Source organism: Pseudomonas sp. NPDC087029, from assembly GCF_044745345.1.
GTDB lineage: Bacteria > Pseudomonadota > Gammaproteobacteria > Pseudomonadales > Pseudomonadaceae > Aquipseudomonas > Aquipseudomonas faucium.
Window position 1 is genome coordinate 53,561 of sequence record NZ_JBIVAB010000005.1, and the last position, 56,048, is coordinate 109,608.

Consider the following 56,048-nt stretch of genomic DNA (forward strand, 5'->3'; position numbering starts at 1 on the left):
CCTGATCTATATGCGTCCGATGCAGGATACCGCGAAGCGGTTTCATCCTACCGCTCGCTTTGACGATGTCTTGGCTCTCTACGATTTTGATAGAAGGCTGAGGTTGGTATGCCTTGATGCAATCGACCGTATCGAGGTCGCATTCCGCGCTGCTATCACCAATACGTTAGCGAATGATAGAGCCTGCGGGCCTCATTTCTACACTGACGCGATCCATTTCCATAGCATGGAAACGCATCGAGAATTCCTCAAAAACGTCCTCGGTCTTCGGGTGAAAAATGCCCCGATCCAGCACTATTACGACACCTATAATACCCCAGCATTGCCGCCGATCTGGACAGTTCTAGAGGCTATGACCATCGGTCAATTGTCGCGACTGCTGGCGGGTCTGCACCTAGACCATCGCAAAAGCGTCGCTGCCTGTTTTGGCTACAACGAGGGTGTGATTTGCTCTTGGCTCAAGAGCATCACTCTTTTGCGCAATATCTGCGCACACCATAGTCGACTGTGGAACACGTCCGTAACCTCTGACACGCCGCAATATGCGAAGGCCATTAAAGCGGAATTCCCGGCGGAGGCTGACCGAGGCCGAGTGTTTGCCCGAGCGGTTGCTATGCAGGCTTTGCTACGAAAAATTGATCCCAGCTCGGACTGGCAATGCAAATTCAAAGCGGTGATGGCGACCGTTCCCGTTGCGGCACTAGCGAAAGCAGGTTTGACCACCTCCGTTCTCGGCATTGTCCCGGGTTGGGAAGCTCATCCCTTCTGGAAATGAGGTCGCGTACCAAAGGCCTCAACAGGGCCTTGCGTACTCGTTTTAAGCTTCCTACTACAGGGTACATTTCGATTTAGGTATATGTTTAGGTATACAGCTATGGCCAGGGCTCGTTATCAGTGCCGCTTTTATTGGCCTTTAGGTGCTTGATTCGACTCCTGTCTCCGCACCACATTCAGTTGGCCCGATGCAGCTTTCCTTGTTTCAGGCCCCTCCAAAAAGCCCGCCTTGTGCGGGTTTTTTTGTCTCTATCATTCCCCTTCTGGCCGCTCCAGCTCACGACCAGTTTCGAGTTAGCGGTAGGCCGCTTTTCACTTCCGGTTGCACGGCTTTCAAGATAATGCTTAGCTGGGGATCAGCTTTCGCTCAATATTCTCTGGGTGTTTTGCGAAAATTTTAAAGATAGTCGTTTTCCTATTTAGAGATAATTTCTAGATGGCCACGTTTTCTCATCACGATCTCCAGCTGCTGAACCCGTCCTTCGACTCGCCTCTGGTTGACGTGCTGAGCGAGCTTGAATTCCTGCGCAGGCTGCGGCTGGAGGGGGATACGCCACCGCAGGTTTTCTTCCAGCTCAAGGACTTGTTCCACACGTTGGAGAGCTTGGGATCCGCTCGAATCGAGGGTAACCACACCACACTGGCGGACTACATCGACAGCAAGGTCGAAGGCAAGGCCGAAAGCACCGACCAGTTGCTGGAGATCGCCAATATCGAGAAAGCCATGGACTACATCGAAGAGGTGATGAAGCCTGATGTAGCCCTGACGGAGCACACCATCCGAGAGCTGCATGCCATGACCGTGCTCGGTTTGCGCCGCGAGGGAGACAAGACCCCCGGGGCCTACCGTGAAGGCCCGGTCAGGATCTCCCAGTCGGAACACACCCCGCCGGATGCCGTGCTGGTGCCTCAATACATGCAGGAACTGGTCAGTTTCATCAATCGTGACGACTCACCGAAATACGCGTTGATGAAGGTCGCGTTGGCGCACCACCGGTTCGGCTGGATTCACCCCTTCGGGAATGGCAACGGGCGCGTGGTGAGGCTGCTCACTTACGCGCTGCTGATGAAGTACGGCTTCAATGTGAATGTGGGCGGAAGGGTGCTGAACCCAACGGCGGTGTTCTGCAATGATCGGGAGAACTACTACACCATGCTGGGGATGGCCGACACCGGTACCACGGCGGGCTTGGAGTCGTGGTGTATCTACGTTCTGCAGGGCATTCGCGACGAGCTGGAAAAGGTGGATAAGCTCACCAACTATGGCTATCTCACGAAAAGTATCTTGTTTCCAGCGGTGAGCTTTGCGCGCAGTCGGGAGTGGATCACTGAAGTAGAGGAGCAGATTCTGACGAGTGCGATAAAAATGAAGGTCGTTAAATCTGCCGACATTGCCGAGGTTTTGCCCAAGCTCACGTCCAGTCAACGGACCTACCAGATCAGGAAGCTGGTGGACCAAGGTATGCTTGTACCGGTTAGCCCAGGTTCAAGGCAGTACACGATCGGTTTCTCCAACAATTACTTGATACGTGGGGTGATCAAAGCGTTGAGAGAACAGGGCTTTATTCCTGAGCCCCTTGATAAGCCGTGATGGATGGAAAACAGATATGAACAACGCGTTTCATGGCCCATAGGAACGGGTTTAGCCGCGAAGCGACGTCACGGAATATGCCATCCGCTTCGCAAAGCCCTGACGCAGCAGAGTTTCTACGAGAGCTCGCTTTCCCCGTCAGGCTGCGCGGTTTAAGCGCCTGAGAATGGGGTTAGATTATTTCAACTATCTGAGTCTTTTGCGCTTTAAGTTTTTTTCTCAGGTAATCAATAAAAGTGGCAGAAGGGACGGCACGGCAGAGAGTGAATAGCTCTTGGCCAACGGTAGTGAAATTTACTTGGCCTGTGGAGATTTGAATCCTGTCTTCAGATAAGTTATCCATATTCGTTCGAGGGACTATTATTTCAAGTTCCCTTTCAAAATATTTCATGGAGACTGTATGACAGTCTTCTGGTGTGTTTTCATTGTTTTCAGGGGCAAGGGACAGCGCAAACCCCTCAGATGAGTAGTGAATGAGTCCTAAGAACTCCAAATGCAACGCTGAGCCGTAATTTATATTTTGGTCGCGGAAGTAGCTGTCGTCAGTGTCTAGGATATAAAGCTCCGGTGAGCCCTCTTGAGTTAAAGCAAAGGAGCAAAATCTGGTGAAAATTTCTGCGTCATCGCTTTCTAATATGCCGAGAGTGCTAATCGTTTTTTTTGAGTAGCTTGAAGGGTCAGAGGATTTTCTTGCAAGAATCTCTCCCCATACGCGCTGCATTTCTGGTTCGCTCACAGAGTCGCAGTGATTAAAGAAATAGCTCAGCCAGTCCTTGCTGATGTCCTCTGGATTGGCGTCTGGGGGCAACGACAAGATCGCATTTGCAGTGATTTTTTCGATGTTGTCCTGTTTTATTGTTTCGCGCTGTATTAAGTTGTGTATTGCTCTTTGTTCTAGTTCCGAAAGTTGCGCTTTGCTGTTGAATTTTATTAGGTCGGCATGGGCTTGTGCTTGCGCAAGTTTAATTATTTTTTTTGGTTCGTATAATACGCCTATCGCGTTTGATATTTTCTCAATCAATATTGAGGCTGGTTGGGTGAGGTTGCTGAGATCCAAAATTGATTTTCCATTATCGCTCATGATCTTCTTCTCAGAGTCTTCACGCCATGTTGCGTGGAGATGCATCGCGGAAGGTGAGGGCTGTTCTCATGAAGACCCCTCTCCTAAAGCTGGTTTGGCTAATGGCAAAGTGCTTTATACCTGCAAGGTGCGTGAGAGCCAATACTAAACGCCGTAATTTCCCACGATGCGTGTAGCGTTTTGGTGTCCCGAGGAACTTGCGTAAACAGCCACACAGGGATAGATTGCCGAGGCCGCGGTAAACTCCGCGACCGGGTTTGGCGACCCGTACGAAAAGGCGCAACGGCGCCCCGATCACGATTGCAGGCGCTTTTTTTGCGTTCGCAGTTTCGTGTAATGGCGGCTGTGCGTGGGAGACCTTCGGGTCTGCCGGGTTCCTTTTCCTCGGTTCGCCAACCTGCGTACAGCTGCCACCCTAACCGTTTGGCGACGGTCAGCGTGGTTCTTTAACCGAAAAGGACCTCATGCATGCCCACCTTGAAGCTATCCAGGATCCTCGCATTCGTTCTCCGCCGCCGCACCCCTGCGGCGCCTCCCCAACCCCACGGTTTCTACCCCATCTGCAACACATCGCACCCAAGCCCAAGGCAGGTGCCTCATGACTGGCCACGAACGCTTATCCACCATCCAAAGCTACGCCTGGACACTCGAACTGCTGGGTGAAGCCCTGGTCCAGCACGACGAAGTCCTCGAGTGCGAACACAACCCGCACCTGAGCTTCCGCAACACCGCCGGTATCCACCAGGCGATCCGGATCATCAGCCGGTTGGCCAGCGAGCAGTGTGGAAAAGTGAGCTTGTTGCGGGACGAAGAGGGGGAGGGAGAGTAGGGCTGATTGAGTAAACGGCGACCGGCGCAACGCGCATGCGGGCGTTACACAGCCCCTTCGTTTTGCGCCCGTTCCAGGTTATTCACCAGCAACCACCACAGATGTTCAGCGGCGGGATGCAGGCGGCGATCCGAGCTTCGCAAGATGTGGCACTGCGACTCCCTCGCAATCGGGTGATCCAGCGGTATCGCCGAAAGCGAATTCCCGCCCTGTTGCCCAAGCGCTTGAGCGGTCATGAATCCCACGCCCAACCCTGCTTGGCATAAAGCGATCGCGACCGACTGCTGGTTGCAGCGATAGGCAGGGGTAAACACCACGTTCTCCGCCTCGAACATCTTGTTGATGTAGCGCTGTATGCCGTAGCTGTTGGTCAGCGCGATGAGCCTGTGCTGTGCCAGCGCTTTGATGGGAATGCTGGTGAAGTCGTTCAAGGGATGGTCGCTGGGAACGATGGCGCAGATGGGGCCTCGGGTAAAACTGCGGCGTTGCAGCGAAACGTTTTCAATAGGGCCGAAAGACAACGCCATATCGACTTCCCCGCGCACCAGCATCATCAGCGTGGCGCTCATGTCGCCTGAACTGATGTCGACGAAGACATCCGGATAAACCTTGGAAAACTCACGTAACTCGTTGGCCACGAAGTTTGCAACCATGCCTGGCCCAATCCGCAGGTTCACCGTCCCACCCTTCATGTAACGAAGGTCATTCAAGTGCCTGCTCAGCAGTTCGCGGCGTTCCTGGGTTTGCGCATAGTGATCCGAAAGCAGCTTGCCGGCCTCGGTCAACACCACGTTTCGTCCACGGCGCTCAAGCAGCGGTAGGTGCAGGCTGCGTTCGAGCAGCGCCACCTGGCGGCTGATCACGGAAGGATTGACGTTCAGGACATCGGCTGCCTTGCGGATACCTCCGTGAAGCCCGACTTCATGGAGGTAGCCCAGGCGCTTTTCCTGCAGTTCATTGTCCATTTTCGTGACCTACGGCGGCGGCTGACTGTTGACCTGAGGGCAACAATCTAGTGGCGTGCCTCGTATTTTTCAAGCCAGGGTGCCCTCCCATACTGGGGCTTCATCAAACGCATCACAGGCCAAGACATGAGTAGCGTGCAAGCGTACCTTCAGGAGCATTCCGACAGCCTTTTCGCCGATTTGAGGCTGCTGGTCAGTGCAGAATCACCCTCTACCGATAAACGTGCAGTCGATGCCTGTGGCGAGGTGCTTCGGGAAATCATGGCGCAGCGTATTGGCGCTAGTGTCGAAGTCGTTCCTCGTGAAGTGTACGGCGACCATCTGGTTTTCACGGTCGGTAAAGGCTCGAAGCGCACGGCTATCCTCGGGCACTTCGACACCGTCTGGGATATCGGGCGCCTGCCCCTGAAAATCGAGGACGGCAAGTTCTACGGCCCGGGTGTACTGGACATGAAGGCCGGGCTTATTCAGGCCATTTGGGCGACCAAGGCTCTCATTGACCTTGAATTGCTCAATGACCGGGAGATCCGTTTCTTGTGCTCCAGCGATGAAGAACTTGGCAGCCCGAGTTCTCGCGAGTGGATCGAAAGCGAGGCGGTGCAGTGCCAGCAGGTGCTTGTCGTCGAACCGGCTACTTCGCATACCAACGCGCTCAAGACCGAGCGCAAAGGAACCGGGCGTTTCGACATCAAGATCAAGGGCCGCGCGGCCCACGCCGGCAACAACCCGGAGGACGGGGTCAGTGCAGTGCACGAGATGGCCGAGCAGATTCTGTTTCTGCATGGCCTGAACGCTCCAGCGCTGGGGACCACCCTTAACGTGGGCATCGCCAAAGGTGGTCAGCGGACCAACGTGGTTGCCGACAGTGCCGAATTGAGTGTCGATTTGCGCGTGAGTAGCGTGTCGGAGGCAAGGCGCATCGAAGGGTTGGTCAATGCAATGAAGCCCTGCCTGGCGGGGGCGCAGGTTTCTGTAACGGGAGGGCTGGTGCGCCCGCCACTTGAATTTACGCCTGCAAACCAAGCGCTTTTCGCTGTTGCCCAGGAAGCAGCAACCGCGCTGGGTATTCAGATCGAAGGTGCCTCGGTGGGTGGGGGAAGTGATGGAAACTTTACCTCCGCAGTCGGCGTGCCCACGTTGGATGGACTTGGCGCCACCGGTGTCGGGCCGCATGCCATTCATGAACACATCATTATCTCGGACTTGCCAGTACGCGCTGCACTTCTGGCCGAGCTCATTCAGAGACTTTGACGCTACCGAGAACATTTAGAGTGAAGGCTATGATAAATACAAAATCGGCCCTTGAGGCGGCGAGCGACGCCTCGAAAAGTGCAAAGCAAGAAACCAAGAGCCCCTATGTTTTTCTGTTCGTCGTTCTGGTCTTCGCTGCCATTGCGACCTGGATAATTCCGGCCGGGTCTTTCGACCGTGAAATGCGCGATGGCATTTCATTCGTGATCTCGGGAAGTCTTCATCCGGTCGCCCAGAGCGGCGCGCTGCCCCTGGAAGTCTTTACAGCGATAGCCACCGGTTTGCAGAAGTCGGCACCGATCATTTTCCTGATCCTGTTCACGGGCGGTGCGTTGGCAGTATTGGAACGCACCGGGGCGATTCATCAAGCATTGAACGGTATCGCCAACAGCACCCGGCTCAATGATTTCTTGATCGTTGCCATGTTCGGTCTGATTTTCGGGGCGCTGGGCACAACGGGCGTTGTGGTCAATGCGGTTGTCGCATTCGTTCCGATTGGCCTGCTGGTGGCCAAGTCCCTGGGCCTGAACCCTATCTTCGGGGTATCGCTGGTTTACCTGACGTGTGCCTCGGGGTTCAACGTGGCGCTTACCAACCCGGTAACCACGGGGCTTACCCAGCGGCTTGCACACCTTCCGCTGTTTTCTGGCTTTGGGCTGCGCGGGATCACCTCGGCGCTGTTCATTCTCGCGTGCATCGTATTCCTGACGCTGTATGTGCGGGCTTGCCGCAAAAACGGAGAACGACGGCCTGAAGTGACGGTGGCCTCCGGGCAGGGGGAAAAGGCTACTACCCGTCACTGGGTGATCCTGGCCTTCGCCTCGCTTTGCTTGGGGGCTTTCATCTACGGTGCCATGACCCTGAAATGGGGCGAAGTCGAAATGACGGCCATGTTCGTCTTCATGGCAATGGTGGCGGGGATGATTGGCAGGCTGTCGTCGTCTGAGATTGCCAACAGCTTTCTTGGCGGTTGCTCTCGGATCGTATCGGGCGCCCTTATTGTCGGCATGGCGCGTGCCATTTCGATCGTTCTTGAAAACGGGCACATCCTTGACCCCATCGTTGGCTTCCTGGCTGATGTTTTAGCCCCGCTGCACCCTGCGATGGCTGCGCTTGGCATGTATGTCAGTGCGGCGCTGATGCACTTTGCGATTTCTTCCGGGTCGGGGGAGTCGGCGTTGCTTATTCCTATCTATGTGCCGATCGGCGACATGATCGGGTTGACGCGGCAAGTGGTTGTGCATGCGGTGTTGTTTGGTGAAGGGATCGTCAACTGTATCAATCCGACCTCCGGGGTGTTGATGGGGGTGTTGGCCGTGGCAGGCATACCGTTCGGCAAGTGGGTGAAGTTTGTCGCGCCGTTGATTGCCGTGTGGGTGGTGATTTGCGTGACCGTTTTGATCGTGGGTGTGGAAATAAAGTGGGGGCCGTTCTAACAGGCATTCACGTCTGTGGAGGCTGTAGAGGAACCTGTGGGAGCCGGCTTGCCGGCGATCAGGCCATGGCAGGCAAGTGCTGGCTTGGCAGGGCGCAACGCTGTTTGCCTTGTAGGGTCTGTTCGGGCCCTATCGCCGGCAAGCCGGCTCCCACAGGTACACCACAGCTTTCAAAAATTTGGGGTGTAGCATTAGTCGCGTAGCAGGGCTGGGATGGCTCTTACGTAAACCAGCTCGCTCACCAACTCCACCAGCGTCTGGGTAATCACTGCCGCTGCGGCTAGGCCGCGCAGGTCTTCCGGCAGGGCCAGGGCCAGTGGCAATACCACCAGTGAGTTGCGGGTGGAGGCGCTGAAGGTGACCGAACGCGCTTCGGCCACCGGCAAGCGCAACAGCCGCGCGGCGACAAAGCCAAGCACCGGCGCCAGCAGCATGAAGCCGACATACACCGGAATCACCGGCAACAACCGGTCGAAATCACGCCACACCACGGCAATCTGCGACCCGATCACGGCCACCAGCACCAGTGCCATCGCCGGCACCGGCATCCACGCCCAGCCATCATTCCACGCCGACACCGCCCGCGAACGCCGAGCGCCAGCGCTGGTGAGCACGGCGAGGACCATCGGCAACACGATCAGCAACACGAAGGCTTCCACGAACGGTGCGATGGCAATCGTCACCTCGCTGCCGTCGCCGAGCATCAACGCCAGGTACACCGGCAGCAGCACCAGCTGCACCAACAGCAGCACGGGCGTGGCGGCGAGGGTCAGGCGGGAGTCGCCTTTGCCGATGTGGGTGAACACCACCACGTAGTCGATGCACGGGGTCAGCAACACCAGCAGGGCGCCGATGAGGATCGCCGGGTGGGCCACCAGGCCGCGGGTAATGGCCCAGACCAGCAGTGGCACGAGGATGAAGTTGGCGAGCAGCAGGGCGGCCATGAAGCGGCGGTTGCCCAGGCCCTGGCGCCGGTCGAGGAAGGGGATCTGCAGGAACATCGCATACATCAGCACGGCAATGGCGGGGGTGACCAGGGCTTCGAGGTGCTGTGCACTGCCGGGGGCCAGCAGGCCGAAGGCGACGGCGGCGAGCACGGCGGCGAAGTAGATCGGGATCTGCTGGGTTTCGAGTTGCTCTCTGGTCAAAGCGGGGCCTGTGCATAGGGGGCTGAAACGGCACAGGTTAATACGAAAAGGCGGCAGGGGCGCGTCAAATGTGGAGGCCCTGCAGGCGCACCACGCGCCTGCAGGGCTGGGCTTGGGGGCGGTCAATCGGCGTTCAGCCAATCGATGTTGCGGGCCAGGATGATCAGCCGCAGCGTGCTCTTGCGCGCCGCAGGGTAGCAAGTCAGGTAACCACCTACGGGATACAGGCCGTGAACCTGCAGTGGGTGGCCGTGGAGATTGGTCAGTTGAATATCGTGGCTGTCGCCCTCGGTTTCAGTCAGGTCGAAAGGCTCGCCGTTTTGTTCAAGGGTCACGTGCCACAAAGCGGGATCGAGCGCTTCGATCGGTTGGCTGTTCACCACGCCATAGGCATCGCAGAACACGCCTTCGCCCAGGTGCCTGCCACTGCGCACGTAGAGCCGGTAGCCCGCCTGGCTGTAGCGGAAGTAGAGCATCAAGGGGTCAGGTGTCGGGCCTTTGTCGAAGGTGACCAGGCCCATCTCCCGGCCATGTTGCCAGTCATCCTCGTTGCCATTGAGCAAGCCCAGTGTGCGTGTGCCGTCGAGGGTGAAGGCCGGGGCCTGGTACGGGCTTGCGAGTATCACAGGGCCGGTGGCCATGGCGTCGAAGACGTTGATCGGCGATCCGTCGTGTTGCAGGGTAGCGATGAACGAGCGGTCGATATCGGTGCTCATGGGCGTGCTCCAGGTTGAAGGAGCGCCAAGGCTAGGCGGCCCAGGCGGGGCAGCCCATGCGGAACGGCTTCCGCGCCCAGGTACGAAAAAGCCCGGCACTAGGCCGGGCTTTTTCACATCAGGCGATTGCCGATCAGTTGCCGTAAACCGGCAGCTTCTTGCAGATGGCCTTGACCTTTTCACGCACGGCGTCGATGACGGCGTCGTTGTTCAGGTCGGCGAGGATGTCGCAGATCCAGCCGGCCAGTTCCTTGCACTCGGCTTCCTTGAAACCACGGGTGGTGACGGCTGGGGTGCCGAAACGCAGGCCCGAGGTGACGAACGGCGAACGTGGGTCGTTCGGTACCGAGTTCTTGTTGACGGTGATGAAGGCCTTGCCCAGGGCGGCGTCGGCGTCTTTACCGGAGATTTCCTGCTTGATCAGCGACAGCAGGAACAGGTGGTTCTCGGTACCGCCGGAAACCACGTCGAAACCGCGCTCGATGAACACGCTGGCCATGGCCTGGGCGTTCTTCACCACTTGCTGCTGGTAAGCCTTGAACTCAGGCTGCAGGGCTTCCTTGAAGCAGATGGCCTTGGCGGCGATCACGTGCTCCAGCGGGCCGCCCTGGGCGCCTGGGAAGACAGCGGAGTTCAGCTTCTTCTCGATGTCGGCGTTGGCACGGGCCAGGATCAGGCCGCCACGCGGGCCGCGCAGGGTCTTGTGGGTGGTGGTGGTGACCACGTCGGCGAACGGCACCGGGTTCGGGTACACGCCAGCGGCAACCAGGCCGGCGACGTGGGCCATGTCGACGAACAGGTAGGCGCCTACCTTGTCGGCGATGGCGCGGAAGCGCGGGAAGTCCAGCACCTGCGAGTAGGCCGAGAAGCCGGCAACGATCATCTTCGGCTTGTGTTCCACAGCCAGACGCTCGACTTCGTCGTAGTCGATCAGGCCGTTGGCGTCGATGCCGTACTGGATGGCGTTGTACAGCTTGCCCGAGGAGCTGACGGAAGCGCCGTGGGTCAGGTGGCCACCGTGGGCCAGGCTCATGCCCAGGATGGTGTCACCGGCCGACAGCAGGGCCAGGTAGACGGCAGCGTTGGCCTGGGAGCCAGCGTGCGGCTGGACGTTGGCGTAGTCGGCGCCGAACAGCTCCTTGGCGCGGTCGATGGCCAGTTGCTCGACCACGTCGACGTACTCGCAACCACCGTAGTAGCGCTTGCCTGGGTAGCCTTCGGCGTACTTGTTGGTCAGCACCGAACCCTGGGCTTCCATGACGGCGGGGCTGGTGTAGTTTTCCGAAGCGATCAGCTCGATATGCTCTTCCTGGCGCAGAGCTTCTTGCTGCATGGCTTCGAAGAGCTCGGCGTCGTACTTGGCAATGGTCAAATCACGGCTGAACATAACGGTCCTCAAGGATCGGGCGGGATTGGGGGGGCATTCTAACCGATTGATTCGCGCCTGGCATATGAACTGGCGTCAAGTCGCGGACCAATGGGCTTCATGTTGCATCCCGCGCCGCGCCTGGGCTGGCGTGGGGGCGGGAGTTGACTCTGAGGTCCGGTTTTGGGGGGCTTTGCCCCCATCGCCGGCAAGCCGGCTCCCACAAGGACCGCGCCCGCCTCAAAGCCCCCTCTTGCTCCGCTGGAGCAGGCTCCCTCAATGGAACATGAACAGCGTCTCGTTGGAGAACTGCGCCTCGAACTGGTTGGCCGGCATCGGCCGGCCGAACAGGTAGCCCTGCACCTCGTCGCAGCCATGCTCGCGCAGGAACTCCAGCTGCTCGTGGGTTTCCACGCCCTCGGCGATCACCGCCAGGTTCAGGCTGTGGGCCATGGCGATGATCGCCCGGGCAATCTGCGCGTCCTGCTCGCCTTCGGGCAGGCCGTCGACGAAGGTGCGGTCGATCTTCAGCACGTCGATGGGGAACTGCTTGAGGTAGTTGAGCGATGAATAGCCGGTGCCGAAGTCATCGACCGCGATGCTCAGGCCCAGCACCTTCAGGCTGTCGAGTATCTGCATCGCCTCGTTCACATCGCGCATCAAGATGCTTTCGGTCAGCTCCAGCTCCAGGCACGCCGGCGGCAGCCCGGTTTCCTCGAGGATGGTGGCGATGCGGTTGCCCAGCTGGCCATCGGAGAACTGCCGCGCCGAGATGTTCACCGACACCTTCGGCACGCGCACCTTGGCCTTGTGCCAGGCCTTGAGCTGGCGGCTGGCCTCGCGCAGCACCCAGTCGCCGACGTCTACCACCAGGCCCAGCTCTTCGATCACCGGGATGAAGTCGCCCGGCGGCACCAGGCCGCGTGTCGGGTGGCGCCAGCGCAGCAGCGCCTCGGCACCGGTCAGGCGCTTGCCGTCGCCGCTGAACTGCGGCTGGTAGTAGAGGATGAACTCGTTCTGCTCCAGGGCATGGCGCAGGTCGCTTTCCAGCTCCAGGCGCTCCAGGGCGCTGGCGTTCATCTCGGCCTGGTAGAACTGGAAGTTGTTCTTGCCGCGCTCCTTGGCGTGGTACATGGCGGTGTCGGCGTTCTTCATCAGCTGGCTCAGCTCGCTGCCGTCCTGCGGGCTGAGGGCGATGCCGATGCTGGCGGTGACGAAGAACTCGCGGTTCTCCAGCACGAACGGCCGCACCAGGCTGCCGAGGATGTTCTCGGCCACGTGGATGGCGCGGTTCAGCGCCATCTCGCGGGTGGCGCGCGGCTGCAGCAGCAGGGTGAATTCGTCGCCGCCCATGCGCGCCACGGTGTCGTCGTCGTCGACGCAGGCCAGCAGGCGCAGGGCCATGTCCTTGAGCATGCGGTCGCCCGCAGCGTGGCCGAGGGAGTCGTTGATCGGCTTGAAGCGGTCGAGGTCGAGGAACATCAGCACCACCCACGCCTTCTGCCGCTCGGCCTGTTGCAGGGCGGTGTGCAGGCGGTCCTGGAACAGTGTGCGGTTGGGCAGGTGGGTGAGGGCGTCGTAGTAGGCCAGGCGGTGGATGCGCTGTTCGCTGGCCTTGCGCTCGCTGATGTCGGTGAAGAAGCACACGTAGCTGGCCAGGTCGCCTTCGTCATCCAGCACCGCGGTAATGCCGACCCACGCCGGGTAGCGCTCGCCGTCGCGGCGCTTGAGCCACACTTCGCCTTCCCAGCTGCCGCGCTGGTGCAGTTGCTTGACCACGTAGCGCAGGTGCCCTTCCTGCTGTTCGTCGACGGTGAGCATGCCGGGCAGTTGGTCGAGCACCTCGCTCACCGCATAGCCGCTGACCCGGCTGAACGCTTCGTTGGCCTGCACGATGTAGCCGGCCGGGTCGGTGATGAGGATGGCCGAGGTGGAGTGCTCGAAAACCGTGGCGGCCATGCGCAGGTCTTTTTCCGCGCGGCGCTGCTGGCTGATGTCGCGGCCCACGCCGAGCACGCCTTCGAAGCGCTCGTGGTCGTCCCAGATCAGCACCAGGCGCAGTTCGATGGGGATCTTGCGGCCATCGGCGCGCAGGCAGTCGAACAGGAACAGCTGGGTCGGCAGGCGCTGGCGCAGCTGCGCCAGCTCTTCGCTGTCGCCCATGGCCCGGCTGACCCGTTCCATCAGGCTGTAGATGCCGGTGAGCTGGGCGGGGTTGGCGATGATCGACTGCCAGCCGTTGTCGAAGATCCAGTCGGCCGGGTAGCCCAGCACGGCCTGCACCGAGGGGCTGACGTAGTTGAGCTGCAGCTTGCTGTCGGTGGAGAAGATCACGTCGCTGATGCTTTCGGCGAGCATGCGGTAGCGCTGTTCGCTGTCACGCAGCGACTGGCTGGCCTCGATCTGCACGGTGACGTCCTTGCCCACGCCGATGATGCGCGTGACCAGGCCGTCGCTGTCGCGGGTCAGCACTTGTTCGCGGATGTCGTAGCAGCGCCAGCCGCCGTCGCGGTGGCGGAAGCGCAGCTGGGTGTGCAGCGCCTGGCTGTGGCCTGTGTCGCGCTGCTGCTGGCGCATGGCCTGGTAGCTGGCGGCGTCTTCGGGGTGCAGCAGCAGCTCCCAGAAGCGCTCGCCCATCTGCGCCAGCTCGATGCGGTTGTAGCCCAGGGTTTCGCCGAGGTGGCGGTTGCTGAAGATCATCCGCTGGTTGAGCACGTCCTGGACGTACAGCTGGTCGGGCACGGTCCGCACCACGTCCGACCAGAAGCTTTCGCGCTCCAGCAGCGACAGCTCCACCTGCTTGCGGCTGGTGATGTCGCTGATGCTCAGGATCACCGCCTGGTAGTCGCGGCGCTGCTGCGGCAGGCGCGCCATCAGCCACAGGTGCAGTTCGCCGCCCAGCGGGGCTGGCAGGCGCACTTCCAGCTCCAGCGAGGGGCGCTGTTCGATCAGCGCGTCGATCAGCTGCATGCCCACGCTGTCGCGGCCATCGCCGCTGCCGTCGATCAGCCGCTGCCAGGCGCCTTCGTGGCAGTCGACGTTGAGCAGCTGGCGCGCCACCTGGTTGATTTCGGTGATCTTCAGCTCCTGCAGCAGCGTGCGGCGCAGGTTGCCGTCCAGGGCCAGGCTCTGCTTGAGCGCGGCGAGGTTGCGCAGGTGGTAGCGGTCGAGCTGGCCGGGCAGGCTGGACAGGTCGAGCACGCACAGGGCCACGCCTGTGCCTTCGAAGATTTCCTGGTAGCGCCGGCGGTCTTCCTGCAAGGCGCGTTGGCGGCGGCGCATGTTGATCAGCGCCAGTACCGGCAGCAGCGCGCAGAACAGCGCCAGCAGGCATTTGCCGAGCAGCGCCGGCAGCAGCTTCTGGCGCGCCAGGCCCGCGTCGAACAGGCCGCGCAGCTGCCAGGTGCTGTTGTCGATGAAGGCCAGCATCACGCTTTGTAGCGGCTCGTTGCTGGTGGCCACCGGGCCATGGCGCTGCAGCACCTCGCCGCTGCGGCTGTTTTCCAGCAGCCACAGTGGGTGGCTGGGGCCGTCCAGGTGCACGGTGAGGGCCTGGTAGTAGTCGCTGGACAGGCGCAGCAGCCAGTAGCCGCGGTCCTGTTCGCTGGTTTGGCGCAGCAGCAGGTAGATCGTGCGGTTGTCGGGCGAGTTGGAGAAGAAGAAGCCCTGGCCCTGGTTCAGCGTCAGCAGCTCGTCAATCAGTTGGCGGTCGGGGCTGCCGGCCAGGCTGTCGCCGCGCAGCTGCCCGCTGTGGTCGATCCAGGCCAGCTCGCGCAGGCTCGGCAGGCGTTCGCGCAGGGTCGCGACCAGGCTCGGCAGGGCCGCCGGTGTCGGCGCCTTGACGTAGGGCTGTACCACATTCAGCGCCTGCTGGGCCTTGAGCGCCATGTTCAGGGTCAGGTGGTCGGCAAGCTCGGCGCTGGCTTCCAGGTTCTGCTGGCGCTGGTCGTCCTGGGTATGGCTGAACTGGGCGAACAATTGCCACAGCAGCAACCCCAGCAACACCAGCGCGAGCAGGGCCAACGCACCCTTTACCGAACCGCGCAGGGACGCGACCGGAGCCGAGGTTGCAGGGCACAGCGACGACGGATGATTGAGATTGGTCAAGCGTTGGTCCTGCGATTGGGCTGGCGATGGCAGGTTTTGTTATGCACGGTGCATGCCGGTGCCTACAGGGGCCGGGACCGTGGTGGCGCACTATAAGGCCGGACACCCGAAACGGGCTAGCATGCCTGGCATTATGGCAAAGTGCCAGCCCAGTCATCGATTGCCGACGGTCGTGGTGCCGGCGGTGGGTTCGGCAAGACCCTGCTTCCTGTGCGAGAATGCCGGCCGCTTCAATGACAACGCTTCGGAGATGTTCGCTTTTGGTTACTCACTTTTCCACCAATGGCCTCGATTCCGCCTGTGGGCGCAGCAGTCAGACCCTTGTCAGCACTGCCGTGACCGAGGACGTATCGTGCAAGTCGTGCCAGCGCTCGCTGGTCAAGCCTGAAGCGGCAGCTGCCGCGAAAAACAAGACGCCGTCGCTGGCCGAACTGCGCAAGACCGCCAAGGCGGCTGCAGCACCGGCCGAGGTCGTGGCCGCGGCCAAACCTGCGGCCAAGGTCGCCAGCGTGCCCGCCGCCAAGCCGGCCAAGGCCGTTGAACAGCCTGCCCGCAGCGGCGGCTTCAGCGTCAAGGCCGCCTATGCCGCGCGCCTGGCCGAGCAGGGTGACCGTTGCCGGTTGCCGCGGGGCAAGGCCAAGCAGCGTCACGTCTGATTCATGTGAGGCTGTGCTGGCCTCATCGCCGGCAAGCCGGCTCCCACGGGTTCGCCAAGGGCCTTCTGTGGCAGCCGGCAGCCACAGGTTCGCCACAGGCCTTCTGTGGGAGCCGGCTTGCCGGCGAATGGGCCGCGAAGCGGCCCCAACCCGCCCCACCATCCGACCACCCTGTGAAACGCCGCAGGTTGGCGTAGAATGGTCGCCTTTGTTCAATCACACCCCGTAAACACATCGCCCGGGCCACTTGCCGGGGCGATCGTCGATGTCTTTATCTATCTATTTAGAGGGCTTGGTTTTGGCTCAATACGTCTACACCATGCATCGGCTGAGCAAGGTCGTGCCGCCGAAGCGGGAAATTCTCAAGAACATTTCCCTGTCGTTCTTCCCGGGCGCCAAGATCGGCGTACTCGGCCTGAACGGCGCGGGTAAGTCGACCCTGCTGCGGATCATGGCGGGCGTCGACAAGGAATTCGACGGCGAAGCCCGTCCGATGCCCGACATCAACGTTGGCTACCTGCCGCAGGAGCCGCAACTGGACCCGAACAAGTCCGTGCGCGAAGTGGTCGAGGAAGCGGTCAGCGTGATCAAGGACGCCCAGGCGCGCCTTGACGAGGTCTACGCCGCCTACGCCGAACCGGATGCCGACTTCGACAAGCTGGCCGCCGAGCAGGCCAAGCTCGAAGCCATCCTGCAGGCCGCCGACGGCCACAACCTGGAGCGCCAGCTGGACGTTGCCGCCGACGCCCTGCGCCTGCCGGCCTGGGATGCGCGCATCGAGCACCTGTCCGGTGGCGAGAAGCGCCGTGTGGCGCTGTGCCGCCTGCTGCTGTCGGCCCCCGACATGCTGCTGCTCGACGAACCGACCAACCACCTGGACGCCGACTCGGTGGCCTGGCTCGAGCGCTTCCTGCACGACTTCCCGGGCACCGTGGTAGCCATTACCCACGACCGTTACTTCCTCGACAACGTCGCCGGCTGGATCCTCGAGCTGGACCGCGGCGCCGGTATCCCGTATGAAGGCAACTACTCGGGCTGGCTGGAAGCCAAGTCGGACCGCCTGGCGCAGGAATCCAAGCAGCAGAGCGCCCACGAGAAGGCCATGAAAGAGGAACTGGAGTGGGTGCGCAAAGGCGCCAAGGCTCGCCAGTCCAAATCCAAGGCCCGTCTGCAGCGCTTCGAAGAAATGCAGTCGCAGGAATTCCAGAAGCGCAGCGAAACCAACGAGATCTACATCCCGGCCGGCCCGCGCCTGGGCGACAAGGTCATCGAGTTCAAGAACGTCAGCAAGGGCTACGGCGACCGCGTGCTGATCGACAACCTGTCGTTCGCCATGCCTAAGGGCGCCATCGTCGGCGTGATCGGTGGTAACGGCGCCGGTAAGTCGACCCTGTTCCGCATGCTGATGGGCAAGGAGCAACCGGACTCGGGCAGCATCGAGATCGGCGAAACCGTGCAGCTGGCCTGCGTGGACCAGAGCCGCGAGGACCTGGATGGCGCCAAGACCGTGTTCCAGCAGATTTCCGACGGCTCCGATATGATCCGCATCGGCAACTACGAGATCCCGTCGCGCACCTACGTCGGCCGCTTCAACTTCAAGGGCGGCGACCAGCAGAAGTTCGTCAAGGACCTCTCCGGTGGTGAGCGTGGCCGCCTGCACCTGGCCCTGACCTTGAAAGAGGGCGGCAACGTCCTGCTGCTCGACGAACCGTCCAACGACCTCGACGTCGAAACCCTGCGTTCGCTGGAAGAAGCCCTGCTGGACTTCCCGGGCGCCGCGATCGTGATTTCCCACGACCGTTGGTTCCTGGACCGTGTGGCCACCCACATCCTGGCCTACGAGGACGACTCGAACGTGGTGTTCTTCGAGGGCAACTACACCGAGTACGAAGCCGACCGCAAGAAGCGCCTGGGCGATGCTGCTGCCCAGCCGCACCGGGTACGGCACAAGAAGCTGGCCCAGTAAGCCGGTTTCTGCTGCACAAGGATGGGGCCCTTCGGGGCCCCATTTTTGTGCCTGGCATAAAAGGGCAGTGGCCCCTTCGCGGGGCAAGCCCGCTCCCCCAGAAAAACCGCAAGATTCTTGGCTTGTGCCCCCCTCCCTGTGGTAGCGGCTTGCCCCGCGAAGAGGCCAGACCTGCAAACATAAGGCCTGGTGTTTTGTATACATTTATATAAAACGCACCAAATATTTTCAAAAAAACGACATCGCGCCCTATTCCAGTGCGATTGCTTCTTGGTACATTGCGAAAAAAACCAATAAGTCCAATCCTCTTGGTGAGATGTCTACCATGATCGAATCCGTCGACCACTTCCTCGCGCGCCTGAAACAACGCGACCCGGCCCAGCCCGAATTCCACCAGGCCGTCGAAGAGGTGCTGCGCAGCCTCTGGCCCTTCCTCGAAGCCAACCCTCACTACCTGCAAGCCGGCATTCTCGAACGCATGGTCGAGCCTGAGCGCGCCGTGCTGTTCCGCGTATCGTGGGTCGATGACCAGGGCAAGGTGCAGGTCAACCGCGGCTACCGCATCCAGATGAGCAGCGCCATCGGCCCGTACAAGGGCGGCCTGCGCTTCCACCCGTCGGTGAACCTGGGCGTGCTGAAGTTCCTGGCCTTCGAGCAGGTCTTCAAGAACTCCCTCACCTCGCTGCCCATGGGCGGCGGCAAGGGCGGCTCGGACTTCGACCCCAAGGGCAAGAGCGACGCCGAAGTCATGCGCTTCTGCCAGGCGTTCATGAGCGAGCTGTACCGCCACATCGGCGCCGACCTCGACGTGCCGGCCGGTGACATCGGGGTGGGCGCGCGCGAAATCGGCTTCATGTTCGGCCAGTACAAGCGCCTGGCCAACCAGTTCACCTCGGTGCTCACGGGCAAGGGCATGACCTACGGCGGCAGCCTGATCCGCCCCGAGGCCACCGGCTACGGCTGCGTGTACTTCGCCGAAGAAATGCTCAAGCGCCAGAACCTGCGCATCGATGGCCGCCGCGTGGCGGTCTCGGGTTCGGGCAACGTGGCCCAGTACGCTGCGCGCAAGGTCATGGACCTGGGCGGCAAGGTCATCTCGCTGTCGGATTCCGAAGGCACCCTGTACGCCGAAGCGGGCCTGACCGACGAGCAGTGGGATGCGCTGATGGAGCTCAAGAACGTCAAGCGCGGCCGTATCAGCGAGCTGGCCGAGCGCTTCGGCCTTGAGTTCCGCAAGGGCCAGACCCCGTGGAGCCTGCCGTGCGACATCGCCCTGCCATGCGCCACGCAGAACGAGCTGGACAGCGAAGACGCCCGCACCCTGCTGCGCAACGGCTGCATCTGCGTGGCCGAAGGCGCCAACATGCCGACCACCCTGGAGGCTGTGGATATCTTCATCGACGCCGGCATCCTGTATGCCCCGGGCAAGGCCTCCAACGCCGGCGGCGTGGCCGTGTCGGGCCTGGAGATGTCGCAGAACGCCATGCGCCTGCTGTGGACCGCAGGTGAAGTGGACAGCAAGCTGCACAACATCATGCAGTCGATTCACCATGCCTGCGTGCATTACGGCGAAGAGGCCGATGGCAAGATCAACTACGTGAAGGGCGCCAACATCGCCGGCTTCGTCAAGGTCGCCGACGCCATGCTGGCCCAGGGCGTGGTTTAAGCATCAGGCGCGATGGCGACGACCTCGATCGATTGATCACCCGCAGGTCGTCGCCACACCACTTCATCGCCGGGGCCGGCGCCCAGCAGCGCCCGCCCCAGCGGTGAGCCCCAGTTGATCAGCCCGCGGCCGGCATCGGCCTCATCTTCTCCCACCAGCCGCACCTCATGCGCCTGGCCCTGTTCATCGACAAAGCTCACCCGGCTGCCGATCTGCACCTTGCTCAGCGAGGTAGCGGCGGGCACCACCTGCGCGCTTTGCACCCGGGCGCTGAAATAGCGCAGGTCGCGCTCGGTGTCGGCCAGGCGCTGCTTGTCTGCACCTTCACCCTGGCCCTGCAATTGGTTGCGCAGGGCATTGAGCTCGGCCACGCGCTGTTGCAGCTGGCGCAGGCCACTGGCGGTGAGGTAGTTGGGCTGGTCGCTGACACGCCGCTCCACCGGTTGGTCGGCCTGGGCGGCGGCCTGGTCTTCGTTGACGAATGCTCGGCTCATGGGTGGGCCTCCTTGTGCTGGAGACCATGGTGACAGGCTGCGGGTTTCAACGGATGTCCGTTTGCGACCTACTGGTGGCGGTAGGCACGTGCGGCGTCGCGGTCCTTTTCCTGCTGCCACTCGCGGTCGCGTTCGTCCCAGTAGCGGTCTCGGTACTGGCGTTCGTCCTCGCTGTTCTTCATGGCGTTGCACTGGCGAAAGCCATCGTCCCAGCCGGTTTCGTACTGGCGGTTGTGCAGGTAGCGCGGGACATCCTTGCGAAAGTCGCCGGCCATGACCCCGGCGGCCTCGCGGCCACTGCTGCAGCCATCCTGGAAGCCGTCGGCGTAGGAGGGGGGGTAACCTTGGCTGAGCATCTGCTCGTGGGTGGTTTCGCAACCTGACAGTAACAAGGCGATGCATACGCCGAACCAGTACCGCGACATGACCTTCCAGACCCTCTGAGTGATACGCGAAAGTCTAGGTGGGCATTTGTCGTGGAGCTGTCAAAACGGTGTCAAAAGCGTCGGTTGGTTCACATTGTTGCTTGTGCTGGCCCTATCGCCGGCAAGCCGGCTCCCACACAGGTCTCAGGGCTGTGAGATTCATTGTGGGAGCCGGCTTGCCGGCGATAGGGCCAGTACAGTCACCCTCAATAGTGATACCACTTGAGCTCCAGCATCACCTCGTTCTGCGCTGTGGCCAGATGGCTGAACTCCCGCGCAGCACTGAGCCTCAACCCCAGGTTCTGGCTGATCTCCCACTGCTGGTTCAAGCTCACGCTACGCCGCACCTCGCCATTGGTGAAGTAGTCGCCCTTGGCCTCCAGCGTCAGGTTGCCCAGCCCGTTGCGCCACAGCAGCCCGCCATTGAACCCCGCCGCCGGGGCGATGAACTGGGCGAAGTCGTTGTGGTGCTCGACCCGCACGGTGCCCAGGGCAAAGCCCAGCAAGCCATCGGCCAACTGCCAGGTGCCGCCGGCGCCACCGTTCACATGGCTCACCAGCACCTCGTCGTCATGCTTGCCCGGCACCCGCTCCAGGCCGCCGGCCACTTGCCACGACCAGGGCTTGAGCAGCTCGTTGCGTGGCGTCAGCGAGCGGATGGTGGCCAGGTCCAGGCGCTGCACCTGCCAGTCGTTGCCTTCGTACTGGCGCAGCTTGAGCTGGAGGATCTCGATCTGCGCGCCCAGCGGGAAGCCGTAGGCGTTGTCGTTGAGGTCGTGGTAGGCCATGCGCAGGCCGTACTCGGCGTAGGCGCGGTCTTCGCGGGTGCCGACGCCCAGTTGCCAGGTGCGCGAGTCGTGGCCGTCTTCCGGCAGGCCAGGGCGTTCGATCTGCAGCGGCGGCGGCGGGTTGCGGTTGATCGCCCGCAGCAGCTCGAAGCTGCGGGTGGCCTGGCCAGGGTCGCGCTCCTGGCCGTTGGCCCGGTAACGCTCCAGGCGGTACGCGGCATCCTGCACCAGCGCCTGGCGCTCGCGGGGCAGGGCGGTGAAGGCAGGGCTTTGCAGTTGCGCGGTGTCGGCGCTTACGGCCAGCACCTGGCGTTTTTCGTCAGCGTCCAGCGGCTCGGCGCGGGCCAGCAGTTCGCGTTCGCGCGAAGGGCGGTAGGTTTCGCTGGCCACCAGCCCCGACTGCTTGACGGCTTTCACCGTGTCGGTGGGGATGGCGGTGAGCGGAAACTGCGAGGTCAGGTCCAGGCTCGGCCGGGCCACCTGCAGCAGTTCCAGCAGCCGGTAGGAGCAGTTCTCGTCGAAGAAGAAATAGTCGAACTGGATCTGCTTGAGTTCCCACACGTGTTCGACCATGCGCCCGGTTTCTTCCGGCGTCAGGTCCAGCTGGTATTCCCACAGGTCGCGGTTTTCCAGGCTGCGGTATTCGGAGAGTTTTTCCTGGTAGGGCATCAGCGCGAACAGGCCGGGATAGCCGCCCATCAGGCCCTTCCAGGCATACAGGATGCTGTTGTCGCTGCCTTCGATGTAGGCGCCGAAGTTGATGGCATAGCTCAGCAGCGTGGTGTCGTCGCTGCGGGTGTTGGACTGGTCGATGCGCAGCAGGGTGTGGCCGAACATCGAGGAGGGGCTGTTCAGGTAGGCGGCCGGGAAGATCAACGCGGCGCTGTGCGGGTCGATCGACTTGTACCAGGTCTTGAATTCCTGGCAGTCCGGTTGCGGCAGGTCTTGCAGGCCAAGCTGCTCGCGCAGCCAGCGGGTGCGCGCGGGGAACACGCACTGGGCGTGCTTGTCGCCCAGCTCGGCCGGGGCGTACAGCGCCTGTACCGTGGCGCGCAGTTCCTGGTCCGGGTGGTGCGCGCCATCTTCGGCGAGGAAGTAGGCGTGATCGTCCACATAGCTGCGCCAGCCGCCGAGCTTGGCGGTTTCGTAGTGGCCCAGGGCGATCCAGTAGGGGGTGTTGGCCAGTTGTTGCACGCGGGCGTCGTCCAGCACCGGTGCAGCCTGGACGTGGGCGCAGACACACAGCGCCAGGTAAGCGAAGCGTTTGAGCATATCGGGCAACTACTTCTAAACGATGCCGAAAAGGCGAAACCCGCCCCGGGGTGGGGCGGGAGTAGCTGCGCTTAGGCCTCGGTAGCGTACTTGGCCAGGCGTGGGTCGCTCTTCAGAACGGCCAGGGTGTTGCTGTGCACAGTCTCGGCAGTCACGTCGGCGCTGCTGAAGATCTGGTTGAAGTGCTGATGGGCGACCGAAGCGAAGTAGCCGCGGTCTTCCGGTGCCACGCCGAGGACCACGGCATAGGTGGTCAGGGCTTCGCCCTGGCCCATGGCCATGTCTTCGGACAGCTCGTTCATCATGCCGTTCATGGCGAACCAGGACTTGCCGCCATAGGTCAGCGAGGCCTTGGTGGAGCAGCCGTTGGTGCCGGAGGTCATGCCGAAGGTGGCGTTGCCGGAGGTGCCGTTGGTGGTGGAAGCGAGGAAGTGAGCCGGAGTGCCGCGCTGGCCTTCGAACAGCATGTTGCCCCAGCCGCAATTCGGGCCACCTGGCGCTTCGGCCATGGCGTTGAGGGAGACCACGGTGAACAGAGTACCCAGAAGAATCCGTTTCATAGCATTTGTTCTCTATTTGTCTTAACCAAGGGTCAGGGTTTCTGGCAACTCGGTTGCCAAGTCGGGAAAGCGTTTCACCCACCCGCGCAGCTTGGAGTTTAGGCACGATCTAAAGGTTGCGTCATTCATTGCGAAAAATTTGCTTCTGAACTACGCCAGCGCGCCTGCGACATAAAGTCCGGCCGAGCCTTGCAAGGCGCGCGCGGGCGGCGCCAGAATGCTGCGTATCTGCCCCGCCGAAGTAAGGAAACCCAATGCCCGATCCTGTCGCTGCGCGCCTGCGTCTTGCGCCTGAAGCCCTGACCCGGCGTTTCTCCCCCGAGCAGTTTGCCTTTACCCATACCGACGATCTGGAGCCGTTTCGTGGTGTCCTGGGCCAGGAGCGTGCTGTCGAGGCCCTGCAGTTCGGCGTGGCCATGCCACGCCCTGGCTACAACGTGTACGTGATGGGCGAGCCCGGCACCGGCCGCTTCTCGTTCGTCAAGCGCTACCTCAAGGCCGAGGGCAAGCGCCAGCAGACCCCGGCCGACTGGGTCTACGTCAACCACTTCGACGACACCCGCGAGCCGCGGGCCCTGGAGTTGCCTTCGGGCAGCGCCGCGGAGTTCATCAGCGACATGGGCGGGCTGATCGACAACCTGCTGGCCACCTTCCCGGCGGTGTTCGAGCACCCGTCGTACCAGCAGAAGAAGGGCGCCATCGACCGCGCCTTCAACCAGCGTTACGACCGCGCCCTGGATGTGATCGAGCGCGCGTCGCTGGAAAAGGACGTGGCCCTGTACCGCGACGCCAGCAACGTCGCCTTCACCCCGATGGCCGACGGCAAGGCGCTGGACGAAGCCGAATTCGCCCAGCTGCCGGAAGCGGTGCGCGAGCAGTTCCATGAAGACATCGCCCTGCTCGAGGAGCGCCTGAACGAAGAACTGGCCAGCCTGCCGCAGTGGAAGCGCGAGTCGAACAACCAGCTGCGCCAGCTCAACGAAGAAACCATCACCCTGGCCCTGCAGCCGCTGCTGGCGCCGTTGTCGGAAAAGTACGCCGAGAACGCGGCCGTGTGTGCCTACCTGCAGTCGGTACAGTTGAACCTGCTGCGCACCGTGGTCGAGCAACTGGTCGACGACAGCAAGACCGACGCCGTGGCGCGCAAGCTGCTCGAAGAGCAGTACGCCCCGAGCCTGGTGGTGGGCCACTATGCCGACGGCGGTGCGCCGGTGGTATTCGAGCCGCACCCCACCTACGACAACCTGTTCGGCCGCATCGAATACAGCACCGACCAGGGCGCGCTGTACACCTCCTACCGCCAGCTGCGCCCGGGTGCGCTGCACCGCGCCAATGGCGGCTTCCTGATCCTTGAAGCGGAGAAGATGCTCGGCGAGCCGTTCGTCTGGGATGCGCTCAAGCGCGCCCTGCAGTCGCGCAAGCTGAAGATGGAGTCGCCGCTGGGCGAGCTGGGCCGGGTCGCCACGGTCAGCCTGACGCCGCAGATGATCCCGCTCAACGTCAAGCTGGTGATCATCGGCTCGCGCCAGCTGTACTACGCGCTGCAGGACCACGACTCGGACTTCCAGGAGATGTTCCGGGTGCTGGTGGACTTCGACGAAGACATGCCCATGGTCGACGAGAACCTGGAGCAGTTCGCCCAGTTGCTGCGTACCCGCACCAACGAGGAGGGCATGGCGCCGCTGACCAGCGATGCGGTGGCGCGCCTGGCCACCTACAGTGCGCGCCTGGCAGAAAACCAGTCGCGCCTGTCGGCGCGCATCGGCGACCTGTTCCAGCTGGTCAGCGAGGCCGATTTCATTCGCCACCTGGCCAGCGACGAGATGACCGACGCCGGCCACATCGAGCGCGCGCTCAAGGCCAAGGCCACGCGCACCGGCCGCGTTTCGCAGCGGGTGCTCGACGACATGCTCGCCGGCATCATCCTGATCGACAGCGAAGGCGCGGCGATCGGCAAGTGCAATGGCCTTACCGTGCTGGAAGTAGGCGACTCGGCGTTCGGCATGCCGGCGCGGATTTCCGCCACCGTCTACCCGGGCGGCAGCGGCATCGTCGACATCGAGCGCGAGGTCAACCTGGGCCAGCCGATCCACTCCAAGGGGGTGATGATCCTCACCGGTTACCTGGGCAGCCGCTATGCCCAGGAATTCCCCCTGGCGATTTCCGCCAGCATCGCCCTGGAGCAGTCCTACGGCTACGTGGACGGCGACAGCGCATCCCTGGGTGAGGCCTGCACGCTGATCTCGGCGCTGTCGCGCACGCCGCTCAAGCAGTGCTTCGCCATCACCGGCTCGATCAACCAGTTCGGTGAAGTGCAGGCGGTGGGTGGGGTCAACGAGAAGATCGAGGGCTTCTTCCGCCTCTGCGAGGCCCGTGGCCTGACGGGCGAGCAGGGGGTGATCATCCCGCGCGCCAACGTCGCCACCCTGATGCTCGATGAGCGCGTGTTGCAGGCGGTGGAGAATGGCCAGTTCCATGTCTACGCGGTCAGCCAGGCCGACGAGGCACTGAGCCTGCTGGTGGGCGAGGACGCCGGCGAGCTGGACGACAAGGGCCAGTTCACCGAAGGCAGCGTCAACGCCCGGGTGGTCGAGCGCTTGCGCGAGATCGCCGAGATGATCAGCGAGGAAGAGATCGAGAAGGCGGAAAAGGAACGCCTGGAAGAGGTGATTGCCCAGGCGAAACCTGCCTGAGTCAATAAATCGGCGCTGGCGGCCATGTGCTACCGTTCAGCGCCGGTTTTCCATCTTTCTGTGCCGTTCTTCTATGCTGGAACTTAAGGACGGCATCAGCGTTCAGGATGGAAACAGCCTGGGGGTTTCAGGCTGAACAGGGCTCATTGGAGGGGACGCGGCCATGCGCAACCTCAGCCTTACTCGCCAGTGCCTGGGCCTGGTGACTCGCATCGAATGCAGCATCCGCCCGCTGGCCGGGGACAACGGCATGTGGACCTTGCTGTTCGCCGCCGGCATGTCTGGCGAGCAACCCTCGGCAATCAAGGCGCAGGGGCCTTTCCATGGGCCGCTGGTGGCCGAGTCGGTGCTCAATGCCATCGTCGACAGCCTGACCCTGCATGGGTACCAGGTGACCGAGGGGCCGCAGATCTGGACCTTGCACCTGCAGGCCCAGCTACGGCGCATCAATGGCGAGCGCTGTCGCAACCTTGGGGATTACCAGTTCCATCCTGAATCCTGAGTGGCTGGGGTGTGGGCTTTTGCTGTCACAGGTGGCTGGCTATACTCGCGCTCGCTTTTCCAGTCACCTGACGAGTCCCAAACCCTCCATGGAACGTATTCTCGAAAACGCGATGTATGCCTCGCGCTGGCTGCTCGCCCCCATCTACTTCGGTTTGTCCCTCGGCCTGCTGGCCCTGGCGCTGAAATTCTTCCAGGAAGTGATCCACGTCCTGCCCAACGTCTTTGCCCTGAGCGAAGCCGACCTGATCCTGGTGATCCTGTCGCTGATCGACATGTCGCTGGTGGGCGGCCTGCTGGTGATGGTGATGATCTCCGGCTACGAGAACTTCGTGTCGCAGCTGGACATCGACGAAAGCAAGGAGAAGCTCAACTGGCTGGGCAAGATGGACTCCTCGTCGCTGAAGATGAAGGTGGCCGCCTCGATCGTGGCGATTTCGTCCATTCACCTGCTGCGGGTGTTCATGGATGCGCAGAACATCTCCACCGATTACCTGATGTGGTACGTGATCATCCACATGACCTTCGTGGTCTCGGCCTTCTGCATGGGCTACCTGGACAAGCTCACCAAGCACTGAGCCCCATGGCTCCCACAGAGATACCCCCCAAACCTGTGTGGGAGCCGGCTTGCCGGCGATGGGGCCAGCGCGGTCCAACTGACGAGCGGCGTCAGTTATGCCTTGTGTATTCCCCGCCCCCGTACAAAAAATGAGCACTCATGCGTGGTTCCCACCAGCGAGGTGCTCCCATGAACCTGCATCAGCTCAATACCGAGGCCAGGGCCGGCCATGTCGACGAAGTCAACCTGATTGCCATCGAAGGCGGCGACTACCTGATCGAGGCCCGGGTCAAGGGCCATGCCCACCCCCTGGCCGATACCCGCGGCAAGCGCCTGCGGGTGCGTTCGGTGGAGGATGCGCGCAAGGTGCTGCAGACCATCCCCATGGTCTCCATGAACCTGGTGCACTGGTCCGTGCAGGATGAAATGTGCGGCATGGGCAGCCACCCGGAAGAAGACCTCAAGGTGCCGATTTCCCAGCGTTCTGCCTGGTAGCTGCTCGCAGCGGCCCAGTGTGCTAGGCTGCTCGCCCTTTTCATCAAGGGCGCGGCTGCACTGCGCCCTGCAGTGGAGCACGACCATGTCCGAACTCAACCTGTCCACCGACGAAACGCGCGTCAGCTACGGCATCGGCCGTCAGTTGGGCGGCCAACTGCGCGACAACCCGCCACCGGGCGTCAGCCTGGACGCCATCCTGGCTGGCCTGACCGACGCCTTCAACGGCGCCGACAGCCGCGTCAGCGAAGCCGACCTGTCGGCCAGCTTCAAAGTCATCCGTGAACTGATGCAAGCCGAAGCTGCCGCCAAGGCCGAAGCCGCCGCTGCTGCCGGCAAGGAATTTTTGGTCGAGAACGCCAAGCGCGATGGCATCACCACCCTGGCTTCGGGCCTGCAGTTCGAAGTGCTGACCGCCGGTGAAGGCGCCAAGCCGACCCGCGAGAGCAACGTTCGCACCCACTACCACGGCACCCTGATCGACGGCACCGTGTTCGACAGCTCCTACGATCGTGGCCAGCCTGCCGAATTCCCGGTTGGCGGCGTGATCGCTGGCTGGACCGAAGCCCTGCAGCTGATGAACGCTGGCAGCAAATGGCGCCTGTACGTGCCGAGCGAGCTGGCCTATGGCGCCCAAGGCGTTGGCAGCATCCCGCCGCACAGCGTGCTGGTGTTCGACGTCGAGCTGCTCGACGTTCTGTAATGCCCCTGGGGCCGCGTTGCGGCCCCTTCGCGGGGCAAGCCCGCTCCCACAGGTAGTTGATGTGCCTGTGGGAGCCGGCTTGCCGGCGATGAGGCCGGCCCTGCCGGCCTCAATTCCAGTCCGTCCCCCCAGGGCGCAACGCTCGTGCATAGCAGAACAGAAACAGGTTTCGCACCAGCTCCTTGAGCACCACCGGCTCGCTCGAGTTCAGCCCGTCGAGGTCCAGGTCACCCTGGTCGCGCAATTCATCCAGCGCTTCTTCTTCGAGCACGGCGCACACCTCACCGGTTTCCCGGTGAAGAATGCGCAGGTAGGGGTGGGGGCGGTCCAGCCAGGCGTCTATCAGATAAGTCATGGCTATTCTCCTTGGATAGCGGTTCCAATGAGAATAATTCTTATTATCAGAATAGCAAGTGCCAATTGGCGGATTTGTGCAATCAGACCTTGCGCACGAATTCCGACTTCAGCTTCATGGCGCCGATGCCGTCGATCTTGCAGTCGATGTCGTGGTCGCCGTCGCACAGGCGGATGTTCTTGACCTTGGTGCCGACCTTGACCACCAGGGACGAGCCCTTGACCTTGAGGTCCTTGATCACGGTGACGGTGTCGCCGTCCTGCAGCACGTTACCGACCGAGTCCTTCTTCACCACATCGTCGCTGGCCGCTTCGGCTTCGCCGTTGGCCGACCACTCGTGGGCGCATTCGGGGCAGATCAGCTGAGTGCCATCCTCATAGGTGTATTCGGAATTGCATTTCGGACAGGCTGGCAGAGTGCTCACTTCAGTTCCTTAAACAGACAGGCGGTAAAGGCGCATATTGTATAAGGTTTTTTGCAAGATGTGTTTTCGTCTGCCCAAAAGCATCGCGGGACAAGCCCGCCCCCCAGGTGCCTCGTTGTGGCGGCCTGTGGGAGCGGGCTTGTCCCGCGAAGAGGGCGACGCGCTATCAGTGCGTGCGCGCTACGGCAAATTCACTCAGCTCGACCAGCGCATCCCGATACTCGCTGGCCGGCAGCACTTCCAGGCACTCGATGGCCTTGGCCACGTAGTCGCGAGCCAGCTGCGCGGTGTAGTCCAGCGCACCGGAGGCTTCCACCGCCTCGCGGATCTGCTCCAGGTCTTCCAGGCCACCCTTCTGGATCGCCTTGCGCACCAGCGCTGCCTGTTCAGGCGTGCCTTCGCGCATGGTGTAGATCAGCGGCAGGGTCGGCTTGCCTTCGGCCAGGTCGTCGCCGACGTTCTTGCCCAGGGTCTGCGAATCGCCCTTGTAGTCGAGCAGGTCGTCGACCAGCTGGAAGGCCACGCCCAGGTGGTCGCCGAAGGTGCGCAGGGCCTCGCGCTGTGCTTCGCTCGCCTGGGCCAGCGCGGCGGCGCTGTGGGTCGAGGCTTCGAACAGCATCGCGGTCTTGCCGCGGATGACGTCCATGTAGACTTCCTCGGTGGTGCTGGCATCGCGCACGCGCGACAGCTGCAGCACTTCGCCCTCGGCGATCACCCGGGTGGCCTTGGACAAGATCTGCATGACCGGCATCGAGCCCAGCTCGACCATCATTTCGAACGAGCGCGAATAAAGGAAGTCGCCCACCAGCACGCTCGGCGCGTTGCCCCACAGCGCGTTGGCGGTGGAGCGGCCACGGCGCATGCCGGACATGTCGACCACGTCGTCATGCAGCAGGGTGGCGGTGTGCAGGAATTCGATGGTCGCCGCCAGCAGGCGCAGGTCGTCGCCCTCGCGGCCCAGGGCCTTGCCGCAGAGCAGCACCAGCAGGGGACGCAGGCGCTTGCCGCCGGCCGAGGTGATATAGTCGCCGATCTTCGATACCAGCGGCACGCGCGAGGTCAGCTGCTTCTTGATGATCTCGTCGACGGCGCTGAAATCGTCAGCTACCGCGCGGTAGAAGGTTTGGGGTTGCATCGGCTGCTCCATTGAGGTTGCGCGGCATGCTAGGTCGCGGGTTCCGGTGTGTCAAGGCGCGCTGCCCGTGGGCCGGGGCCGGTACTTGCAAGGCCAGGCGCGGTTGCGTACAATCGCGCACCCTAACTTCCTGGGCAGCACCTGCCTTACGCAATTGCACCGGGCCGTTCCAGCCCCATGCAGCCATGCCAGCCAATACTCATCATATAAAGCGCTGGGTGAGCAGGATTATCGGAGAAATACCCATGTCTTACGCAGTAATCGTTACCGGCGGCAAGCAGTACAAAGTCGCTGAAGGTGAATTCCTCAAGATCGAAAAGCTGGAAGTCGCCACTGGCGAATCCGTGACTTTCGATCGCGTTCTGCTGGTTGCCAACGGTGAAGAAGTCACCATCGGCGCTCCAGTCGTCGCTGGCGCTAAAGTTGTTGCCGAAGTCGTTTCGCAAGGCCGTCACGATAAAGTACGCATCATCAAGTTCCGTCGCCGTAAGCACCACATGAAGCGTATGGGCCACCGCCAGTGGTTCACCGAGATCAAAATCACCGGCATCCAGGCTTAATCCCCTAGATCCCCTGAATTTATTTGGAGAATTGAACCATGGCTCACAAGAAGGCTGGTGGTAGTACCCGTAACGGTCGCGACTCAGAATCGAAACGCCTTGGCGTGAAGATGTATGGCAGCCAGGTCGTCAAGGCCGGCAACATCATCGTCCGTCAGCGCGGCACCCAGTTCCACGCCGGTTACGGCGTTGGCATGGGCAAGGATCACACCCTGTTCGCCAAGATCGAAGGCGTGATCAAGTTCGAGAAGAAAGGCGAGTTCAACCGCCGTTACGTGAGCATCGTCGCCGCTTAATCGCGACGTCGCTCCAGAAGCCCCGTCATGCGACGGGGCTTTTTCGTTTGTGGTGAGCCTCTTGCAAAGCTGTTTGTATGGGCTGCCGGCGTGGGTTTCTACGGTCGTACGGGGCCGCCGCGCTCATTTTTGCAAGAGCCTCAGGTTTTTTAGGTATTCAGCTCGTCGGTCGACGAGAGGCGGTTTTTGAATGAAGTTTGTTGACGAAGTATCCATTCGGGTCAAGGCCGGTGACGGCGGCAACGGTTGCATGAGCTTCCGTCGCGAGAAGTTCATCGAGAACGGTGGCCCCAACGGCGGCGACGGTGGTGATGGTGGTTCGGTGTACATGGTGGCCGACGAAAACCTCAACACCCTGGTCGACTACCGCTACACCCGTCACCACGAAGCCCAGCGCGGCTCCAACGGTGGCAGCACCGACTGCACCGGCAAGAAGGGTGAAGACCTGTTCCTGCGCGTGCCGGTCGGCACCACCGTGATCGACGCCTCGACCCAGGAAGTGATCGGTGACCTGGTCACCCCAGGCCAGAAGCTGATGGTCGCCCAAGGCGGCTGGCACGGCCTGGGCAACACCCGTTTCAAGTCCAGCACCAACCGTGCGCCGCGCCAGACCACCCCCGGCAAGCCAGGTGACCAGCGCGACCTGAAGATGGAGCTGAAGGTACTGGCCGACGTCGGCCTGCTCGGTTTGCCGAATGCCGGCAAGAGCACCTTCATCCGTTCGGTGTCGGCCGCCAAGCCGAAAGTCGCCGACTACCCGTTCACCACCCTGGTGCCGAACCTGGGCGTGGTCAGCGTCGACCGCTGGAAGAGCTTCGTCATCGCCGACATCCCCGGCCTGATCGAAGGCGCCTCCGACGGTGCCGGCCTGGGTATCCGCTTCCTCAAGCACCTGGCGCGTACCCGCGTGCTGCTGCACCTGGTCGACCTGGCGCCGCTCGATGGCAGCAGCCCGGCCGATGCCGCCGAGGTGATCATCAACGAGCTGACCCGCTTCAGCCCGTCGCTGACCGACCGCGAGCGCTGGCTGGTGCTGAACAAGGCCGACATGCTGATGGACGACGAGCGTGACGAGCGGGTCAAGGAAGTGGTCGAGCGCCTGCAGTGGGAAGGCCCGGTCTACGTGATCTCGGCCATCGCCAAGCAGGGCACCGAGCAGCTCAGCCACGACCTGATGCGCTACATCGAAGACCGCGCCGACCGCCTGGCCAACGACCCGGCCTACGCCGAGGAGCTGGCCGAGCTCGACCAGCGCATCGAAGACGAAGCCCGTGCCCAGCTGCAGGCCCTGGACGACGCGCGCACCCTGCGCCGTACCGGCGTCAAGAGCGTGCACGACATCGGCGACGACGATGCCTGGGACGATGATTTCGAGGACGACGAAGACGGCCCGGAAATCATTTACGTGCGCGACTGATCGGTTGCAGTACACTAAACGCCGCTCTTTGGAGCGGCGTTTTTGTATCTACGGTATCTACAGATTCGACATAGGTTGGAAGACAAGATGCGAAGCAAGGTGACTGGCGCCAAGCGCTGGGTCGTGAAGATCGGTAGTGCGCTGCTCACGGCGGATGGCAAGGGCCTCGACCGCGGCGCCATGGCCGTGTGGGTCGAGCAGATGGTCGCGCTGCGTGAGGCGGGCGTGGAGTTGGTGCTGGTCTCCTCCGGGGCCGTGGCAGCGGGCATGAGCCAGCTGGGCTGGAGCTCGCGACCGAGCGCGATGAACGAGCTGCAGGCGGCTGCCTCGATCGGCCAGATGCGCCTGGTGCAAGCCTGGGAGTCGAGCTTCGGCGAGCACGGCAAGCACACCGCGCAGATCCTCCTGACCCACGACGACCTGTCCGACCGCAAGCGTTACCTCAACGCCCGCAGCACCTTGCGTACCCTGGTCGACCTCGGCGTGGTGCCGGTGATCAACGAGAACGACACCGTAGTCACCGACGAGATCCGTTTCGGCGACAACGACACCCTGGCCGCGCTGGTGGCCAACCTGGTCGAAGCCGACCTGCTGGTGATCCTCACCGACCGCGACGGCATGTTCGACGCCGACCCGCGCAACAACCCCGAAGCCCAGCTGATCTACGAAGCCCGCGCCGACGACCCGTCGCTCGACGCCGTGGCCGGCGGTACCGGCGGCGCCCTGGGCCGTGGCGGCATGCAGACCAAGCTGCGCGCCGCGCGCCTGGCAGCCCGTTCCGGTGCCCACACCATCATCATCGGCGGGCGCATCGAGCGCGTGCTCGACCGCCTCAAGGCCGGCGAACGCCTGGGCACGCTGCTGTCGCCCGAGCGCGGCATGCTGGCGGCGCGCAAGCAGTGGCTGGCCGGCCACCTGCAAACCCGTGGCACCCTGGTGCTCGACGCCGGTGCAGTACAGGCGCTGCGTGCGGCCAACAAGAGCCTGCTGCCGGTCGGCGTGAAGACCGTGCAGGGCAGTTTCCGACGTGGCGAGATGGTGGTCTGCGTCGGCCCCGATGGCCTTGAAGTGGCCCGTGGCCTGGCCAACTACAGTGCGCTGGAAGCACAGAAGATCATTGGCCAGCCTTCCGATGCCATCGAGGCCCTGCTCGGCTACAGCGCAGAGCCGGAGCTGGTGCACCGCGACAACCTGGTGCTGGTATGAGCCTGTTCACGCGCGCGTTGGCGGTGCTGGCGCTGGCCTTGCCGCTGGTGGCCGGGGCCGAGGAAATCGGCCAGGTGTCCACCGTGTTCAAGTTCGTCGGGCCAAACGATCGCATCGTCGTCGAGGCGTTCGACGACCCCAAGGTCGAGGGTGTGACCTGCTACCTGTCGCGGGCCAAGACTGGCGGTGTGAAGGGTGGCCTGGGGCTGGCCGAGGACCGGGCGGAGGCGTCGATCGCCTGCCGTCAGGTGGGGCCGATCAGCTTCAAGGGGGACTTGAAGGACGGTGAGGAGGTGTTCAAGGAGCGCACCTCGCTGGTGTTCAAGACCATGCAGGTGGTGCGTTTTCTGGACAAGAAGCGCAATACGCTGGTGTACCTGGTGTATAGCGACCGCATGATCGAAGGCAGCCCGCAGAATGCGGTGACGGCGATTCCGATCCTGCCTTGGGCGCATTGATGCCCTAGGGGAGGCCTTTGGCCTCCTTTCGCGACACAAGGCCGCTCCTACAGGATTACGCATGCCCCTGTAGGAGCGGCCTTGTGTCGCGAAAGGGCCGCAAAGCGGCCCCGTTACACCGATCAGGCCAATTCCTCGGCCTCATCCTCACGCACGATCGCCTTCACCTCATCCAGCCGGCTGATGTACTTCCAGTCGGCCTCGTCGATGTAGATGCCATTCGGCCCGCTGCCACCTTCCAGATCGATCGCCACCCGCGCCGACACCTGCGGCTTCACGCTCGCCAGAATCGGCACGAAGCCCAGCTGCAGGCTGGTCTCCAGCAACGCCGCCTGGTTGCGTTCGTCGATGTCCGCCGCCTCGTCGAGGTAGTACGGCAGGCGAATGCGCCCGGCCAGGTCGCGGTCCATCAGGTGCAGCAACAGGTACATGTTGGTCAGCGCCTTGATGGTCATGGTGGTGCCGTTGGAGGCTGCACCGTCGATGTCGGCGTGGATCACCGGCTGGCTGTTGATCTTGGTGATCTCGAACGCCAGCTCGAACAGGTCCTTCAGGCCCAGCTGGTTGTGGTTGGCCGCCACCAGCCGTGCCAGGTATTCCTTGGCCTCTTCGTTCTTGTGGTCCTGCTCTGCGCTTTGCGTCAGGTCGAACACCGACAGGGTCTCGCCTTCCTCGTACTGGCCGGCGCTGTGGATGATCTGGTCGATGTGCTTGAGCGCGTCCTTGTTCGGCGCCAGCACCACGCGGAAGCTCTCCAGGTTCGATACCTGGCGCTTGTTGATCTCGCGGTTGAACAGGGCCAGCTGGTGCTCGAGGCTGTCGTAGTCGCTGCGGATGTTGCGCAAGGTCCGGGCGATGTCGGTGACTGCGGCGCGGCGCGCCTTGGCCAGGGTCAGGGCTTCGTCGGTGCGGTGCGCGTAGGCGTTCACCAGCAGCTGCAGGCGGCGCTCCATGTCGTCTTCGCTGTCGAACTTGGCCACGCCCTTGAGGCGCACCTGGGCGTACAGCGCCTCGATCTGGTTGTCGACGCGCTGCAGGCCCTGCCAGCTGTCCTGGTAGTCGTTGAGCAGCGGCAGCAGGTTGTCCATGGAGTCGTCGACCGCTTCCATGAACGGCGTGCCGAACGGCAGGTCGGCTGGCAGCAGCTGGCGGCGGCGCAGGGCGTCTTCCAGGGTGCGCTGCTTGGACTCCAGGTCGCCGATCTGGCGGCCGACCAGCTGCAGCTTGGCCGACAGCTGCTGGACGCGCTCGGTGAAGGCATCGCTGGAGCGCTTGAGCTCGTCCTGGGCGGCTTCGAGCTGCGCCAGTTGCTCGAGCTTCTCCGGCTCCTCGGCGGCCAGGGTTTCGCTGCGGCGGTAGTCTTCCAGGGCCTTCTGGGCGTCCAGCACCTGCTGGTACAGCGCCTCGGTCTGGGCCTTGGAGGCGTTGCGGTCGGCGGCAACCGACTGCTGCGTCTTGAGCTGCTTGAGCTCGCGCTCCAGGCGGTCCTTCTGGTCGCGCAGGGCCGCGCGGTCGGCCAGGGCCTGCAGGGCCGGTGGGTCGATGTGCGAGATGTCGATGGAGATGCCGGGGGCTTCGAAGCGCTCGCCCTTGAAGCCGTCGAGCACCGCTTCCAGGGATTTGACCCACAGGTCGCTGTCGTCCAGCTCGATGCCGCGCTCACCCAGCGGCAGGCTGAACAGCGCGCCGTTGAACAGGCGCATCAGGCGGTCGACGTCCTGCTGCGAGAACTCTTCGCGCAGGCGTGCGTAGCTGTTGTTGTCGGCGTGGTCGAGCTGCTGCTTGACCTGCTTGAGGCGTTTTTCCAGGTCGCGCACGCGCTCGTCGAGGTCTTCGGCGGAGAACTGGCGCGATTGGGCCAGGGCGCCGGCCAGCTCGTCGTGGGCGTCCTTGGCCGCCAGCAGTTGCTGCTCCAGGACCTTGACGTCATCGACCAGGGCGAAGCGGTGCTTGAGCACCGACAGCTCGCCCAGCCAGCGCTGGATGCCGGTGATTTCACGCTCCAGGCGCATCAGCTCCTGGGTGCCGCCGCGCTGGTCGTTTTGCAGGCGGTCCTGCTCGCCGCGGTAGTGCTCGGCCTGGATCACCAGCTCTTCCTTGCGCGCCATCGCGTATTCCTGCCAGGTGCCCAGCAGGTTGTCGAGCAATGGCGAAAGGCGGTGCAGCTTGCCGCGCAGGATGTCGCGCTGGGCCACGCCGCCGGCCAGGGCCTCGACCAACGGGCCGGCGGCGACCAGGGCGTTGTAGTCCTGTTCCATGCGGCGCACGTCGCGGAAGGCTTCTTCGCAAGCGGCGATGTAGTCGACGCTGCCCGAGCGCAGGCTGTGCTCGAAGGCATCGAGGAACAGCTGCTTGAGCTTGGCGGCGGTGATTTCGCGCATGTGCAGCAGGTTGATGAACAGTGCGCGGAAGGTTTTCAGGCTCTGCTCGCTGGTCGAGCGCAGCGGGATCATGGTCAGGTCCAGCGGCACCGAGGTGTGGCCGCCGACCAGCAGCCGGCGCAGCTCGTCCGGCTTGAGCTCGTAGGCTTTCAGGCCCAGGCGCTCGAGGTTGGTGAACAGCTCTTTCTGGCGCAGGCAGGTGTCGTTCTTCTGGTAGTGAGCCAGGTCCAGTTCACCTTTGTAGGCGAAGAACTGGTGGCCGAAACCGCCGCCCGGGCCGCGGCCGACCACGCCGATCACGTGCGGGCCGTGGGGCAGGTTCAGTTCGCAGAGGATGTACGAGGTGTCGCTGGCGAAGTAGAAGCGGCGCGACTGCTCCAGGCTGTACTTGCCGAAGCTCATGTCCGACATGCGCGCCAGGATCGGGAACTGCAGGGCGTTGATCGACGCCGATTTACCCAGGTTGTTGGCGCCGTAGACCGACAGCGGTTGTTCCAGGGGGAACAGGCCAAGGCTGTAGCCGGCGGTGTTGAGCAGTGCGAAGCGGCGGATGCCGTAGCGTTCCTGGCTCATGCATCAATCTCCTGTTGCTCTTCGCGGATGGCCCGGGCCAGGGCCTCTTCTTCGCTTTCCTCGGCCTCGAACGGGGTCAGGTCGAGCGGGTCGTCGGTGCGCGCCAGTTCCTCGGGGCTTTCTTCCTCGACCAGCACCGGGGTCGGCAGCGGCAGGTCGCTGTGCAGGCTGGCGGCCAGGTCGCGGTCCTGCTGCACCGACAGGCACACGTCGAGGAAGCGGTGCATCGGCGGCAGGAAGCGGTAGATGCCGCCTTCCTCATGGGCGAAGCCCAGCTGGGTCATGCGGCGCATGATCTTTTCTTCCAGCTCTTCGACGGTTTGCACCTCGGCCTGCAGGAACAGGTCGCGGTACTTGTCCAGCAGCGATGGCAACTCGTCGCGGCCGATGCTGCCGCCGTCGAGCACGGCCATCGGGTCGCGGCCCTGGTCGGCCAGGTGCTCGACCAGGATGAAGGTGAACAGCGACAGGCGCTGGGCAGTCTTGTTGACCTGGGCGGCGGCCTGCTCGGGGACGAAGTAGTAGAAGCCGCGGGTATCGCACACCAGCTCGAAGCCCAGGGCCTTGAACAGGGTGCGGTACTGGTCCTGGAAGTTCGACAGCTGGGCGTACATTTCCGGGTCGCGGCGGCTGACGTGGAAACCTTTGAACAGCTCGCGGAAGATCGGCGCGAGCTGGGACAGTTCGGAGAGATCAAGATGCATGGGCTGGGCTCGCGTTGGTTTCAGGTTGCGCTTGGCGGCTGGACGACAGGGCGAACGAGCGCAGGCTGACCAGGTGTTCGTGGGTGGTGTAGTCGCGACGGTCCAGGCGCTCGCGCTTGAAGCGCTTCTCCCGCGACAGGCGCGAGAACCAGTACAGCAGTTCGTCGGTGGCGCCTTCGGGCTCCTGCTCCAGCAGCCAGACCATCAGGTCGGGCAGCGGCAGGGCGTCTTCGCAGCGCTCGAGCATTTCCTTGACCGTGCGCGGCGCGCGCGGCAACGGGCCGCTGTGGGTCTTGTGGGCCTTGGGGAACTTGGCCGGTTTCGGCTCGAAGCGGGCCAGGGCGTAGACATACGCCTCGACCTGGCTGGCGCTGCCGAGGAAGGTGCTCTGCGGGCGGGTGAACAGCGGCATGGCGGCCTGGGGCACGGCATCGATGCCCTTGCGCCGGATCACCGACAGCGCCAGTGCGGCGCCGCGGGTCACGGCGTTGTGCCGGCGCGCTTCTTCACGCAGCGGCAGCAGCAGTTCGCGGGCGTGGCGCAGGGTCAGCTGGGCGCTGGTCTGCATCTCCAGGATGCGCGCGTGGGTGCGCAGCAGCATGTCGTCGTCGACCAGGTGGCCCAGGCGTGCCTGCTCGCCCAGCAGCTTGAGCAGCACGGTCTCGACCTTGCGCACGCCCTGTTCGAAGGCGCCGTCGGCGTTGACCAGCTGGATCATCGGCTCGACGTACTCGTCCCAGGTCGCCAGGACCTCGGCATAGCGCTGGCGCAGCGGGATCTGGCGGTTGCTGGTCTTGGCCCGTTCGGCCACGGCCACCAGCGCCTGCTCGTCGTTGTCGAGCTTCTTGAGCACGTCGCGCACGCGCATGTCGAGCAGGCGCAGCTGGCGGGCCAGGTCGTCGCTGTCGCGGTTGTCGAAGGCATCCTGGATGTGCCCGGCCAGGCGCTCCAGGTGGCGCAGGTAGGCCTCGATCTCCAGGCACAGGCCCAGGCGGTGCTCGCGGCGCAGGTAGGCGAGGAAGTCGTGGATCTGGGCGTTGAGCTCGAAACGGTTCGGGCTCTTGGCCACCGGCACCAGGATATCCAGGCGGATCCACACGTCGAGCAGCTGGGTGATGTCCTGCGGCGTGCTTTCCACTTGCTGGCGGCCCAGTTGCTGGCGCAGTTCGACCAGGCTCAGGGTGCCTTGGTCGAAGCGCTCGCACAGCGGCTCGATCAGGGCCCAGTGTTCGGCTAGGGCGCGCAGGACGCGCTTGGGTTCGATCATTGGCGTCTACTCGTTGCCAAGTAAAAAGGGGGCGATTGTACTGCATCCGGGGGGGAGGATTTCACCCCTTGGTCTGTAATGAGGGATAACCCTGATTTATCTGGGGGATTCACCGGCCCCATCGCCGGCAAGCCGGCTCCTACAGGTACACCACCGAGCCCTGTGGGAGCCGGCTTGCCGGCGATGGGGCCGGTGCAGGCAACAACTTTCTGCCGACCAGTTGCGGCGCTCGCTGGCCAACAGCGTTAGAATGCCCGACTGTTTGTTCCCCCCGGATACCCGTGCCTTGCTGACCGAGCCCCGCCGCCGCGCCTTCCTTTCCGCCATGCAAGTGGTGCATTGGCTGCCGCGCGCCGAACTGCCGTTCGCCGCACCGTCGCGCCCCGAGCTGCTGATGCCGCAGGTTCCGGTGGAAGAAGCCGAGTTCCAGAGCAGGCCAGCCGCCGCGCCAGCAAGCGAGGTGCCGGCCGCCCCTCAGGCGCGTTCCGTCGAACGCCCGAAAATCGAGATCCCACGCTCGGGCAGCACGCCCAAGCCGGTTGCCAAGCCCGTCGAGGCCGAGCCGCAGGCCCCCGCGCCACGCCCGGCGCCGGTGCCGCCGCCGCGTTTCTCGCTGCAACTGCTGCGCGCCGGCAGCTGCCTGCTGCTGGTGGAACTGGCCACCGGCCAGCCGTTCCAGAGCCGCGACCCGTCCTACCTGCTGCTCAAGGACATGCTGCGCGCCGCGGGCCTGCCGGATGCGCCGCAGATCATCGGCGAGCCGGTGCGCTGGCCGCTGCTGGTGCGCGGCAACATGGACCAGGGGCCGGATGCGGCGCGTGACTTCGTCCAGGGCTTCGTCCAGGCGCGCCTGGAAGAGGCCCCCTGCACCTGCCTGTGGCTGGTCGGCCTGCCGGCGCTGCGCTTCGCCGCCGGCGTCGACGACACGGCCTATTACCAAGCCCTGAAGCTCGACGGCCTGGGCGATGCCTGGGCGTTGCCGGGCCTTGAACTGTTGATGGACGAGCCGCAGCGCAAGGCGGACGTCTGGCAAGCGATGCGCCAGCTGATGGCGCGCTGGAAGAGCGTTGAATGAGTGACTCGATCAGTTTCCGCCCGATGACCGAGGCGGATCTGGATGCCGTGCTTAAGATCGAATATGCCGCGTTCAGCCACCCCTGGACCCGCGGCATCTTCCAGGATGCGCTCAAGTCCTACGAAGTGTGGTTGATGTTCGATGGCCAGCAGCAGGTGGGGCATGGGGTGATCAACGTGATCATCGACGAGGCGCACCTGCTCAATATCACCGTCAAGCCCGAGAACCAGGGCTGCGGCCTGGGCTTGCGCCTGCTCGAGCACCTGATGGCGCGGGCCTACCAGCTCAATGGCCGGGAGTGCTTCCTGGAAGTGCGGGCCAGCAACCAGTCGGCGTATCGGTTGTACGAGCGCTATGGCTTCAATGAAATTGGCCGGCGGCGGGATTACTACCCGGTGGCGGGCGGGCGCGAGGATGCGCTGGTTATGGCCTGCACCTTGCTCGAAGACTGATCTTCAATGGCCAATGCGGGCCTATCGCGGATAAATCCGCTCCTACAACCTATCTGTAGGAGCGGATTTATCCGCGATAGGGCCGGTACAGGCAATACCGATCAAAGCCCCTGCAACCCCTCGACCGGCTTGCGCAGATCCATCAGGCTTCTTTTCACGCCCCCGCTATTGCACTTGGCCGCCGCCTGCTCCGGCGTGTACTGGCGCACGGTGCGGAAGAACAGCTCGCAGGTCTGCTTCTTCTGCACCACCTGCCACTTGTCCGAGCACGCCTGCAGGGTCGAGCGGGCATCGGCCTGCTGATTACGCCCCATTCCCGCCTGCCAGCACGCCGCCGTCAGGTCCTGGCCCATCATCTTCAGCCCCGCCGCATCGGCCTCGTCCTGGTTGCCGCCGTGGCTGTCCTTGTCTGCCGCATACCAGATCGCGCTGGGGTGGTTCGCGCCCAGCACCGGAACCGTGGCGCCTGCTTGCGGGCTGATGCCGACCAGGCCCAGCACAGCCACCTGTGGCCCGTACTGCTGCTGGATCCAGCTGCGCACCGGAGCGCCGAAGGCCACCATCGGCAGGGGCTTGCTGGCGTCTTGCAGGGCCATTTCCCTGACCATGCGCAGCTGATAGTCCTTGAAGTAGCTGTAGGTGCCTTTCAGGGCGTCGCCTGCGCTGGCCGGTGCGGCGATCGGGGCGATGTCGATGATGGTCTGGTAGGCCGCTGTCTGGTTGGCTGGCACACCGTTGAAGGTCAGCAGCTCGGCCCAGCGGTCGGTGGTGTTGGAGCGCAGGTAGTCCTGGGCCTGGGTCAGCGAATAGTCGGGCGGGAAGTGCAGCAGTTCGATGCTGCGCCGGTTCTGCAGGGCCATGCCCAGCGGCAGGAACAGGTACCAGTCGTAGGCCCATTTGCCGTCCTTGTTCAGCTGGCTGGCGCCCTGGTAGGCCAGCTCGCCGCTGGCGAGCAGCTGGCGCAGCGGCTCGGCATAGCTGGCGGGCACCTGGCTGATGGTCGCGTGCAGCCGGTCACCCTGGCGGCTCACCTGCACCTGTGCGTTGGCGTGGCCATCGCGGCGCACGCTCTGGGTCAGGTAGTGCTCGACGGTCTGCTCCAGCGTCCAGTCGCGAAAGCAGATCACGTGGCAGTTGTTGGGGTAGGCGAACAGGCGGGTGACGCGCTGGCTGTCGCCCAGGTCGATGCGCGCATCTGCCAGGGCCACGCCGCTGAAGGCGAGGGCGGCCAGGCTCGGTAAGGCCATCTTGTGCATGCTTAACTCCTTGTCAGCAGCCGCCAGGGTTGGCGGCCGTGCTCATGGTGGAGCAGGGGGAGCAGGAATGAAACGTGCAAAAGGCGGTTTGATGGCGCTGGCGTTGCTGATGGGCACGGCCCAGGCCGATGAGCGTGACCTGTGGATGTTCGCCCAGTGGGCCGGGGACCATCAGACCCGGCCCTTTCGTGAAATGCTGGTGCAGGCCCGCCTGTATGGCGTGGTACCGATTCACCAGCTGCTGCGCTCGGCCTCGGACTGGAAGCTGTGCCGGGCTTCACCGTTTGCCGTGCCGCCGTCTGCCAACTGGCCGGCGGTGCGCTCGACGCTGGCGCTGCTCAAGGCCCTTGGCGAGCAAGGCATCCTGCGCCAGTTCGAGGTGGTGTCCGCCTACCGCGAACCCAGCCTCAACCGCTGCGCCGGCGGCGCCGTGGGCAGCGCCCATAGCCGTGCCTTCGCGGTCGATATGCTGCTGCCGGGCGGGGCCGACCCCAACCCGCTGTGCCGCTTCTGGCAGCAATACGGGCAGGCCTGGAACATGGGCCTGGGGCGTTACCCCACGGGGCGCATCCACATCGACACGGCCGGTTACCGCACCTGGGGCGGCGATGGCAACGCCGGTTCGTCGTTCTGCGTCAAACCCAGCTGAGCGAGGCAGGCCTGGCTTTCGCCGACCACCCAGTCGGCGAAGCGCTGGCGCTTGCCGCCATCGCCTAGCGGCTGCGGGCTGAGCAGGTGGTAGCTGGAGCCATCGCGCAGGAAGCCGAAGGGGGCGTGCAGCTGCCCGCTGTCGAGTTCGTCGCGCACCATCAGTGCCGAGGCGATGGCCAGGCCCAGGCCTGCGCTGGCGGCCTGCAGCGACAGGTAGAAGTGCTGGTAATCGCTGCGTTGGCTGCGGCGCAGCTGCTGCCCGCTCAGGCGCAGCCAGTCGGGCCAGGCGCTTGGGCGGGTGCTGCTGTGCAGCAGGCGCTGGCCTTCGAGCGGGGTGCCGCCATCGCGGCAAACCGGGCCGATCCATTCGTCGCAGACCTTGCGGCTGTGCATGCTGCCTGGCCAGTGGAAGTCATCGCGGCGCAGCGCCAGGTCGATACCGTTGCGCGCGAAGTCCACCGGGCCGCCGGCGGCCACCAGGTGCAGGTGCAAGTCTGGGTGTGCGGCGTGGAAGCGGGGCAGGCGCGGGATCAGCCAGCGCATGGCAATGGTCGGTTCGCAGGACAGCACCAGCACATTGTCGCGTTCCTGCTGCTGCAGGCGCTGCACGGCGCCTTCGAGTTGTTCGAAGATCGCCTGGGTGGTGCCATGCAGGGTGCGGCCGGCGGGGGTGAGGAACAGGGCGCGGTTGCGCCGCTCGAACAGCTCGATGCCCAGGCTTTCCTCGAGCAGGCGCACCTGGCGGCTGACTGCGCCGTGGGTGACGTGCAGGCGCTCGGCGGCGCGCACGAAGCTTTCGGTTTCGGCGGCGATGTCGAAGTAGCGCAAGGCGCTGAGTGGGGGCAGTTTCATAGGGGGCCTGTGTTGTCAGTGCGGGCCTCTTCGCGGGGCAATAAATATCTGTGAAAAAAACTAGCAGATCAGCGCCACTATATATCGATTTTCCAGAAATTATCCGCCCTCGATAATCAGCGCCTCTGTGCATTTTCATCGCCTATCGAGGACGCTTTCCCGTGACCGAACTACTCGCCGTAGCCCTATTCACCATCCTGGCCGTGATCAGCCCCGGCGCCGATTTCGCCATGGTCACCCGCAGCAGTTATGCCCAGGGCCGCAAGGCTGGCCTCGCGGCGGCAGTGGGCATAGCCCTGGGCGTGCAGGTGCACGTGCTGTACACGGTGCTGGGCATCGCCGTGATCATCAGCCAGAGCCCGGCGCTGTTCCTGGCCATGAAGGTGCTCGGCGCGGGCTACCTGATCTACCTGGGCTACCAGTCGCTCACCAACACCGCGCGCCTGAGCCTGGAGGGGCAGGCATCGGGGGCGAGCCTGCTGGCCGTGCTGCGCACCGGTTTCCTGACCAACGCACTGAACCCCAAGACCATGCTGTTCGTGATCAGCGCCTACACCCAGGTGGTGCAGCCGGGCGCGCCCCTGGCGCTGGATTTCGCCTATGGCGCGTTCATGTCGTTCGCTCACTGGGCGTGGTTCAGCCTGGTGGCGGTGTTCTTTTCGAGTGCGGGGCTGCGCAAGGCGATGATCGAGCGCCAACGGGTGGTCGACCGGGTGATCGGCGTGGCATTGATCGGGCTGGGCCTGGCCGTGGTGGTGGCCGGCGTGCGCTGAGGGGAGGGCGCTGAACTTTTCTTCAGGCAAAAGAAAAGGGCCTACCTTGCGGTAAGCCCTTTTCAAGTTTGGTGGCTACACAGGGACTTGAACCCCGGACCCCAGCATTATGAATGCTATGCTCTAACCAACTGAGCTATGTAGCCGATGGCGCGCATTATTCCCTTGTGATGACCCTGTGTCAACACTCATTTCAAAAAAAATTTACACGCTTTCAAAAACTTAGCCGCCAAGGCCGGTGCTAGCGCACGATCAGCCACTGGCCGAGCACGTCATACAGCTGCAGCTGCTGCGCGCCAGCCAGGGCCGCGAGGGTTTCGCCGGGGCGGTCGAGGTTGAAATCGCCACTCACGTGCCGGTAGGCCACTTGTTCATCCAGCAGCCACACGCGCCGGCCCTGGTAACTGGCCAGGCGTTCGATGACCTGGCCAAGCGGCATCTCGGCGGCGTGCAGTTGGCCTGAGCGCCAGGCGTCTGCAGCCTTTATATCGGCCTTCTGCACCGAGCCGATCCGCGCCTCGTTGAATGTCACCCGCTCGCCTGCGCCGAGCATGCGCTGGTCGGCGCCCTGAACGATCATCGCCTTGCCGTTGAACACCACCAGCTCGTCATGCCCGGCATGGCGCGCCACCATCAACCGGGTGCCGAACACCTGGATGCGCGCATCGTCCACCTGCACCTCCAGGGCGCGGCCGTCGAGCTTCACCTCCAGGTACACCTGGCCCTGCACCAGCTGCAGGTGCCGCGTGCGCCCGCGCAAATCCACATTCATCGCGCTGGCGCTGTCCAGGTGCAGGGTCGAGCCATCGGCCAGGCGCTGGCTGCGGCGCTCGCCGGCGTCGGTGTGCAGCTCGCTGCCCAGGCGCTGCATCAGCGGCCAGTACAGGTACGCCAGCGCTCCGAGCAGCAGCAGAAACAGCACGCCCAGCAGCAGGCCCAGGCGGCTGCGCTTCAGCACGACCAGCTGCGGCCGCGGCCGGGCAGGGGGCGCCTGCAGCTGCTGCCAGCAGGCTTCGAGCTCGGCATAGGCGTGGGCATTGAGCGGCGCCTGGCACCACTGGGCGAAGGCCTGGCGTTCGCGTTCATCGCAGCCGGGTTGGCGCAGGCGTGAAAACCATTCCAGAGCTTCCTGCTGGGGATCGGCCTGAATCTGCGTGGCGGGCATCGGGCTCATGGGTCGGTGTGCTCGCATAAGGGCGGTTTCGCCCAACGATTACGGGGGATGTCGAGCGAAGATGCTAATTATATTGAGAACCATTTACAAGTACGCGACGACAGAGGGATAAAAAAGGTAGCTATGTATCTATTTGTTTCCCGATAATCGGATCCCAACCCAGCGGACGGAATCCAAGCCCATGGCCATCAGCAGCACCCCCTCCGCCAGCACCGGTTCGGCGAGCCAAGCCAACCCGCTGGTGATGCGCATCATCGCCTTCTGCGCCCTGGCGCACCTGATCAACGACCTTATCCAGTCGGTGCTGCCGGCGATCTACCCGATGCTCAAGGCCAACTACAACCTGAGCTTCGCCCAGATCGGCCTGATTACCCTGACGTTCCAGGTCACCGCCTCGCTGCTGCAGCCCTGGGTCGGCTTCTTCACCGACCGCCGGCCGGCGCCGAACCTGCTGCCGCTGGGCACTTTGTGCACCCTGGTGGGCATCGTCATGCTGGCGTTCGTCGGCAGCTTCCCGATGATTCTCCTGGCGTCGGCGCTGGTGGGTATCGGTTCTTCGACCTTCCACCCGGAAACCTCGCGGATCGCGCGGCTGGCCTCGGGCGGGCGCTTTGGCCTGGCCCAGTCGACCTTCCAGGTGGGCGGCAATGCCGGCTCCGCGTTCGGCCCGCTGCTGGCGGCGGCCATCGTCATCCCCTTCGGCCAGACCCACGTGGCCTGGTTCGGCGTGGCCGGATTGCTGTTCTTCGCCGTGACCCTGATGCTGCGCCGCTGGTACAAGGAGCACCTCAACCAGGCCAAGGCCCGCAAGGCGGTGCAGGCCACCCATGGCATTTCCCGCCAGCGGGTGATCGCGGCCCTGATCGTGCTGGGCCTGCTGGTGTTCTCCAAGTACTTCTATATGGCCAGCTTCACCAGCTACTTCACCTTCTACCTGATCGAGAAGTTCGGCCTGTCGGTGGCCAGCTCGCAGCTGCACCTGTTCCTGTTCCTCGGCGCGGTGGCGGCCGGCACCTTCTTCGGCGGGCCGATCGGTGACCGCATCGGGCGCAAGGCGGTGATCTGGTTCTCGATCCTGGGGGTGGCGCCGTTCACCCTGGCGCTGCCCTATGCCGACCTGTTCTGGACCACCGTGCTCAGCGTGGTGATCGGCTTCATCCTGGCCTCGGCGTTTTCGGCGATCGTGGTGTATGCCCAGGAGCTGGTGCCGGGGAGTGTGGGGATGATTGCCGGGATCTTCTTCGGGCTGATGTTCGGCTTTGGCGGGATTGGCGCGGCGCTGCTGGGGTACCTGGCGGATTTGCGTGGTATCGAGTACGTGTATGGGCTGTGCTCGTTCTTGCCGTTGTTCGGGCTGTTGGCGGTGTTTTTGCCCAATACTGGCAAGCGCTGAAGAGGTTGGGGCTGCGTTGCAGCCCTTTCGCGACACAAGGCCGCTCCTACAGATAAGCGCGCGGCCCTGTAGGAGCGGCCTTGTGTCGCGAAAGGGCCGCAAAGCGGCCCCAACAATTGACGATCCAACCAGCCTTGGCCTAGAGTGCCGCCTCTTTTCCCCCCACCTGCGTAGTATCCAAGCAATGCGCCGTACCCAAAGCCTCCCCCATGCCCGCCAGCCTGCCCTCCAGGCCATGCGTCGCGCGTGGCCGAGCGACACGGTGCTCAAGCGTCGGCGCAGCGTGCTGTTTGCCTTCACCTTCTCGCCACACCTTGCCCTGAACTGACCGCGCCCCTGCGCCATCCGCCGTCCCGGCGTGCGCGTGGGCGCCTGTATTTGCGCGTCTTTTCGGTTTTTGCTTGGAGTGGTACATGAACATGCGTTTGCTGGCGGGCCTTCTGTTCGCCGTTTCGGTGGTTGGCTTCAGCCTGGGGGCCAGCCTGCCGCTGGTGTCGTTGCGCCTGCACGAAGCCGGTGCCGGCACCCTGGAAATCGGCATCATCTCAGCCATTCCCGCTGCCGGCATGATGCTCTCGGCATTCATGGTCGACAGCTGCTGCCGCCTGCTCACCCGGCGCACCATCTACCTGCTGTGCTTCAGCCTGTGCACGGTCAGCATCGCCCTGCTGGAATCGGCATTCGATTCGCTGTGGCTGCTGGCCGTGCTGCGCCTGGGGCTGGGCATCGGCATGGGCATCGCCATCATCCTCGGCGAGTCCTGGGTCAACGAACTGTGCCCCGACCACAACCGCGGCAAGATCATGGCGCTGTACGCCACCAGCTTCACCGGCTTCCAGGTGCTGGGCCCGGCGCTGCTGGCGCTGCTCGGCGCCGACAGCCCGTGGATCACCGGGGTGGTGACGGTGTGCTACGGCCTGGCCTTGCTGTGCATCCTGTTCACGGTGCCAAACGATCACGTCGAGCATGGCGATGAAGGCGAGAAGAGCTTCGGCCTGGCCGGGTTCTTCCGGGTGGCGCCGGCGCTGTGCGTGGCGGTGCTGTTTTTCTCGTTCTTCGATGCGGTGGTGCTGTCGCTGCTGCCGGTGTATGCCACCAGCCATGGCTTTGCCGTGGGTGTGGCGGCGCTGATGGTGACCGTGGTGTTCGCCGGTGACATGGTCTTCCAGCTGCCCCTGGGCTGGCTGGCCGACCGGGTCGAGCGCACCGGGCTGCACCTGGTGTGCGGGCTGGTGGCGATGGCGATCGGCATCGCCTTGCCCTGGCTGCTGGACATGACCTGGCTGCTGTGGCCGTTGCTGGTGGTGCTGGGCGCGGTGGCGGGGGGCATCTATACCCTGGCGCTGGTGTTGATCGGGCAGCGCTTCAAGGGCCAGGACCTGGTCACGGCCAATGCCAGCGTCGGCCTGCTGTGGGGTGTCGGCAGCCTGATCGGGCCGCTGCTCAGCGGCGCGGCGATGGATGTGGCGCCACACGGGCTGCCGATGGCGCTGGCGATCATGGCCGGGCTGTTCGTGTGCTTTGCCCGGCAGTCGTACCGCCGGGCGGGCAGGCTGCGCGCCGTGACGGACTGAAGCGGTAGCCACTTTCTTCAGCTTCGGGGCAATGGCGCAGGATTGTTGCGAGCAACGGCACTCTTCTGTTGGCCACAAGCCGCGTAGAATCCACCGCCTGATCGAAATGTAAAGAGGAACATTCGATGAGGCGTTTCTGCCTTGCCCGTTTTTACCTGGGTGTCATGACCCTGATGCTGGCATTGGCCAGCCCGGCCTGGTCGGCACCCGCCACCCCGGTGTCCACCCTGGCCGCAGCCGAACTGCCGATGCTGGAGGAGGATGCCAGCTACGCGCAGCTCAACGACCGGCTCGACCAGATTCGCCAGGGCGTGACCAGCAATGCCAACGACGACCTGTTGTCGCAGTTGCGCCTGGGCGCCATGCAGGTCCAGCGCCAGGCAGATGCCTTGAGCACTTTGCGTGCCGCCGATGTGCAGAAGCTCGACGACAAGCTCAAGGTCATCGGCCCGCCGCAACCGGACGAGGCGCAGAGCCTGACCTTGCAGCGCAAGGAGCTCGAAGCCGAGAAGAAAGCGCTGCTCGCCGAGCAGGAGCAGGCCGCCAAGCTGACCCAGTCGGCCCGCGACCTGTCCACGCAGATCGTCAACCTGCGCCGCAGCCAGTTCAACTCCCAGGTCACCAGCCGCGCCACCAGCCCGCTGACCCCGGCCTTCTGGAAGTCGTTGATCCGCCCCACCGACGATGACGTCATGCGCCTGCGCGACCTGCGCGGCGAGGCCGCCGCCGCCGTGGCCAGCGCCTTGAGCCCCGAGCACCGCTGGTTCTTCATCACCAGCCTGGTGGCGGCGATTTTGGTCTGGACCCTGGTGCGCCGCGTGCTCGAACGCCTGCTCGCCGACGCCATGGTGCGCTGGCTGCCTGAAGGCCGCCTGCGCCGCAGCGCGCTGGCGCTGAGCGTGAGCCTGGCCACCCTGGGCACCATCGCCGGCTCCGTGTCGTTGTTGCGCTGGGGCCTGGAAAGCAGCTCCGAGCTGGGCTCCGATGTCGCCAGCCTGACCAACCACATCCTTGCCCTGGTGGTGTTCAGCGCCTTCATCTCGGGCCTGGGCCGCGCCATGTTGATGCTGCAGCGCCCGTCGTGGCGCCTGCCGCCGATCGCCGACGAAGTGGCCAGCGCCCTTGGCTGGTTCCCCAAGATACTGGCCCTGGCGCTGATGGTGATGTTGACCATGGAGCGCATCAACAGCGTGATCGGCACCAGCCTTGCGCTGACCGTGGCCACCAACGGCCTGACCGCGCTGGTGGTGGTGGTGATCTTTTCGGCGGCGCTGGTGCGCTACCGCCGCACCCGGCGCATCCACCAACTGGAGCGCGCCACCGGCCTGGCCGGGTTGCTGCCGTTCGTGCTGGTGGTGTGGGTCGCGCTGATCACCCTGGCCTTGCTGGCCGGCTACCTGACCCTGGCGTATTTCCTCGCGGCCAAGCTGTTGTGGATCAGCGTGGTGGCCACCTGCGCCTACCTGTTGACCACCTTCCTCGGCGACCTGTGCGAGACGTTGCTGTCGCCCCGCCAGCCTGGCGGCCTGGCGCTGGCCTCGACCTTGGGCCTGGCACCGCGCCATCAGGCGCAGGCCAGCACCATCCTCAGTGGCATCGCCCGCACCGTGCTGTTGCTGCTGGCCCTGCTGCTGGCGCTGATGCCTTCGGGCACCAGCCCCAGCGAGCTGTTGCTGAGCCTGGGCGATTGGGACGGCACCGGTGGCAAGCTGCTCGGCAACCTGAACATCGTGCCTCAGGACATCCTGCTGGCCATGGCGATCTTCTTCGGCGGCCTGTTCGCCATTCGCGTGATCAAGCGCTGGCTGAGCGAACGCCTGCTGCCCGATACCGACATGGACGCCGGCATGCGCGCCTCGCTGGTGACCCTGGTGGGTTACCTGGGCTTCCTGTTCCTGGCCATGCTGGTGATGTCGACCCTGCACATCAACCTCACCAGCCTGACCTGGGTGGTCAGTGCGTTGTCGGTGGGTATCGGTTTCGGCTTGCAGCAGATCGTGCAGAACTTCATTTCCGGCCTGATCCTGCTCACCGAGCGCCCGGTGAAGGTGGGCGACTGGGTGAGCCTGGCCGGCGTCGAGGGCGACATCCGCCGGATCAACGTGCGCGCCACCGAGATCCAGATGTCCGACCGCTCCACGGTGATCGTGCCCAACTCGCAGTTCATCTCGCAGAACGTGCGCAACGTGACCATGGGCAATGCCCTGGGCGTGGTCGGCATTACCCTGACCCTGCCCCTGGAGACCGATGCCAACCGCGTGCGCGAGGTGTTGCTCAAGGCGTACCACGAGCACGAGGCGGTGCTCGATGCGCCATCGCCGTCGGTCACCTTCAAGGACCTGACCAGCAATGGCATGGTGATAGGGGTGAGTGGTTACGTGGCGTCGCCGCGGCAGGTGTCGGGGGCGCGCAGCGACTTGCTGTTCACCATCCTCGGGCAGTTGCGCGACGAGGGCATTGCCTTGTCTTCGCCGCAGAGCATGGTGCTGGTGCAGGAAGGGGCGCGGCCGGCTGACGAGACGGCGTGATGTTCATCGCCGGCAAGCCGGCTCCCACAGGTATGCCACAGCGCCCAAGGCATGTGGTACCCCTGTGGGAGCCGGCTTGCCGGCGATAGGCTCGCTGCGGTCGTCAGCCCAGGCAGCGCGTCACATGCTTCACCGACAGATACCCCGACAACCCCCAAGGCCCAAGTTCACGCCCGATCCCGCTGCCCTTGGTGCCGCCCCAGGACGTTTCGACGAACACCGCCTGCACCGAGTTGATCCACACATGGCCCACTTCCAGCGCATCGGCCACGCGCTCGGCGCGTGCCAGGTCTGCCGAGCAGACGGTGGCCACCAGGCCGAAGCGGCTGTCGTTGGCCTCGGCAATCGCCTGCTCTTCGCTGGCGAAGCGCCGTGCGCACAGCACCGGGCCGAAGATTTCCTCGCTCCACAGGCGACTTTGCTTGGGTACGTCGGCATATAGCGTGGGGCTGACGAACCAGCCATCACAGTCCAGCGCCTTGCCGCCGGCCAGGCACTGCAGGCCTTCTTCGCGGGCGGTGGCGAAGTAGCTGGCCACCTTCAGCCATTGCGCCTGGCTGGTCAGCGGCCCCATGTCCACTTCTTCGCTCAGCGGGTTGCCCACGCGCAGTTTTTCCATTGCCTGTTGCAGGCGCGGCAGCAGGGCATCGGCGATGCCGTCCTGCACCAGCAGGCGCGAGGTGGCCGAGCACATCTGCCCGGCGTTCCAGGTGATGCCGGCGACGATCCATTCCACCGCCTGGTCGACGTCGCAGTCATCGAACACCACGATCGCCGACTTGCCGCCCAGCTCAAGGGTCACCGGCCGGCACTGCGCCGAAGCGCTGCGCATCACCTGGCTGCCGACACTGTTGCTGCCGGTGAACGACAGCTTGTCCAGGCCGTTGTGGCTGCTCAGGGCGGCGCCGGTTTCGGCCTTGCCGTTGACGATGTTCAGCACGCCGGCCGGCAGGCCCAGGGTATCGGCGATCTGGCCGTAGGCCTGCTCGATCAGCGGGGTGACTTCCGAGGGCTTGAGCACCACGGTGCAGCCTGCGGCCAGGGCCGGGGCGAGCTTCCAGGCGCTGGTCACCAGGGGGAAGTTCCACGGCACGATCAGGCCGACCACGCCCACCGGCTCCAGGCGCGTGCGGGCGGTGAAGCCGGGGGCGGCCAGGGGCACCTCGCGATTCTTTTCCGGCAACTGCTCGGCCAGTTGCGCGTAGTAGGCGAAGGTGGCAATGGCGTCGTCCAGGTCGATTTCAGCCTCGTGGCGCGGCTTGCCGTTGTTGCGCATCTGCAAGGCGATCAGCGCTTCGCGGCGTTGGCCGAGCTGCTCGGCAAAGCCACGCAGAAACGCCGCGCGGGTGCCGGCGCTGAGGGCTTTCCAGGAGGGCAGGGCATCGCGGGCTGCGGCAACGGCCTGGTCCACCTGGGCGACGCTGGCGGCCATCATTTCGGCAAACGGCACGCCCAGGGCCGGGTCATGCACGGTGATGCAGTCGCTGCCCTGGCCTTCGACCCAGCGGCCAGCGATGTAGTGGGAAGTGGTCATGGTCAGATTCCAGTCAGGCCATTTCGGCAGTGGTCACGGGCATGTGCCGGGTGCTTTTGCTGCGCACCCAGCGCGGGCCATTGGGGCCGTACACGCCAGCAGGTTCAGGGAACAGGTTGAGCAGCAGCAGGTACAGCACGCAGGCGATGCCCAGGGTGACCGGCAGGCTCAGGTCGATGCCGCCGGCCAGGTCGCCCAATGGGCCGACGAACTGCCCCGGCAGGTTGACGAAGCACAGGCCGACCGCCGCGCTGGGGATCCACGCCCCCATGCCGCGCCAGTTCCAGCCATGCAGGAACCAGTAGTGGCCGCCGCGCTGGCCGCGGGTGAATACCTGCAGGTCGTCGGCGTGGTAGAAGCCGCGGCGGGTGATCAGGCCGAGGATCATGATCACCATCCACGGGCTGGTGCAGGTGATGATCAGCACGGCGAAGGTCGACACGCTCTGCACCAGGTTGAAGGTGAAGCGGCCGACGAAGATGAAACCGATGGCCAGCACACCGATCAGCAAGGTGGCGCCGGCGCGGCTGAGCAGGCGCGGGAACACGCTGGACATGTCCAGGCCGGTGCCGTACAGCGCGGTGGTGCCGGTGGACATGCCGCCGATCACCGCAATCAGGCACACCGGCAGGAAGAACCAGCTCGGCGCCACGGCCAGCAGGCCGCCGACGTAGTTGTTGGCGGCGATGTAGTCCGGAGCCTGGCTGGCCACCAGGGTGGCGGTGCACAGGCCGAACAGGAACGGGATCAGCGTGGCGCCCTGGGCGGCGATCACCGCCAGCATGATGCGCGCCTTGGGGGTCTGGCGCGGGATGTAGCGCGACCAGTCGCCAAGGAAGGCGCCGAACGACACCGGGTTGCTCATGGCCAGGATCGCTGCGCCGACGAAAGCGGCCCAGAAACCGGCCTGGCCGAGGTTGACGGTACCGGCGTAGCCGGCGTCGAACGGCCCGGCGAAGGCGACGATACCCAATAGGAACAGCAGGCTCGATGCCCACACGGCGATCTTGTTGACCCACAGCATGAAGCGGAAGCCAAAGATGCACACCACCAGCACCAGCACGGCGAACAGGCCGTAGGCCAGGCCCAGGGTCAGGTCGCTTTCCGGCAGCCCGGCCAGGCGCTTGGCGCCCCCGACCAGGGCATCGCCAGAGCTCCACACCGACAGCGAAAAGAACGCCACGGCAGTCAGCAGCGACAGGAACGAGCCGACGATGCGCCCGTGCACGCCGAAGTGGGCGCCGGACGACACGGCGTTGTTGGTGCCGTTGAGCGCCCCGAACAGGCCCATGGGCGCAAGGATCAGCGCGCCCACGCCGACCCCGAGCAGGATCGCCCAGACCCCGGCCTGGAACGACAGCCCGAACAAGACCGGGAAGCTCCCCAGCACGGCGGTGGCGAAGGTGTTGGCGCCGCCGAAGATCAGGCGGAACAGGTCAAGCGGGGAGGCGTCGCGTTGATCGTCGGGGATCTGTTCGACGCCATTGGTCTCGATACCGGTCGAGTGGCTCATGGTGATGCTCCAGCGCGTTAGTTGTAGGCCGGTGCGGTGCACGGGCCCTATTGTGGGTGCGTTGGCAGGGCGGCAAGGCCGCGTAGAAGAGGGATCAGGCGGCGCTGACCACCGACAGGTGCTCGTGGCACGCCAGCCAGCGTTCGCCCTGGCGGCGGAAGACGATGGTCTCGCGTTCGTCGAGTTGGTGTTCCTCGCCGGCGATACGGATGTGCGTGGCCACATCGTGCATGAAGATCGCCACCTCGCCCTGCAGGCTCACCTGCACGTTGCTCGACCTGCAGCCGAGCACGGCAAAGCCCTCGGCTTGCCATTGGGCCCAGAGGTCTTCATAGGCACGGCGCGACAGCAGCGGTTGCGCCAGGGTGTGGAAGAGGAAGGTGGCGTCTTCGCTGAAACAGGCGAAGTAGCGGGCGGTGTCGTTGCTGGCGAAGGCGGCGACGAGGTCGGCGGCAGCCTGCCGTACCTGGAGTGTCTGGTCCACGGGAGTGGCCTCACGGTTATTGTGATTGTGGTGAAGCGATTCTGGTGGGGAGTGCCAGGGGGAAAAATCGCTGGGGGGAAATAATTAGTTCAGGATTTTCTGAACCAATTTCCCATGATTCTTTACCCCTTTAACTGCGGTGGCATAAGGTGCAGCGCAGGCGAACGCGGTCTTAACATGCAGGACCGATCGCAACCAGGCTTCTTAATTTTTCAGGGAATGCAGGCTATGAGCAGTTACGAGCCGCCATTGACGGTAACGCCTTCTATGTTGGCGCTGGTCGCCGAAATTAGTGAGCATGTCGGGCAGTTGACGGCCTATCGTGAAGATTCGCTTACACCTCAACTACGTCGTGGCAACCGCATACGGACCATTCAGGCATCGCTTGCAATTGAGAACAACACGCTTAGCGTAGAGCAGGTGACTGCGCTATTGGAGGGTAAGCGGGTATTGGGCTTGCCGCGCGAGATACAGGAAGTACGCAATGCATTCTCTGCCTACGATGCAATGCCTACTTGGCATCCGAACCGTCAAACCGATTTGCTGACCGCTCACAATCTGTTGATGCAGGGTTTGATCGATGATGCCGGCCACTTCCGTCGAAGTGGCGTGGGTATCTATCGTGGGGCGCGTCTGCTGCACATGGCGCCCCCTGCCAGCCGGGTATCAACACTGGTGCAAGAACTTCTGGGATGGTTAGGCCGGAGCGCATGGCACCCATTGATCGTTAGCTGCGTTTTCCATTACGAATTCGAATTCATTCACCCATTCGCAGATGGCAACGGCAGGATGGGCCGTCTGTGGCAGACACTGCTGCTTAGCCACTGGCGGCCTGTCATGGCGTTCCTGCCTGTGGAAAGCGTTATTCGCGAGCAGCAGGATGCCTATTACGCGGCTCTAGCCGCAGCTGATCAAGCCGCTGAGGCAACGCCATTTGTAGAGTTCATGTTGGGTGCACTCTTGCAGGCATTGGTCGAAGCCGTAACGACCGATCAAGTAACCGATCAAGTAACCGACCAAGTATCGAAGCTCCTGACTATTCTGCCCCCTGGGATGGCCTTGAGATCCAGTGAGCTGATGCAGCGCTTGGGGCTTTCCCATCGCCCCACCTTCAGCAAAACCTATCTGAAACCTGCTCTGGCTGCTGGGCTGATCGAGATGACTGAGCCCGCGTCTCCTCGTAGCCCGACCCAACGGTATCGGCGGGTGCTTGGCTAAGGCATCGAGGTGAGCAGTGGCCCATTTTGCCGGTCAGTGCCCGCTACCTGACACGCTGGTGGGTGACCCTGGAGCCAGCTTGAAGAGCGTGTGCTTCCAGTGGGGGCCCTTTCACGGGGCAAGCCCGCTCCCATAGTTACCCTGCCGAGCTGGGGCGCAGTGCAAGGCCTGTGGGAGCGGGCTTGCCCCGCGAAGGGGCCGCCACCGCCCTCAAAGCCTCAAAAATTATTTTTGATTGGTATCAAACGTTTTTCCGGGCTTCTATCCCGCGCCGACCGAGTGGCGTCATCGCTCGCTGCAATTGCCAGCGAAACGGCTAATTCCCGTGGATCGACCATACTCACTCTTCATTCGCTGCCAGGAGCCCGACATGTCCAAGACGTCCAGGAACAAAGGCCACACTGCCCCCGCGGAAAAGCTCACGGGCAAGGCTTATGAAAAAGACCTGAAGAACCTGCATGTCGAACTGGTGAAACTGCAGGAATGGGTGGTCGCCAAGGGCCTTAAGGTGTGCATCCTGTTCGAGGGGCGCGACGGTGCGGGCAAGGGCGGCACCATCAAGGCCATCACCGAGCGCGTCAGCCCGCGGGTGTTCCGCGTGGTGGCGCTGCCGGCGCCGACCGAGCGGGAAAAGACCCAGATGTACGCCCAGCGCTACCTCAACCACCTGCCGGCCGCCGGCGAGGTGGTGATCTTCGACCGCAGCTGGTACAACCGCGCCGGGGTCGAGCGGGTCATGGGCTTTTGCACCGA

At 63.6% G+C, this 56,048-nt stretch carries 49 protein-coding genes, 1 tRNA gene and 1 pseudogene (2 of these 51 running past the window's edge); 28 read left to right on the forward strand and 23 right to left on the reverse strand.

Annotated features, from left to right (window positions below):
• Positions 1-502 (forward strand): annotated as a pseudogene (locus ACIPG5_RS10875) (Abi family protein); its annotated part reaches 128 nt to the left of the window's first position; the annotation flags it as partial.
• A 708-nt stretch (positions 503-1,210) separates the two neighbouring features.
• Positions 1,211-2,365, forward strand: a complete 1,155-nt coding sequence (locus ACIPG5_RS10880; protein WP_401374887.1) for a Fic family protein — start codon at positions 1,211-1,213, stop codon at positions 2,363-2,365.
• A gap of 172 nt (positions 2,366-2,537) precedes the next feature.
• Here the strand turns inward: ACIPG5_RS10880 and ACIPG5_RS10885 are convergent, their stop codons facing one another.
• Positions 2,538-3,446, reverse strand: coding sequence for a DUF2806 domain-containing protein (locus ACIPG5_RS10885; protein WP_176513893.1), 909 nt, complete (start codon positions 3,444-3,446; stop codon positions 2,538-2,540).
• A gap of 598 nt (positions 3,447-4,044) precedes the next feature.
• On the opposite strand from ACIPG5_RS10885, the gene ACIPG5_RS10890 reads away from it, so the two are divergent.
• On the forward strand, positions 4,045-4,275 hold the full coding sequence (locus ACIPG5_RS10890; RefSeq protein ID WP_401374890.1) for a hypothetical protein: 231 nt from the start codon (positions 4,045-4,047) through the stop codon (positions 4,273-4,275).
• A 44-nt stretch (positions 4,276-4,319) separates the two neighbouring features.
• Here the strand turns inward: ACIPG5_RS10890 and ACIPG5_RS10895 are convergent, their stop codons facing one another.
• On the reverse strand, positions 4,320-5,240 hold the full coding sequence (locus tag ACIPG5_RS10895) for a LysR family transcriptional regulator (protein ID WP_401374893.1): 921 nt from the start codon (positions 5,238-5,240) through the stop codon (positions 4,320-4,322).
• Positions 5,241-5,366: 126 nt separating this feature from the next.
• On the opposite strand from ACIPG5_RS10895, the gene ACIPG5_RS10900 reads away from it, so the two are divergent.
• Both ACIPG5_RS10900 and ACIPG5_RS10905 read left to right on the forward strand, forming a co-directional pair.
• Positions 5,367-6,491 (forward strand): M20 family metallopeptidase, encoded by a 1,125-nt coding sequence (locus ACIPG5_RS10900; RefSeq protein ID WP_401374896.1) that lies wholly within the window; start codon positions 5,367-5,369, stop codon positions 6,489-6,491.
• A 29-nt stretch (positions 6,492-6,520) separates the two neighbouring features.
• Entirely contained in the window at positions 6,521-7,927 is a 1,407-nt protein-coding gene (locus ACIPG5_RS10905) for a YfcC family protein (protein WP_401374899.1), read from the forward strand.
• Positions 7,928-8,118: 191 nt separating this feature from the next.
• On the opposite strand, the gene ACIPG5_RS10910 is transcribed toward ACIPG5_RS10905, so the two are convergent.
• The 4 genes from ACIPG5_RS10910 to ACIPG5_RS10925 form a co-directional block, all read right to left on the reverse strand.
• Positions 8,119-9,075, reverse strand: a complete 957-nt coding sequence (locus tag ACIPG5_RS10910) for an arsenic resistance protein (protein ID WP_401374902.1) — start codon at positions 9,073-9,075, stop codon at positions 8,119-8,121.
• A gap of 122 nt (positions 9,076-9,197) precedes the next feature.
• Positions 9,198-9,791, reverse strand: coding sequence for a hypothetical protein (locus ACIPG5_RS10915; RefSeq protein ID WP_401374905.1), 594 nt, complete (start codon positions 9,789-9,791; stop codon positions 9,198-9,200).
• Between the two features lie 133 nt (positions 9,792-9,924).
• Positions 9,925-11,178 carry a serine hydroxymethyltransferase gene (gene glyA, locus ACIPG5_RS10920; protein WP_176513900.1) on the reverse strand — a complete coding sequence of 418 codons (1,254 nt, stop codon included), beginning with the start codon at positions 11,176-11,178 and terminating at the stop codon, positions 9,925-9,927.
• A 255-nt stretch (positions 11,179-11,433) separates the two neighbouring features.
• The gene (locus ACIPG5_RS10925; RefSeq protein WP_176513902.1) at positions 11,434-15,264 is read right to left on the reverse strand and encodes an EAL domain-containing protein; all 3,831 of its coding nucleotides are present in this window, start codon (positions 15,262-15,264) and stop codon (positions 11,434-11,436) included.
• Between the two features lie 260 nt (positions 15,265-15,524).
• On the opposite strand from ACIPG5_RS10925, the gene ACIPG5_RS10930 reads away from it, so the two are divergent.
• From ACIPG5_RS10930 to gdhA, 3 genes are all read left to right on the forward strand, one after another.
• Positions 15,525-15,920: a hypothetical protein gene (locus ACIPG5_RS10930; RefSeq protein WP_401374909.1), complete on the forward strand. Its 396-nt coding sequence runs from the start codon at positions 15,525-15,527 to the stop codon at positions 15,918-15,920.
• Positions 15,921-16,218: 298 nt separating this feature from the next.
• Positions 16,219-17,886, forward strand: a complete 1,668-nt coding sequence (ettA, locus tag ACIPG5_RS10935) for an energy-dependent translational throttle protein EttA (RefSeq protein WP_236236449.1) — start codon at positions 16,219-16,221, stop codon at positions 17,884-17,886.
• A 325-nt stretch (positions 17,887-18,211) separates the two neighbouring features.
• A complete protein-coding gene (gene gdhA, locus ACIPG5_RS10940) occupies positions 18,212-19,552 on the forward strand; it encodes an NADP-specific glutamate dehydrogenase (protein ID WP_176512209.1) in 1,341 nt (446 codons plus the stop codon).
• Here the strand turns inward: gdhA and ACIPG5_RS10945 are convergent.
• The 4 genes from ACIPG5_RS10945 to ACIPG5_RS10960 all read right to left on the reverse strand — a co-directional run bounded on the left by ACIPG5_RS10945 (position 19,549) and on the right by ACIPG5_RS10960 (position 23,091).
• The gene (locus ACIPG5_RS10945; protein WP_401374913.1) at positions 19,549-20,046 is read right to left on the reverse strand and encodes a GreA/GreB family elongation factor; all 498 of its coding nucleotides are present in this window, start codon (positions 20,044-20,046) and stop codon (positions 19,549-19,551) included. The two genes, gdhA and ACIPG5_RS10945, sit on opposite strands and share 4 nt — an antisense overlap.
• A 68-nt stretch (positions 20,047-20,114) precedes the next feature.
• Positions 20,115-20,471: a hypothetical protein gene (locus ACIPG5_RS10950; RefSeq protein ID WP_401374916.1), complete on the reverse strand. Its 357-nt coding sequence runs from the start codon at positions 20,469-20,471 to the stop codon at positions 20,115-20,117.
• Between the two features lie 206 nt (positions 20,472-20,677).
• Positions 20,678-22,531, reverse strand: coding sequence for a DUF4105 domain-containing protein (locus tag ACIPG5_RS10955; protein ID WP_401374919.1), 1,854 nt, complete (start codon positions 22,529-22,531; stop codon positions 20,678-20,680).
• A 71-nt stretch (positions 22,532-22,602) separates the two neighbouring features.
• Complete coding sequence (locus ACIPG5_RS10960) at positions 22,603-23,091, reverse strand: DUF3015 domain-containing protein (RefSeq protein ID WP_176512205.1); 489 nt, start codon at positions 23,089-23,091, stop codon at positions 22,603-22,605.
• Positions 23,092-23,345: 254 nt separating this feature from the next.
• Between ACIPG5_RS10960 and ACIPG5_RS10965 the strand changes: the two genes are divergently transcribed.
• The 5 genes from ACIPG5_RS10965 to ACIPG5_RS10985 all read left to right on the forward strand — a co-directional run bounded on the left by ACIPG5_RS10965 (position 23,346) and on the right by ACIPG5_RS10985 (position 28,042).
• Positions 23,346-25,784 carry a Lon protease family protein gene (locus ACIPG5_RS10965; protein WP_176512204.1) on the forward strand — a complete coding sequence of 813 codons (2,439 nt, stop codon included), beginning with the start codon at positions 23,346-23,348 and terminating at the stop codon, positions 25,782-25,784.
• 163 nt (positions 25,785-25,947) lie between these two features.
• On the forward strand, positions 25,948-26,286 hold the full coding sequence (locus ACIPG5_RS10970) for a hypothetical protein (protein ID WP_008092007.1): 339 nt from the start codon (positions 25,948-25,950) through the stop codon (positions 26,284-26,286).
• 88 nt (positions 26,287-26,374) lie between these two features.
• Positions 26,375-26,863, forward strand: coding sequence for a TIGR00645 family protein (locus tag ACIPG5_RS10975; RefSeq protein ID WP_170028202.1), 489 nt, complete (start codon positions 26,375-26,377; stop codon positions 26,861-26,863).
• A gap of 170 nt (positions 26,864-27,033) precedes the next feature.
• Entirely contained in the window at positions 27,034-27,339 is a 306-nt protein-coding gene (locus tag ACIPG5_RS10980; protein WP_176512203.1) for a DUF6482 family protein, read from the forward strand.
• A gap of 85 nt (positions 27,340-27,424) precedes the next feature.
• Complete coding sequence (locus ACIPG5_RS10985) at positions 27,425-28,042, forward strand: FKBP-type peptidyl-prolyl cis-trans isomerase (RefSeq protein ID WP_176512202.1); 618 nt, start codon at positions 27,425-27,427, stop codon at positions 28,040-28,042.
• A gap of 109 nt (positions 28,043-28,151) precedes the next feature.
• On the opposite strand, the gene ACIPG5_RS10990 is transcribed toward ACIPG5_RS10985, so the two are convergent.
• The 3 genes from ACIPG5_RS10990 to ACIPG5_RS11000 all read right to left on the reverse strand — a co-directional run bounded on the left by ACIPG5_RS10990 (position 28,152) and on the right by ACIPG5_RS11000 (position 29,956).
• Positions 28,152-28,397 carry a hypothetical protein gene (locus ACIPG5_RS10990; RefSeq protein WP_176512201.1) on the reverse strand — a complete coding sequence of 82 codons (246 nt, stop codon included), beginning with the start codon at positions 28,395-28,397 and terminating at the stop codon, positions 28,152-28,154.
• 82 nt (positions 28,398-28,479) lie between these two features.
• Complete coding sequence (locus ACIPG5_RS10995) at positions 28,480-28,821, reverse strand: zinc ribbon domain-containing protein YjdM (protein ID WP_008092017.1); 342 nt, start codon at positions 28,819-28,821, stop codon at positions 28,480-28,482.
• 166 nt (positions 28,822-28,987) lie between these two features.
• Positions 28,988-29,956 (reverse strand): polyprenyl synthetase family protein, encoded by a 969-nt coding sequence (locus ACIPG5_RS11000; RefSeq protein ID WP_176512200.1) that lies wholly within the window; start codon positions 29,954-29,956, stop codon positions 28,988-28,990.
• A gap of 245 nt (positions 29,957-30,201) precedes the next feature.
• Between ACIPG5_RS11000 and rplU the strand changes: the two genes are divergently transcribed.
• The 5 genes from rplU to ACIPG5_RS11025 all read left to right on the forward strand — a co-directional run bounded on the left by rplU (position 30,202) and on the right by ACIPG5_RS11025 (position 33,893).
• The gene (gene rplU / locus ACIPG5_RS11005) at positions 30,202-30,516 is read left to right on the forward strand and encodes a 50S ribosomal protein L21 (protein ID WP_003247466.1); all 315 of its coding nucleotides are present in this window, start codon (positions 30,202-30,204) and stop codon (positions 30,514-30,516) included.
• Between the two features lie 38 nt (positions 30,517-30,554).
• Positions 30,555-30,812 carry a 50S ribosomal protein L27 gene (gene rpmA, locus ACIPG5_RS11010; RefSeq protein ID WP_008092023.1) on the forward strand — a complete coding sequence of 86 codons (258 nt, stop codon included), beginning with the start codon at positions 30,555-30,557 and terminating at the stop codon, positions 30,810-30,812.
• Positions 30,813-31,002: 190 nt separating this feature from the next.
• On the forward strand, positions 31,003-32,229 hold the full coding sequence (gene cgtA / locus ACIPG5_RS11015) for an Obg family GTPase CgtA (RefSeq protein WP_016392849.1): 1,227 nt from the start codon (positions 31,003-31,005) through the stop codon (positions 32,227-32,229).
• Between the two features lie 87 nt (positions 32,230-32,316).
• A complete protein-coding gene (gene proB, locus ACIPG5_RS11020) occupies positions 32,317-33,435 on the forward strand; it encodes a glutamate 5-kinase (RefSeq protein WP_176512199.1) in 1,119 nt (372 codons plus the stop codon).
• The gene (locus ACIPG5_RS11025) at positions 33,432-33,893 is read left to right on the forward strand and encodes a CreA family protein (protein WP_314616211.1); all 462 of its coding nucleotides are present in this window, start codon (positions 33,432-33,434) and stop codon (positions 33,891-33,893) included. The genes proB and ACIPG5_RS11025 overlap by 4 nt, the downstream gene beginning before the upstream one ends.
• A 122-nt stretch (positions 33,894-34,015) precedes the next feature.
• Here the strand turns inward: ACIPG5_RS11025 and mksF are convergent, their stop codons facing one another.
• From mksF to mksB, 3 genes are read right to left on the reverse strand one after another with little or no spacing between them, the layout of a single operon-like run.
• Positions 34,016-36,847, reverse strand: coding sequence for an Mks condensin complex protein MksF (gene mksF / locus ACIPG5_RS11030; protein ID WP_401374929.1), 2,832 nt, complete (start codon positions 36,845-36,847; stop codon positions 34,016-34,018).
• Positions 36,844-37,551: an Mks condensin complex protein MksE gene (gene mksE / locus ACIPG5_RS11035; RefSeq protein ID WP_176512196.1), complete on the reverse strand. Its 708-nt coding sequence runs from the start codon at positions 37,549-37,551 to the stop codon at positions 36,844-36,846. The genes mksF and mksE overlap by 4 nt, the downstream gene beginning before the upstream one ends.
• The gene (mksB, locus tag ACIPG5_RS11040) at positions 37,541-38,818 is read right to left on the reverse strand and encodes an Mks condensin complex protein MksB (RefSeq protein WP_401374932.1); all 1,278 of its coding nucleotides are present in this window, start codon (positions 38,816-38,818) and stop codon (positions 37,541-37,543) included. The genes mksE and mksB overlap by 11 nt, the downstream gene beginning before the upstream one ends.
• A gap of 286 nt (positions 38,819-39,104) precedes the next feature.
• On the opposite strand from mksB, the gene ACIPG5_RS11045 reads away from it, so the two are divergent.
• Positions 39,105-39,893: an energy transducer TonB gene (locus tag ACIPG5_RS11045; protein WP_401375205.1), complete on the forward strand. Its 789-nt coding sequence runs from the start codon at positions 39,105-39,107 to the stop codon at positions 39,891-39,893.
• Entirely contained in the window at positions 39,890-40,345 is a 456-nt protein-coding gene (gene rimI / locus ACIPG5_RS11050) for a ribosomal protein S18-alanine N-acetyltransferase (RefSeq protein WP_025337640.1), read from the forward strand. Before ACIPG5_RS11045 ends, rimI begins: the two co-directional genes overlap by 4 nt.
• A 101-nt stretch (positions 40,346-40,446) precedes the next feature.
• Here the strand turns inward: rimI and ACIPG5_RS11055 are convergent, their stop codons facing one another.
• Positions 40,447-41,601: a hypothetical protein gene (locus ACIPG5_RS11055; RefSeq protein ID WP_401374935.1), complete on the reverse strand. Its 1,155-nt coding sequence runs from the start codon at positions 41,599-41,601 to the stop codon at positions 40,447-40,449.
• Positions 41,602-41,668: 67 nt separating this feature from the next.
• Here ACIPG5_RS11055 and ACIPG5_RS11060 point away from each other — a divergent pair, with 67 nt between their 5' ends.
• Positions 41,669-42,250: a D-Ala-D-Ala carboxypeptidase family metallohydrolase gene (locus tag ACIPG5_RS11060; RefSeq protein ID WP_401374938.1), complete on the forward strand. Its 582-nt coding sequence runs from the start codon at positions 41,669-41,671 to the stop codon at positions 42,248-42,250.
• Here ACIPG5_RS11060 and ACIPG5_RS11065 read toward each other — a convergent pair.
• A complete protein-coding gene (locus ACIPG5_RS11065) occupies positions 42,190-43,104 on the reverse strand; it encodes a LysR substrate-binding domain-containing protein (RefSeq protein ID WP_401374941.1) in 915 nt (304 codons plus the stop codon). The two genes, ACIPG5_RS11060 and ACIPG5_RS11065, sit on opposite strands and share 61 nt — an antisense overlap.
• A gap of 161 nt (positions 43,105-43,265) precedes the next feature.
• On the opposite strand from ACIPG5_RS11065, the gene ACIPG5_RS11070 reads away from it, so the two are divergent.
• A complete protein-coding gene (locus tag ACIPG5_RS11070) occupies positions 43,266-43,877 on the forward strand; it encodes a LysE family translocator (protein WP_176512191.1) in 612 nt (203 codons plus the stop codon).
• Between the two features lie 69 nt (positions 43,878-43,946).
• Here the strand turns inward: ACIPG5_RS11070 and ACIPG5_RS11075 are convergent.
• Positions 43,947-44,023: transfer RNA gene (locus ACIPG5_RS11075), tRNA-Met, on the reverse strand.
• Positions 44,024-44,118: 95 nt separating this feature from the next.
• A complete protein-coding gene (locus ACIPG5_RS11080) occupies positions 44,119-45,051 on the reverse strand; it encodes a FecR family protein (protein WP_401374944.1) in 933 nt (310 codons plus the stop codon).
• A gap of 181 nt (positions 45,052-45,232) precedes the next feature.
• Here ACIPG5_RS11080 and ACIPG5_RS11085 point away from each other — a divergent pair, with 181 nt between their 5' ends.
• From ACIPG5_RS11085 to ACIPG5_RS11100, 4 genes are all read left to right on the forward strand, one after another.
• Positions 45,233-46,444 carry an MFS transporter gene (locus ACIPG5_RS11085; RefSeq protein ID WP_176512189.1) on the forward strand — a complete coding sequence of 404 codons (1,212 nt, stop codon included), beginning with the start codon at positions 45,233-45,235 and terminating at the stop codon, positions 46,442-46,444.
• A 184-nt stretch (positions 46,445-46,628) separates the two neighbouring features.
• Positions 46,629-46,772: a hypothetical protein gene (locus tag ACIPG5_RS11090; protein WP_176512188.1), complete on the forward strand. Its 144-nt coding sequence runs from the start codon at positions 46,629-46,631 to the stop codon at positions 46,770-46,772.
• 85 nt (positions 46,773-46,857) lie between these two features.
• The gene (locus ACIPG5_RS11095) at positions 46,858-48,018 is read left to right on the forward strand and encodes an MFS transporter (protein WP_176512187.1); all 1,161 of its coding nucleotides are present in this window, start codon (positions 46,858-46,860) and stop codon (positions 48,016-48,018) included.
• A 125-nt stretch (positions 48,019-48,143) separates the two neighbouring features.
• Positions 48,144-50,546, forward strand: a complete 2,403-nt coding sequence (locus tag ACIPG5_RS11100) for a DUF3772 domain-containing protein (RefSeq protein ID WP_401374949.1) — start codon at positions 48,144-48,146, stop codon at positions 50,544-50,546.
• Positions 50,547-50,649: 103 nt separating this feature from the next.
• Here the strand turns inward: ACIPG5_RS11100 and ACIPG5_RS11105 are convergent, their stop codons facing one another.
• From ACIPG5_RS11105 to ACIPG5_RS11115, 3 genes are all read right to left on the reverse strand, one after another.
• Positions 50,650-52,080: an aldehyde dehydrogenase family protein gene (locus ACIPG5_RS11105; protein ID WP_401374951.1), complete on the reverse strand. Its 1,431-nt coding sequence runs from the start codon at positions 52,078-52,080 to the stop codon at positions 50,650-50,652.
• Between the two features lie 13 nt (positions 52,081-52,093).
• Positions 52,094-53,593: a cytosine permease gene (locus tag ACIPG5_RS11110; protein ID WP_176512184.1), complete on the reverse strand. Its 1,500-nt coding sequence runs from the start codon at positions 53,591-53,593 to the stop codon at positions 52,094-52,096.
• Positions 53,594-53,687: 94 nt separating this feature from the next.
• Positions 53,688-54,077, reverse strand: coding sequence for a nuclear transport factor 2 family protein (locus ACIPG5_RS11115; protein ID WP_176512183.1), 390 nt, complete (start codon positions 54,075-54,077; stop codon positions 53,688-53,690).
• A gap of 228 nt (positions 54,078-54,305) precedes the next feature.
• Between ACIPG5_RS11115 and ACIPG5_RS11120 the strand changes: the two genes are divergently transcribed.
• A complete protein-coding gene (locus tag ACIPG5_RS11120) occupies positions 54,306-55,295 on the forward strand; it encodes a Fic family protein (protein ID WP_401374956.1) in 990 nt (329 codons plus the stop codon).
• Positions 55,296-55,665: 370 nt separating this feature from the next.
• On the forward strand, positions 55,666-56,048 hold the start of the coding sequence (gene ppk2 / locus ACIPG5_RS11125) for a polyphosphate kinase 2 (RefSeq protein WP_176512182.1). Its footprint extends 436 nt past the window's final position; only the first 383 of its 819 coding nucleotides appear in the window; it begins with the start codon at positions 55,666-55,668; its stop codon lies beyond the right edge, outside the window.

Excerpts from the sequence above, each read along its gene's own strand:
- cgtA (WP_016392849.1), top strand. The coding sequence starts at position 31,003 with ATGAAGTTTGTTGACGAAGTATCCATTCGGGTCAAGGCCGGTGACGGC.
- ACIPG5_RS10905 (WP_401374899.1), top strand. The coding sequence starts at position 6,521 with ATGATAAATACAAAATCGGCCCTTGAGGCGGCGAGCGACGCCTCGAAA.
- ACIPG5_RS11065 (WP_401374941.1), bottom strand. The coding sequence starts at position 43,104 with ATGAAACTGCCCCCACTCAGCGCCTTGCGCTACTTCGACATCGCCGCC.
- ACIPG5_RS10885 (WP_176513893.1), bottom strand. The coding sequence starts at position 3,446 with ATGAGCGATAATGGAAAATCAATTTTGGATCTCAGCAACCTCACCCAA.
- ACIPG5_RS11080 (WP_401374944.1), bottom strand. The coding sequence starts at position 45,051 with ATGAGCCCGATGCCCGCCACGCAGATTCAGGCCGATCCCCAGCAGGAA.
- ACIPG5_RS10975 (WP_170028202.1), top strand. The coding sequence starts at position 26,375 with ATGGAACGTATTCTCGAAAACGCGATGTATGCCTCGCGCTGGCTGCTC.
- ACIPG5_RS11085 (WP_176512189.1), top strand. The coding sequence starts at position 45,233 with ATGGCCATCAGCAGCACCCCCTCCGCCAGCACCGGTTCGGCGAGCCAA.
- ACIPG5_RS10965 (WP_176512204.1), top strand. The coding sequence starts at position 23,346 with ATGCCCGATCCTGTCGCTGCGCGCCTGCGTCTTGCGCCTGAAGCCCTG.
- ACIPG5_RS10950 (WP_401374916.1), bottom strand. The coding sequence starts at position 20,471 with ATGTCGCGGTACTGGTTCGGCGTATGCATCGCCTTGTTACTGTCAGGT.
- rpmA (WP_008092023.1), top strand. The coding sequence starts at position 30,555 with ATGGCTCACAAGAAGGCTGGTGGTAGTACCCGTAACGGTCGCGACTCA.
- ACIPG5_RS10895 (WP_401374893.1), bottom strand. The coding sequence starts at position 5,240 with ATGGACAATGAACTGCAGGAAAAGCGCCTGGGCTACCTCCATGAAGTC.
- ACIPG5_RS11055 (WP_401374935.1), bottom strand. The coding sequence starts at position 41,601 with ATGCACAAGATGGCCTTACCGAGCCTGGCCGCCCTCGCCTTCAGCGGC.
- ACIPG5_RS11110 (WP_176512184.1), bottom strand. The coding sequence starts at position 53,593 with ATGAGCCACTCGACCGGTATCGAGACCAATGGCGTCGAACAGATCCCC.
- gdhA (WP_176512209.1), top strand. The coding sequence starts at position 18,212 with ATGATCGAATCCGTCGACCACTTCCTCGCGCGCCTGAAACAACGCGAC.
- mksB (WP_401374932.1), bottom strand. The coding sequence starts at position 38,818 with ATGATCGAACCCAAGCGCGTCCTGCGCGCCCTAGCCGAACACTGGGCC.
- rplU (WP_003247466.1), top strand. The coding sequence starts at position 30,202 with ATGTCTTACGCAGTAATCGTTACCGGCGGCAAGCAGTACAAAGTCGCT.
- ACIPG5_RS10915 (WP_401374905.1), bottom strand. The coding sequence starts at position 9,791 with ATGAGCACCGATATCGACCGCTCGTTCATCGCTACCCTGCAACACGAC.
- ACIPG5_RS10880 (WP_401374887.1), top strand. The coding sequence starts at position 1,211 with ATGGCCACGTTTTCTCATCACGATCTCCAGCTGCTGAACCCGTCCTTC.
- ACIPG5_RS11105 (WP_401374951.1), bottom strand. The coding sequence starts at position 52,080 with ATGACCACTTCCCACTACATCGCTGGCCGCTGGGTCGAAGGCCAGGGC.
- ACIPG5_RS10890 (WP_401374890.1), top strand. The coding sequence starts at position 4,045 with ATGACTGGCCACGAACGCTTATCCACCATCCAAAGCTACGCCTGGACA.
- ACIPG5_RS10990 (WP_176512201.1), bottom strand. The coding sequence starts at position 28,397 with ATGACTTATCTGATAGACGCCTGGCTGGACCGCCCCCACCCCTACCTG.
- proB (WP_176512199.1), top strand. The coding sequence starts at position 32,317 with ATGCGAAGCAAGGTGACTGGCGCCAAGCGCTGGGTCGTGAAGATCGGT.
- mksE (WP_176512196.1), bottom strand. The coding sequence starts at position 37,551 with ATGCATCTTGATCTCTCCGAACTGTCCCAGCTCGCGCCGATCTTCCGC.
- ACIPG5_RS10955 (WP_401374919.1), bottom strand. The coding sequence starts at position 22,531 with ATGCTCAAACGCTTCGCTTACCTGGCGCTGTGTGTCTGCGCCCACGTC.
- glyA (WP_176513900.1), bottom strand. The coding sequence starts at position 11,178 with ATGTTCAGCCGTGATTTGACCATTGCCAAGTACGACGCCGAGCTCTTC.
- ACIPG5_RS11095 (WP_176512187.1), top strand. The coding sequence starts at position 46,858 with ATGAACATGCGTTTGCTGGCGGGCCTTCTGTTCGCCGTTTCGGTGGTT.
- ACIPG5_RS11060 (WP_401374938.1), top strand. The coding sequence starts at position 41,669 with ATGAAACGTGCAAAAGGCGGTTTGATGGCGCTGGCGTTGCTGATGGGC.
- ACIPG5_RS10970 (WP_008092007.1), top strand. The coding sequence starts at position 25,948 with ATGCGCAACCTCAGCCTTACTCGCCAGTGCCTGGGCCTGGTGACTCGC.
- ACIPG5_RS10960 (WP_176512205.1), bottom strand. The coding sequence starts at position 23,091 with ATGAAACGGATTCTTCTGGGTACTCTGTTCACCGTGGTCTCCCTCAAC.
- ACIPG5_RS10900 (WP_401374896.1), top strand. The coding sequence starts at position 5,367 with ATGAGTAGCGTGCAAGCGTACCTTCAGGAGCATTCCGACAGCCTTTTC.
- ACIPG5_RS11120 (WP_401374956.1), top strand. The coding sequence starts at position 54,306 with ATGAGCAGTTACGAGCCGCCATTGACGGTAACGCCTTCTATGTTGGCG.
- ACIPG5_RS10985 (WP_176512202.1), top strand. The coding sequence starts at position 27,425 with ATGTCCGAACTCAACCTGTCCACCGACGAAACGCGCGTCAGCTACGGC.
- ACIPG5_RS11000 (WP_176512200.1), bottom strand. The coding sequence starts at position 29,956 with ATGCAACCCCAAACCTTCTACCGCGCGGTAGCTGACGATTTCAGCGCC.
- ACIPG5_RS11090 (WP_176512188.1), top strand. The coding sequence starts at position 46,629 with ATGCGCCGTACCCAAAGCCTCCCCCATGCCCGCCAGCCTGCCCTCCAG.
- ACIPG5_RS10980 (WP_176512203.1), top strand. The coding sequence starts at position 27,034 with ATGAACCTGCATCAGCTCAATACCGAGGCCAGGGCCGGCCATGTCGAC.
- ACIPG5_RS10945 (WP_401374913.1), bottom strand. The coding sequence starts at position 20,046 with ATGAGCCGAGCATTCGTCAACGAAGACCAGGCCGCCGCCCAGGCCGAC.
- mksF (WP_401374929.1), bottom strand. The coding sequence starts at position 36,847 with ATGAGCCAGGAACGCTACGGCATCCGCCGCTTCGCACTGCTCAACACC.
- rimI (WP_025337640.1), top strand. The coding sequence starts at position 39,890 with ATGAGTGACTCGATCAGTTTCCGCCCGATGACCGAGGCGGATCTGGAT.
- ACIPG5_RS11025 (WP_314616211.1), top strand. The coding sequence starts at position 33,432 with ATGAGCCTGTTCACGCGCGCGTTGGCGGTGCTGGCGCTGGCCTTGCCG.
- ACIPG5_RS11100 (WP_401374949.1), top strand. The coding sequence starts at position 48,144 with ATGAGGCGTTTCTGCCTTGCCCGTTTTTACCTGGGTGTCATGACCCTG.